The following is a 54480-nucleotide window of genomic DNA, read 5'->3' on the forward strand; positions in this document are numbered from 1 at the left end:
GGGGTCGTTGTCGGTGGCGGCCTGCTGGAGCAGCGTGTACTGCTCGTTGACCCACCACCACCGGACCTGACGGCCAGCCAGGCGGAACAGGCCAATCATGGCCCACACCAGGGTCTGGGCGGCGTACCAGGGGGCGCGGATGGCGTGGAAGGCGGCCACGTGCGCCGACCGGCCCAGCGTGTCGCGGGCGGTGGCCGACAGGTTCCCCGGCTGCAAGCCGGGCGGGAGGATCGGGCGCCGTCCCTCCACCGGCACCGGAGCCGGGGCGACCGATGCCGGCAGGTCCACCGGGACCGGCGCCGTGTCGGCGGGCGGGGCATCGTCCAGCTCGATCTCGTAGGAGGTGTCCCGGGCGGCGCTCCGCCGGGCGACCGGCGTGGCCTGCTCGGGCGTCTCGGCGGGCTGGTCGGTGCTGGCCTGGCGGGCGCGGCGGCGCTCGTCCAGCGGGACGACCTGCCCGCCCGGCGTCTCCCCGGGCTGGTCGGGGGTGGTGTCGGGGTGGTTGTCGTCGGGCTCGAAGGGGTGGTGCGTCATGATGAGGTCACCTCGTGCGTCACGTAGCGGGCGGGGTGGCAGGGCGCGGCCGGAGTCTTGGCGGATGAGGTCGCGCCCTGCGTCGTGTTCGGGAAGCCGGGGCAGGTCGGGCGGGTGGCCATCAGCCCACCTCGGTGTCCTGCTCGATGTGCTGGCCGATGCGGGGTTCGCAGCAGGTCCGGCGGTGCTCGGACATGGCCGCGTGGATCTGGGCGATGGTGCGCCGGCGGGTGAAGACCATACGCAGGTAGATGGACAGCGGGACGGCCAGACACGCGAGGCTGACGATGAGGGCGAAGGTGAACATGGCGGGTGGCTCCTTGGCCTAGTTGGTGGCGGGAGGGTTGAGGGCGTCACGGACGGCGCGGGCGTCGTCCATGCCGCAGCGCAGGACGCGCCGCAAGCGGTAGGCGCTGGGGTCGGACGGAAGCTCTCCGGTCGCCATCAGCGTCCGCGCCCGCTCGATCAGAGCCGTCACGTCCGGGCCGGTCTCCCTTACCGGATCATCGGCGTTTGCGCCGTACGTAAGGCCGGTAAGCCGCCCGCTGGCGGTGTGGTCGAGGGCGGCGAACGCGGCCAGGATGATCGGCAGGGCGGTCACGACGGCCACCGCGACGACCGGCCCCAGGATGTGCAGCACCAGCCGGGACAGGGAGAAGGACTCTCCCTGCGGCAGCGCCCACGGCAGGTGCGGCCAGGCGTTCATGCCGAGCGTCAGCCCCAGGAACAGGTACTCGATCCGGACGAGCTTCGGGTGGTTGAGCGGCGTGCCGCGCGTTCCGAGGTAGGCGCGGGCGCCGACGACGACCAGCAGGGCCAACGACATGAACGGCTCGACCAGCCAGGCGAACACCCAGGCGGGCGACCACGGCTCGGCACCGTCAGCTGCAAACGACTGCACGCCCGCGGTTGACCAGGCGAGCGCGAGCGTGAGCGAGACCAGGGCGGCGCTCACCAGCGCGCGGCGCATCCGGGCGGCCTGCCAGGCGCGCATGGCCGGGTCCTGGTCGAGCTCGTGCAGACGGGCGGCCTCGTGCGCGGCCTTGCGCCGCTTGCGGACCCTGGTCGAGTCGAGCAACAGGGGGGCGTCGTCGTCCTGCAGACCGGCCAACAGGTGCGCCTCGGCCACCTCGGCGCGAAGCTGGCGAACCCGGCGGGTCTCCCCCGCCACGCCGTCCACGTCCTGCCCGCTCACCGCGCGGCCGGGGTGCGGGACGGGGGCGGTCGGGGCCGTCCGCATTAGGTGCTGCTCGATCTCGGCCAGTCCCCGGGAGACCTCTTCGGGGCTCGGCTCGGGGTTGGGGTTAGGGGTGGTGGGGCTCATCAGGCCACCTCTTTCAGGTCAGTAGGGGTCTCCGCGCAGTCCAGGCAGGTGCCCAGGTGGCGGGGCAGGACGTAACCGGCGTCCCTACGGCACTCGGGGCAGGTCCGGCGGGCGGCGTTGGCCTTGGCCAGCGCGTCAAGCTGGGCGGGGGTGGCGGTCCGCTTGGGCAGGGCGAAGCGGACGTCGTAGAGGTAGGCGGCGCGGACCCCGGGGGCGCCGTGCCGGCGGGACGCCCAGAGGATCTGGGCTTGGACGCCCTGCCCGCCGGGCCGGAGTCCGGCGGCGGTGAGCTGGCGGCGGGTCAGCAGGTGCGCGGGGGCCATCCGCCAGGGCCAGGTCGGGATGCCGTACCGCTTGCCGGAGGGGTCCCAGAAGCGGGCGCGGATGCGGCTCACCGGTCCCCTCCGGCGGGGCGCTTGAAGTACAGGACAGTGAACATGCGGTCGGAGTTGTAGACGGTCGAGACCAGCTCCCAGCCGTCCGCACCGAGCGCGTTGAGGTCGGCCTCGCTGAGGCGGGCGCGGGTGCAGTACTCCCAACGGGTCATGGGTCGCTCTCCTCAGAGTCAGTCGGACGAGACGCGGAAGCGGGTACGGCAGGCCCGGCAGCCCGGGCGGCAGGTCGCCCCGTGCAGGGGGCAGAGCTGGAGGCGACGGCCGGTCGAGGTGCCGCAGCGGCGGCAGCCGATGACGCTGGCGGAGCGCTGGCCGCACTCAGAGCAGCGGAAGCGCCTCATCGGGTCACCTCCGGCAGGCCCGATCCGAGCAGTTCGGCCAGCATCGGCCGGTGAGCGGCGAAGACATGCCCCCCGTAGGCCATCGCCAGGGCGGCCACCGCAGCGGGGTAGCTGCCGGCCGCCACCCACGCGGCCCGGCGGGCGTCGTCGGCGCCGACCGGAACCGGGAAGTCTCTGCGCCTCATGACGTGCAGGTCGGCTCTGGCCGGTACGGTCACCATCCACGCCTCGTCACTGGCGCGGGGGTCGGGCACGTACCGGGCCGGAAGGACCTGCCAGGACGCCCCGGTGAGCGTCAGGCCGGTCTCTTCCTCCAGTTCGCGGACCGCTGCTGCCGCCGGGTCCTCTCCGGGCTCGACGAAGCCGCCCGGCAGCGCCCACCCGTGCCCGTCGCCGCGCTCGCCATGACCAGCCAGCGGAAGCCGTATTCGTCGGTGGCGGTCACCACCGCGTCCGCGGCCACCTGCTCGCCCCAGTGCCCAAGCTCGTTGCGGCCGTAGCGAATGCCCGTGGGGGCGTAGGGGTTGACCGGGCGGCCGTCGACCACGCGGAACGGGATGGCCGCCCGTGCCTGACGGGCCGCCCAGTCGATCTCCCGGGGGTCGGTGCACGGGTCGGCCCACCCCTCTTCGACGCCCTTACCGAACACGTCCGGATGCGTGTAGGTCCTCTGCGAGGTCATCAGGCCACCTCTCCCAGGACGGGCGGCAGTTCCAGGCGCAGCAGATGAGCCGCGTTGATCTCCTCGGCGGCGTAGCCACCCCAGACGCCCGTACGCGGACGGGCCGTCAGGGCGTAGTTGAGGCAGGCCGGCCGCGCCGGGCAGGTCCGGCAGATGGCCTTGGCGGCGGCCTCTCGGACCTGCCGCGCCTCGTCGGGCTCGTCGTCGGTGTCAGGGCCGGTGAACAGGTCGGCGTCAGCCGCCTCACAGGCCGGTCCGGCGTCGAGAACCGTGGCCAACAGCGCCACCGGCTCCTCACCGCCGAACAGAGCGGTCAGAGCGTCGGCCGTCATCGGGCCACGCTCCGGCAGGTCTGGGACCCGTAGGTCATGATGAGAACACCTCTCTTGAGGGGCGCCGGGGTGCGGTTCCTGTTTGGCGACTGGCCGCACTCCGGCTGTTTCAGTTGGCCGCCTTCCAGGTCCTTCGACAGGCGGCCCGTTAGGGCTAGCTCTATTAGCTCCTAGGCGAGGAGCGATGTCAATAGAGCTGGTTGTATTTCTCGCTCCGGCGTTGCAGGATCGATAGCGCTACCCTTATTGGGTGGGTTTGGAGTGGAGGGGATCACATGGCTGTCGGCTACCGTGAGCTGGCCGAAGTCCTTCGCGAGGGCATCCAACGGGGTGACTATCCGGCGGGGGAGACCTTGCCGAAGCAGGAGGAGATCGCCGAGCAGTACGGCGTCAACATCAAGACCGTTCGCCAGGCCGTCCGGCTGCTGGAAGCCGAAGGGCTCGTCACACCCGTACGACGGAGGGGGACTGTCGTCCGGGAGCGTCCCCCGATGAAGCGCTTGGGCATCGAGCGGTACGCCAAGAGCAAGTGGAAGTTCGGCCTCGTCGCGTTCGCTGCCGATCGTGAGGCATCCGGGCGCGCTTGGAGCCCGACTGACCAGACGCAGACGGTCCGGTTGGTCGACGCGGACGCCGAAGTGGCCGAAGCGTTCGGCCTCTCTGAGGGCTCACAGGTCTACGAGCGAGCACGGCTCGTTAAAGAGGGCGACTCACCGACGCATACCCTGACGAGCTACTACCGGCCCGATGATGTGCAGGGGACGCCACTCGTAGACCCAACGCCCGGTCCCGCTGGCCGCGGGGGAGGCTTCGCAGTCCTGACCCTTCAGGGCTTGGAGCCGGACACCATGACGGAGACGGTTCACGCGCGCATGCCGACGCCGGACGAGACGGAGACCCTTCAACTGCCTGCCGGCGAACCGGTCATGGTTCTTCAACGGCGCACCTTCACACGAGACGGCCAGTTGGTCGAATTCGCTCGGGGCGTCCACGCTGCGTCCCGCTTCGCGTGGTCCTACACGTTCAAGATTCCGGACTGAGGAGAGGAAGGGGTCATGACCGCCACTGCTCTTGTGCCCGACGCCCTCCGGGCCGACGTCGAGACCTTGTGGGACTACCACAACATGCACCACGTCGTTCGTCCCTCAGACATCGGCATCGGCCTTGGAAGTCATGACCTCGGTGTGGCAACATACGCCGCTGATCTCTACCAGCAGGGGATGTTCCCGCTCATCGTGTTCACGGGCGCCAACGCCCCCACGACGGTAAGCCGGTTTCCCCGTGGCGAGGCGGTCCATTACAAGGAACATGCCGTCGAACTGGGCGTCCCTGCCGATGACATCCTGGTCGAGCCTCGCGCGACCAACACGGGGGAGAACTTCACGTGTACCCGCGCCCTTCTGGAGCAGCACGGGATCGCTGTTAAGTCGGCGGTTCTCATCTCACGGCCCTACCAGCAGCGACGTGCCTACGCGACGTGCAAGAGGTTGTGGCCTGAGATTGAGGTCAGGTGCGCGTCGCTTCCCCTCTCCCTTGACGACTACGTGGCGAGCATCGGAGATGTAGACCGCGTGATCAACATGCTGGTCGGTGACACTCAGCGGATCACGGAGTACGCCCAGAAGGGGTTCGCTGTCGAGCAGCCATACCCGGATGAGGTCGATGCCGCCTTCCAACGGCTGGTAGCTGCCGGTTTCACAAGCCGCTTGGTCTAAGAGGCGGAAGAACCCCAGGTCTGCACGGAACCCGTGACGAGACAGACGAGTGCGCTCAACGACACGGGTAGCTGAATTAGTGCCTGCCCTATGAGTGTCCCCCGTGTCTCCGGTGTCCCCGAACCCCGGCTGAGCTGCGAAAACGTCGAGGACCAAGGGGGGCAGTCGAGGGACAGTGGCCCGTATCGTGTCCCCTCGGCCTCTTTCATTTCCCCTGGACACGCGGGAAGAGCAGCGGGATACGATGCTGGTAGTGGTGCTGGATTGAACTCGACTCCCGCATTGATGATCGCTGTATCGCTGATCTGCATACTTCTCCCCCACGTCTCGTACATCCGGAAGCAGGACCAGAAGCGAGACAAGAAGGGGAAGGTGGTGCGTGATGAGCGTACGAAGGACCTTCGGGTCTCGATCGCAGGCCGGACGGCGGCGCCCCTTATGACGATGCTGTACACATCCCTTCTGGGATGGTTTTACGTCAATGGGGAGGCGGGTTGAGCCCAGCAACACCTGGCTATCGGCTGCCCCTCCGGATAGTCGTACGATCCCTGCGCGTAGCGCGCCCCGAAAAGCGGCTGAGAACATTTGGGGATTTCGGCTTGGGCGTCCGGATGAGACATAGACGTTGTGGACCATGTCGGTGACACTACGTTCATGGGCGACTCGATCCGCAGGGCAGACACGGCAGGCTACCTACCGCAGTTTCGCCCGTTAGCTGGCGAACCCAACCCGTTTGCCGAATTACCGAGAGGCGCAGGTCCGGGATCGTACGAAGCTGAACTTCCCCTGAACGGATTTTCCTCTGAAAAGGAACTCGCAGACCGTGTCCTGGAACGCCTGGAACCGTGGTTCTGGGTTGATCAGGAAGTCTCCGGCACTCACTGCACAGGCGTCAGACTCCGGATCGACGCGATGATTTGGCCTCGCGACTTCTCGCAGTGGAAGGCCCCTGATGTGGCCTTCGGTATCGAGTTCAAGGCCGTCAGGACCGGCCGCACCCTCTACGATCCTGGCCTAAATGCGTACACCCGATGGGTTGCTCAGGCGGCCGACTACACCCATACGAATTGGGACGGCTATGGGCGTCGTCTCATACTGTGCTGCCCTGGGGTGGTGTCAGCCCTGAAGGGTTATGCCGGCACTCGTGACGCCAGGGGTGACTTGCTCGTGGCCAAGCGGCTCATGGGCCAGCTTGGAGTTGGCGAACTTGTTCTCCGATGGGGACAAGGGCTGACCATTCTGTTCAACGGAGAACGGGTGTGGTCTGAGCGGGGCGGTGTGAGCAAGGGCAAGTACTGGAGCCTGAGAGCCCGGTCGGGATCACGATGACGGCCATCATGATCAACCGAAAAGTGTTACAGCAGCCTTCACACAGGACAAATAGGACGCTGTCTCCACATCTGGAGCTTTGTCCATAGATGTCAGATGTGGAACGGTCCTGAAACCGCTACAGTCTCGTCTCATGGCAGATGCAGGTCTATGGCTGGGGCTCCTGCTCAGCATCCCACTTAGTATTCTCGCAAACATCTTCACTCCTGCATTTCAACGCTACATAGCAAAGCGGAGCGAGCGAGCCGCAGTGAAGAGAATAGCTCGCGATCGGAAATTTAAGGCCAAAATAGACAATTACAAGAAAGATCCCAATGCATATCAGGCCTACATCCACGAAAACATTCTCGGCACAGTTGTGAACTGTGCATTTGCGATATTATTTGCAACCTTCTTTGGTGTGGTCTCTGTTTTGGTCGTATTAGACAAGGCCGCGAAAGATCCTTCCCTGAAGTGGGTGGCAGCTGGTACGGGGTTGATCTCGGTAATAAGCATGCTTGAGGTAATTCTGACTGCTCGATCAGGACGACAAGTTGCTCGACTTATGAACAGGCCGTCGTCGGCCGAGACGGCGTCTCCTCTGGATCAGGAAGGGGACGCTGACAGTCGGCGCGGTGAGTGATTGGCTGAAACACGGTTCGGCGCTTCTCGCTCAGTTCACCTTCGTACGGCCCAGTTCGCGGACGTACGTAGCGGGTCCGGCTCCCTGGTCAAGGCAGGTTTCGTACGGCTGCAGACGAAGATCCCGCAGACTTGGAAAGCGGGTGGGGACAGCCTTGCGACGCTGTGGGCAACCCTGGCAGCTCTCATGTGACCGCGTGACTTACTGCGTGACGACCGGAGCGCACGACGGCGGACCCTGGCGGACATCACCGCACCGCCCAGGCACGCCCATCGGACGCCGAGCAACGTCAAACGAGGGTTCGAGTTTCCTCGTAATGAAGGGGTCAAGGGTTCGATTCCCTTAGGCGGCTCCAGCTCAGAGGCCCTCCCGGACCACCGGGAGGGCCTCTCGCGTTTCATACGGCAGCTCGGCGGCAACCGTCACCGGTTACCTCTACCTCGATGCGGTCTACGAGACGTACAGCATCCAGAGGGGCGGCCTCGCATAGATGCTGCTCGGACGGCAGACAGCGGACTTCCCGGCAGCGGTGTATTCGGCAGCCGCACGCAGGCATGCGTCCGACGTCGAGTAGATGCCGTACAGCTGGGGCGTGTTGCTGGCCGTCGCGGCGGAGGTCTGCGTCGTGGCCGCCTGTGCCGCGGCGGGGAATGCGAGGGCGGCGAGGACAAGACCAACCCCGGCTGCCGTGCGGCGGAATGAGTTCGTGTTGAAATTCATGGATCGAACGGTAGAAGTGGTCCCCCTTCCCGGTCGTCAAAGCGGTCCTTGATTCCATGTCCCCCTCTGGGGTGATTCTCCGCGGTCGGGACATCCTCCTCCTGGGAGACGTCGCCCTCAGCCGATGGCCGCCCCCGAGGGCTTTTGCGTGTGTATCTGCGTGGGGGACGTGCATTGCCGATCTGTCGTGACCGAATCCCGATTGCCTCCGGCTGACCTCCGCTCCTAGGGTGAGTGGCCGTGGTCAGCGGAACGGTGGAATCGGGTTTCGAACAGGTACGGGACGTTTTCGCCGATGTGCTGAAGCGGCAGGCCGGAGGAGCGGGGGCAGCGGTCGCCGCCCAGCTGGACGGCCGATGGATCGTCGACCTGTGGGGAGGACCCGGCTGGTCACGCGACAGCATCGTCATGCCGTACTCCGTGACCAAACCGTTCGCGGCGGTCTGTGCGTTGCTCCTCGTGGATCGGGGCGTGCTGGAGTTGGACGCCCCGATGCAGCGCTACTGGCCCGAGTTCACGGCGCCGGCGACCGTACGACATGTCCTGTCGCACCAGGCCGGCGTGGTGGCACTGGACAAACCGGTGCCCACCGAGACCTTCTACGACTGGGAACGGCTGTGCGCGCTTCTCGCCGCGCAGGAGCCGTCGTGGGAGCCGGGCACCGCGCACGGCGAGTCGGCGTTGTTCTACGGGCACCTGGTCGGTGAACTGGTCCGGCGCACCGACGGGCGGACGCTCGGCCGCTTTCTCGCCGAAGAGGTCTGCGGCCCACACGAGCTGGACTTTCACATCGGCCTCGGCCCCGCCGAACAGGCACGGGCGATCGAGCTGACCGGCTTGACCCCAGCCTTCCGGGCCGCCGCGCTGGACGGCAAACCCGGCCTCTACCACCGGGCGATCGGCAATCCGCTCGGTGCCCAGGACCCGGCTGTGGTCAACTCCGCCACTTGGCGGGCCGCCGAGATCCCCGCTGTCAACGGCCACGGCACCGCCCGCGCGGCCGCCGGGTTCTACTCCGCGTTGCCGCGGCTGCTGTCAGCCGACCTGCTCGCCGAGGCCACCACCGCCCAGTGCTCGGGGATGGACGCGGTTTTCGGGGCACAGGCGAGCTGGGGGCTGGGCTTCGGCGTCGAGGGTGACGACTACGGGATGGGCGGCCTAGGCGGCAACTATGCCGGAGCCGCCGGCTACAGCTTCGCCTTTCTCACTGGCCATGCCGGCGGTTTCGACCGCGCCACCGACCTGGAGAACGCTCTGCGCGCCGTTCTCGGGCTGGGCCCGGTTCCCGACTAGACCGGCGCCCGATCCTCAGCTCAGCGCCTGCCTCAGGAGCGCGCCGATCCTCGCCTCGACGTCGGCGGTGATCTCGGTGAGGGCGTACGAGGCCGGCCACATGGTGCCTTCGTCGAGGGCCGCCTCGTCGCTGAAGCCGAGTGTCGCGTAACGGGCCTTGAACTTCGCCGCGGGCTGGAAGAAGCAGATCATCTTGCCGTCGCGGGCGTACGCGGGCATCCCGTACCACAGCTTCGCCGTGAGGTCGGGCGCGCCGGCCTTGATCAGGGCGTGCAACCGCTCGGCGATCGCCCGGTCGGGCTCCGCCATCTCGGCGATCTTCGCGAGCACCTCGCTCTCCGTGTCGGCCTTGGCGCCCCGCCGAGCGCTCGTCTTCAGCTCCTTGGCGCGCTGCTTCATCGCGTCGCGCTCTTCTACGGTGAAACCGTCGTGCTTCTGGCCCTCGGCGGCGGTGGTCTTCCTGGTGTTCGACATGACGACTTCCTCTTTCTGCGACGTACGGCTTGGGGCGGTGCTGATCGGGAACGGTGTCACCACGTGCCCGCCTGCTGGCGGGTCGGCACGTTGAGCCGGTTGAAGGCGTTGGTGATCGCGATGTTGAGCAGCAGTGCGGCCAGCTCCTTCTGGTCGAAGTGCTTGGCGGCCATGTCCCACACCTGGTCCGGCACCGGGTCTGCCCGGTCGGCGAGCCGGGTCACGGCCTCGGTCAGGGCCAGCGCGGCGCGCTCCTCGTCGCTGAACCACGGAGTCTCCCGCCACGCGGCGACGGCGTGCACCTGGTCTGCGGTCACCCCGTGCCGCTGGGCCTGGTGGACGCCCCCGGCCACGCACGGAGCGCAGCCGTTGATCTGGCTGGCCCGCAGGTGGCTCAGCGCCAGCAGCTTGCCGTCCGCTCCGGCACCCGCGATGGCCTTGTTGACCGCCATCAGGGCCTCCATCGCCTCGGGGATCAAAGCCGCCGGGTTCGGCATGCGCTCGGTCGACATCGCTTCTCCTTCGTCGTGGGTGTTTCCGACAGGTGCTATCCGACCATCGGCGTGCCGGGGCCCGCCTGGTCCGTGGGACACCGTGGGACAGGCATAACCCGGTTGAGCTGCGCGAACGCATTGCCGATCCGTCCGCGTGGGCCGGGACGGGTACGGTGTTGCACGTGTCCAGCCCCCAGGAGCGACTGGTGGCTCAGCTCTCCCGGATCAAGGAGCTGAGCGGGCTCAGCCTGCGCGCGCTTGCCCGCCAGACGAATCTGAGCAGCTCGTCGTTGTCGCGATATCTGACCGGCCGGCTCGTGCCGCCATGGGAGGCCGTCGTGGCGCTGTGCCGGGCCGTGGGACGCGATCCCCGGCCACTGCGCGCGCTGTGGGCCGAGGCGACCGAAGCAGGCGCGGCGCCCGCCCGACGCCGCAACGACCTGCCGGCCGACCTGTTCGACTTCACCGGCAGAGAAGCGGAGTCCGCGCTGGTCGAAGAGCTGCTACGCACCACTGGCGCGGCCGCGATCGACGGCATGGCGGGCGTGGGCAAGACCAGCCTGGCCGTGCATGTGGCCCATCGGCTCGTCCCCGCGTATCCGGACGGCGGGCTCTATCTCGACCTGCAGGGCTTCACCCCGGGTCAGGAACCGCTGGCGCCGCACGCCGCGCTGGGCCGGCTACTGGGCGCGTTGGACGTCACGCATCCCCCGGCCGGCACCGCCGATCGCGCGGCGCTCTGGCGGTCGGAGCTGTCCCGCAGGCGGATTCTCGTCGTGCTCGACAACGCGGTCGACGCGGAGCAGGTGCGTCCGCTGCTCCCCGGCGCGGGGAAGTCCGCGGTCCTGGTCACCAGCCGACACCGGCTGGTCAGCCTGGACGGAGTGCCGCCGGTTTCCCTGGAGCCGCTGACCGACGACGACGCGGTGCACCTGTTCGGCCGGGCGGCCGGGCTATCGCTCACCGAAGAGGAAGCGGTCGACCAGGTGCTGCGGCAGTGCGGCGGGCTCCCGCTGGCGCTACGGATGGCGGGCGCGCGGCTTCGCCACCGCCCGGGCTGGACGGTGGCCGTGCTGGCCGAGCGGCTGCGCGCCACTCCCGGCCGCTTCGACTCGGCGTTCGGAATGTCGCTGCAGCAGCTCGACGCGGTCCAGCGCCGCATGTTCCGGCTGCTGGGCGTGCTGCCGGGCGCCGACTTCGACGCGGCGGTGGCGGGCGCGCTCACCGGCATGCCGCCCGACCGGGCCGACGCCGCGCTGGAGGAGCTGGTCGACGCCCACCTGGTCCAGGAGCCCTCGCCCGGGCGCTACCGGATGCACGATCTGATCCGGCAGTACGCGGCAGCCATCGCCGCCGACGAGGAGCCGCGGGCCGAAGCCGGCCTGCGCCGGGTCCTGGCGCATTATCTGGCGCAGGCCGTCGCCAACGATCGAGCCCTGCCCTCGCCGCACCGCAAGGAACCCTCGCCGGGAGATCCCGCGAGGGCCATGGCCTGGTTCGACCTCGAGTACGTCAACCTGGTGGCCTGCTTCGACGCCGCCGTACGCCTCGGCATGGACGAGGTGGTGGCCGAGCTGCCGCAGGCCATGCGGGTCTGGTTCTTCCGGCACCGCGGAACCGATGACCAGGCACGCATGCTCGAAGCCGCCGCGACGGCCGCGGCGCGTCTCGGCCGCGACCGGCAGCGGGCTTCGCTGCTCGCGGACCTCGGCTACGTCCGTGCCACCGCCGGCCGCATCACCGAGGCGCTCTCCGCCTATGAACTGGCCGAGCAGTCGGGGCCGGACGACGACATCGCGGCCGCCCTGGCGCTGCGTATCGGCATGGTGCGCCGGGATCTCGGCGACCTCGACGCGGCACAGGCGCACTTCCGGCGGGCACGCGAGCTGTTCGAGAGGATAGGGCGCCACGCGGGGCAGTCCCAGGCGCTGGCCTTCGACGGATGGGTGACACTTCACCTCGGGCGGCGCGGCGAAGCCGTCGAACTCGCCCGGGCATCCGTCGCCCTGGCGGAAGGGCCCGCACGGATCACCGGGCTGGTCACCCTCGGTCTCGCGCTGGCAGCGGACGACCCGGCGGAGTCGCTGCGAACGCTGCATGACGCGTTGCGGCTGTCCGAGCAGCACAATCTTCGGCACAACCAGGCGTGGTGCCACAACTGTCTCGGTGTCGCGCTGCGGATCACGGGTTCACCCGAGAAGGCGCTCGAACACCACCGGCGGGCCTTCGAGCTGCTGGAACCGCTGGCCGAGGTACAGCTGGAGATCGATGTCCTGCACGCCTACGCCGAGACGTGCCGCGCGGCGGGCCGCTGTGATGAGGCGCTGGCGCTGCTCGGCCGGACCATCGAGCTCGCGCGTGAGCTGGGCCGGCCGTTCGACGAGAAGCTCGCCCGCTCGGCGCGTGAGACCGTGCGCGCCGCCCGCTGAGCCACCTCCACCTCCACCGTCTGTACGCTTCGCCTGATCATTACCCGGAGACCGGAGAAGTCCGCGCGGCGATGACGAAGCGGATCCGCGGGAGCAGTTCTCGGTCCGGTTCTGGCCGCGGGGGGCCTCGACCTAGATCCAGATCTCCCCTGAACAGGGTCGGCAGAAAACAAGATCCGGCCAACTGTTGGCACGGCCGCACGTGTCAGCCCACCTCACCCGCGCTCTCCGGGTGAGTCTCTCGCTCGGTGCCAGCGCCGGTCGTACGGCCTGGTGAGTTACCGCCGACGAGAGGATCCCCATGATGAGGCACATCCGCAGGATGTGTTACCCCGTCGCCGCCCTGGTGGCGGCGGCGGTCCCCCTGACGCTGTCCGGAGCGGTCCCGGCCGACGCCGCGGCCGCCCGTGCCGAGGCCGGGGCCGCGGCGGCGCAGCGGGCCGCGGCGCCGAACCCCGCGTCGTGTCCCGAGCAGGTGGCGCTGGTCAACGGCGGGTTCGAGAAGCCCGTCGTCGCCGGGACGTGGGCTCCGTTCCCCGACGCCTCGCAGAACAACCCGAACGCGGTGCCGGGCTGGCGGACGACCGCCACCGATCACATGATCGAGATCTGGAGCCCCCGGATGAACGTTCCGGCGGTCGAGGGCGCGCAGTTCGCGGAGCTGAACGCCAACCAGGTCTCGACCCTCTATCAGGACCGTCCGACGACCCCGGGCCAGAAGCTGTACTGGCGGCTGTCCCACCGCGGGCGTCTCGGCACCGACCAGATGGCGCTGGACATCGGCGCTCCCTCGGGCCCCGCCCAGCAGGGGACCATGTCCGACGGCACCGGGAAATGGGGCGCCTACCACGGCAGCTACACCGTGCCCCCCGGGCAGACGACCACCAGGTTCGCCTTCCGTTCCATTTCCGCCGCCGGAGGCAACGCGTCGGTCGGCAACTTCCTCGACGACGTCTTCTTCGGCACCCCGCCGTGCGTCGTCGTCACCAAGTCCGCGAGCCCGCAGGGGCCGGTGAACGTCGGTGCAGAGATCACCTACCGGCTGACCGCCGTCAACAAGGGCGGCGACGTCGCGCAGAACGTCCGGCTCACCGACAAGGTCCCGGCCGGGACCACCTACGTGCCCGGCTCGCTCCGCGTAGTGGGCGGCCCGGGCAGCGGCGCCATGACCGACCAGGCCGGCGACGACCGGGCCGAGTTCGACGCCGCCACCGGTGCTGTCTCGTTCAGGCTGGGAGACGGCGCCACGGGCACGGCAGGGGGCCGGCTGGCCAACGACACCACGCTGCCGGACGGCACCACCGTGGAGTTCCGGGTCAAGGTCGGCCGGTCGGTCGCGGGCAGGCAGGTCGTCAACAGCGGCGCGGTCGCCTACGAGAACCGGCTCGGCCCCGAGCCCGAGACGCTCACCTCCATCAGCGGTGACGCTGTCACCGAGGTCAACCCGGCCGTCGACCTGAGCGTGGTCAAGTCCGCGGACAAGACCGAGGTCACCGTGGGCGAGACCGTCATCTACCGCGTCACGGTCGCCAACGCCGGGCCCAACGACGCCACCGGCGTCGCCGTCAAGGACGTCCTGCCGGCCAACCTCGCCTTCCTGTCGTCCACGCGGTCGACCGGCACGTACGCCGGTGGAACGTGGACCGTGGGAACGCTGGCCAGCGGCGCGACGGCCACGCTGGTCGTCCGGGCGAAGGCCACCGCTGTCGGGGAGACAATCAACACCGCCACTGTCGGCGGCAAGGAGCTCGACCTCGACCCGGCCAACGACAGCGACGCGGTGAAGGTCTGCGTGCAGCGCGAGCCGTTCTGCCCCTACTGCACACCCGGGAGCAAGCCGGACACCGGGAAGTGATCCGCTGAAACCGGAAGCCTTCGGGACTACCGTTGTGCCGTCGAAGACACGCCACGACGGAGAGGACCGACATGGCAGGCACTCTTCTGGACGAGCTGTACGAGGCCGAGCGGCGGTTGCAGAACGCCCAGCTCAACGGTGACGTGGAGGAGCTCGACCGGCTGCTCGACGAGCGGCTCGTCTTCACCGGGCCTCCCGACGGGCGGCTGTACCCGGAGGCCAAGGAGCTCGACCTGCACAACCACCGCTCGCGCACCCAGGTCATGAAGAAGGTCGTCCAGGAGGACCTCACCGTCCTCGTCTCGGGGACGACCGGGGTGACCTGCTTCCTCGGCACGCTGGAGGGTGAGTTCGCGGGCGTGCCGTTCGGCGGCCGGTTGCGCTACACGCGCACCTGGGTGCACACCGACGAGCACGGCTGGCGCATCCTGGCGGCCCACGCCAGCGAGGCGTGACGCGAGGTTCCGAAGGCGCGAGGCCCTTCCGGATCATCCGGAGGGGCCTTCGCACGTACCGGGCCGGAAACACGCGAGCAGCGGATCGGCGGGGATGCGCGTTCACACTGCATGGATCGTGAATCCCTACGGCTGACGGCGCTCGCGCCGCCCGCGCCGCCTCCCGAGACCGATCTGGCGGGGCTGTACCGCGAGCACCGGGTCGGCCTGGTGCGGCTCGCGGTGCTGCTCGTCGGCGACCTGGAGACGGCGGAGGACGTGGTGCAGGACGTCTTCGCCCGGCTGCAGGGCCGGCGGCGGCCCCTGGCCCTGACACTCGCCTATCTGCGGACCTGTGTGCTCAACGGGGCGCGGTCGGTGCTGCGCCGCCGTGCGGTCATGCTGCGCCGTACGCAGCGGAGCTCCGACCTGGCCGACTCGGCGGAGACCGCCGCACTCCTCGGGGAGTCGCGCAGAGAGGTGCTGCTGGCGCTGGCGCGGCTGCCCCGACGGCAGCGGGAGGTGCTCGTCCTGCGCTACTACCTCGACCTGGCCGAGTCTGAGATCGCCCAGATCATGCGCATCGGGCCGAGCACCGTCAGGTCCACCACCGCCCGGGCCCTGGCCAGGCTCCTTCGCGAACTGGGAGAGGACGCATGAGCACCATCGAGGATCGGCTCCGGGACGCCATGGCGGCCCGCGCGCGTACGGTGCCGGACGACGGCCTCGACCACCTGCGGCCGGCGCCGCGCGCCGCACGGCGGAGGGGGGCTGGGACCGCGGCCGTGGCGGCGGCGGTCGCGGTCGCCGCGACGGCGTTCACCGTGGTACGGCTCGCGCACCCGTCCCCGGCGCCCTCCACGAGCGGTGTGGGCGTCACATCGGCGTCGCCCACGTTGCAGGTCTCGATCTACCTCTGCGGTGACACCTCCCCCTACCGCGGCTGCCGGAAGGGCGCCGCCACCGAGAGGGAAAAGGAACGCGTCAGGCAGGTGATGGCGGCCCGTCCCGACGTGGCAGGGGTTGAGTTCGAGGACCGGCGGAAGGCGTTCGAGAACTTCCGCAGAAGCGAGACGAACCCCAGGCTGCTGAAGGTGGTCACGGTCGAGGACATGCCGGAGTCCTTTCGGGTGCGGCTCACTCCCGGCGCCGACCACGCGGCCGTGGCGCGGGCGGCGAGCCGGCTGCCCGGCGTGTCCAATGTCATCGACGAGGCGTGCATAAGAGACGGCTTCGCCCGGTTGGGTTCCGGCGACGGGGTTGTCGATGGATGCGACTTCAACGGCGGTGGCTGACAGGCGAGTCCGCACGGACAGGTGGAAGGGCACGGGCGGCAGTGGCCCGTGCCCTTCGTTCGCCCGGCCGGTGACGCGCCGGGCTCATCTCTCACTCACTAGCAGTCGTCGCTGGACGAGCTGGAGCCGAGCGACGGCCGGTAGGCGATCTGCCGGCTCTCGGTGACGTAGCGCGTCTCCGCGATCGGGCGCTGGAAGGTCTCCATGCGCGTGTAGCTGACCGGACGGCTCTCGCTGACCATGTGCGTGGTGGTCACCGGGTGACTCTCCGGCACCATCCGGGTGTAGCTGACCGGACGGCTCTCGGTGACGAACCGCGTCTCGGTGATCGGCCGCTGGAAGCTGACCTGCCTGGTCACCGGGCGGCTCTCGGTGACGTACCGCGTCTCGGTGATCGGGCGCTGGTAGGTCTGCTGCTCGGTTATCGCCTTCTTCTCGGTGACGTAGTGCACGACCGGCCGCTGGTAGCTGACGTACCGGGTGACCGGGCGGCTCTCGGTGACGAACCGCGTCTGCTTGATCGGCCGCTGGTAGGACACGTACTGCGTGACCGGGCGGCTCTCGGTGACGAACCGCGTCTGCTTGATCGGTCGCTGGAAGCTGACCTGGCGCGTCTCCGTGACCGGGCGCATCCGGGTGACCATGTGCGTCTCGGACACCGGACGCTGGAAGGTGACCTGCCGCGTGTAGGTGACCGGACGGCTCTCCGTCACCATCCGCATCTGGGTGACCGGCCGCTGGTAGGTGATCGTCCGGTAGCTGAGCGGACGGCTGTAGGAGGCCTCGCGCATCGAGGAACTCCTGAGCGACGGACTGCTGAGGGACGACTCACTCAGCGAGGACTCCTGCAGTGAGGACTCCCTCAGCGAGGACCGGAGCGAGGGCCGCGAGTAGAGGGCGAGATTGCTCGCCTCGCCGGACTCGGCTTCCTCGGCTTCCTCGGACTCCTCGGACTCCTCGCTCGGACCGCTTGAACTGCTCGATCCGCTTTCCAGGGCGCTTTCACTCTCCCGCCCGTACCCGCTCTCTTCGTACGCGCGTGCGCTCTGCTGCGCCGCCTCCTCCGACTCCTCGCCGACGGTGCCCGGCTCCTCGGCCCGCGGCACGCTCAGCGCGGCGGCGGCCAGGTGGCCGGACGGGTGGATGGACGGGTGGACGGTGGAGGCCGATGCGATGGCCGGCCAGAGCGATACCGCGGTAAGGACTGCCGGACCCAGCAGTAATGAGAATCGAGTGCCGTGCATAGAGATACTCCTCTCCGATCAGCGATCGGGTTGCATCTCAATCCTTGGCACCCCAGCCAGAGCCCGTCCAGGCGAATTGACCCCTCCCGCGCCGTTCCCGGCGGAATTCCGTAGGACCTGATGGGCATCCGTGCCATTGAACCGAGGGATGACCGGCCCGCGTTTTGCCCCACCCTGCCTGAGACGATGCGTTCGGCGTTTCCGGCACTATTACGCTTTCGGTGTTGCGAGTTTTCCCACCCCACCTGTCAGCGGTGGGCGATGACGGCGTAGCGCTCGTCGTGGATCGGTTTGCCCCACAGCACGGGATCGGTCAGCGGCTCCGCCCGCACGCTCGCGGCGTACGGCCGGAGCGCGTCCAGGAGCGGCCCGGCGCTCACTCCGCCGAGCCACGGCAGCGCGTGGGCTCCGGCGACGTACGGCGGGCCGTCGTCGGAGGTCTGCCAGTTGCCCTCGATCAGGATCAGCCGCCCGTGCGGGCGCAGCAGGCCCATCCAGGTACGGAGCGCGCGTTCCGGTGCGGGCAGGGTCCACATCAGATGCCGGGCCAGGATCACGTCGAAGGAGGCGCCGGCGGCGGCGGGAGGGGCGCTCGCGTCCCCGATGAGGACGGTCACCGCGAAGCCCGCCGAGGCGAGCTTGCGACGGGCCGCCTCGGCCATCCTCGGCGAGAGGTCGAGCCCCACGGGCCGGTGTCCCTGCTCGGCCAGCAGCAGCGTCAGCGAGCCGGTGCCGCAGCCCAGATCGAGGACGTCGGACGGGGGCCGCGGCATCCAGGAGCGCAGCCGGCCCGCCCAGGCGGCGCGGACCCGGAGGTCTCGAAGCCCGTGATCGGCTTCGTCGTCGAAGGTGTCCGCCGCCGCGTCCCAGTACGAGGAGATCGACTCGAAATCCGGTTCAGCCATGAGCGCATCGTGGCACCCGCCACCGACAATTCCCATCGGACGGCCGGTGCTCCCGGAACACGCCAGGACCCCGGCAGGAGGATCTCCTGCCGGGGTCCCGCACGTGTGGTGCCGGTGCCGGGTCGCCTCTCGGCGAAAGGCACAACGCGGCTCCAGCCGAACGGTAGTCCGCGAAGGCAAATTAGGTGAGGCCCGGGGACACCTGCACACCGGCCACGCTTCATCAAACCACGAGCCGGGGCAGGTTGTTCCCGGCCGCGCCGTCTTTTTCCCGGACGTTCTCCCGGACGTTCTCCCGGACGTTCTCCCGGACGTGCTCCGGCGGGACGCGGAGGAAGAGGGCCTGCTCCGGAAAAAAGGGTTGCCGACCAGGGGATGCTGCGCGACCCTCTGCTCCGTGCGACGAGTGACTCTGGCCGGGCCGGACGGTTCCCCGGCGATCAGCTACACCGAGGGCGAGAGGTACGGCCTGCCGTGCGCCGACCAGGTGGAGGTGCTGAGCCCGGACGCGGCCGGCGTCATCCTGGAGAAGCTGTCCGGATGGGCCGTGGCGGGGCCGCCCGATCTCGGCCGGGAACTGCTCGCACACGGCGCCCGCCTGAGGCGGCACGCCCACCAGATGACCTGCGACCTGCGTACGGCGCCGCCGGCGGACGCGGCCGCGCCCGAGGGCTTCCGGTTCGTCCCCTGTGACCGCGCACCGGAGGACGTGTTCCCGGCCTGGCGCGCGGCGTATCCGCCGGGCCACGTGGACCACCGGCCGCGGGACGGGGCCACCGCGCTGCGCGAGGAGCTCGCCCCGCTGCTGGCGGGGGAGATCCTCGGCGAGCTCCTGCCCTGCAGCGTCCTGGCTGTGGACGAGGGCGACACGGTGGCCGGAGGGGTCCTGGTCAACCGCTTCGGCGACCTGGCCTGGGTGACCGAGGTGTTCCGGCACCCCGGCCGTACGCCGTCCGGCCTCGGCGCCCGGATGCTGGCCGCGGTCCGCGAGAGGGCGTACGCCACGGGATGGGACCGGCTGGGCCTGGCCGTGACCGAGGGGAACCCGGCCAGGCGCGTGTACGAGCGGCTGGGCTTCACCCTGGTCGACAGCTCGATGACCGTCGTGATCCCCGGCGTCGCGGCGACGTGACGAAGCACCCCGCCGGATCGTCAGGCGCGCAGGCGGTCGTTCATGCAGGTCACCGTCGCCCGGGAGCTCGCGTGCATGACCACGAGTTCGAGCAGCTCCTCCAGCCGCCGTTCCGTGAGGTTCGTGAGCCAGACCCGGCTCTGCCCGGCGATGTCGCAAACAAATTCAGAGGGCCGGGCGCGGATGGTTCGGCGCGTTGAGCCGGGCGCCTTCCGGCTCCGGCGTTTCGAATTCCGGGGTGGAAAGGCTGAGGAGGCGCAACGCGGCCTCGGAGGGCGAGCCCGTTTCGGCGCTGTAGGCGATGATGCGCTGCCCGGAGCTGCCGGGAATGAGCAGGTTCTCGAAGAACAGCTCCATGTCGCCGACGACCGGGTGATGGAAACACTTGGTCCCGGAGGTGCACGTCCGCACCGGATGCCGGGCCCAGCGGGTGGCGAACTCCTCGCTCCGCATGACGAGCAGGCCGATGAGCTCGGCCAGCCTGCGATCGTCGGGGTGGTAGCCGGCGACCAGGCGCAGGGAGGCGATGGCGAGCGTGGCCTCTTCCGCCCAGTTCCGGTAGAGCTCCCGGAAGTGCCCGTCGAGGAAGAGCAGCCGGGTGAGGTTGGGCCGGGCCGCCGGGTCGCCGGGTGCGTGCGGGTCGAGGTGACCGGCGATCAGGGCGTGTCCCAGCCGGTTCCAGGCCAGGATGTCGTTCCTGCGGTCCAGCACCAGCGCGGGCACCTCCGCCATCGACTCCAGCAGCCGCCGTGCGGAACGGCTCGCGTGCTCGGGACGGTGCGCGGCCGGTCGTACGGACGCCGAAGGCCGGGCGAGGCTCTTGAGATAGGCCGTCTCGTCCTCGTCCAGCCGCAGGGCGCGGGCCAGCGCGTCGAGCACCGCGTCGGAGGCGCCCTCCGAACGGCCCTGCTCCAGCCGCGTGTAGTGGGTGACGCTCATGCCGGCGAGCATCGCGAGTTCCTCACGGCGCAGCCCCGCCACCCGGCGGCGCGTGCCGTACATCTTCAGTCCGAGTTCCTCGGGGTGCAGCCCGGCTCGCCGGCTCTTGAGGAAGTCGCCGAGTTCCTTCGCCCTGTCCACGTCATTCATCATGCGGTCAGGAAAGGCCGTACCGCCAGCGTGAGCCTGGTCATGAAATGACTACCCTCGCGAATGCGCGCCAAGGCCGGGTTCTGGTCGGCACTCCCGTGGCGATTGAGCCTTTTCTCATCGAACCTGTCGAGAGGAAGGCCCTCACGCTCATGTCGACCTCCGAAACGGCCGCGGCCCCGGCCGCCTCGCCGGGCACGCCGCAACGGCTCACCTCCCGGCCGCTGCTGGTGCTGGTGATCCTGCTCGCCGCCCAGTTCATGCTGGCCGTCGACTTCTCCATCCTCAACGTGGCCCTTCCGGCCATCGGCGCGGGCCTGGGATTCTCGCTGGCGCACCTCCAGTGGATCGCCACCGCGTTCGCGCTCTGCGCCGCCGGCTTCACCCTGCTGTTCGGCAGGCTGGCGGACCTCCTCGGCCGCCGCAGGGTCTTCCTCGGCGGGCTCGCCGTCCTTGGCGCGGCCTCGCTGCTCGGCGGCCTGGCGCAGAGCCCGGAGGCGCTGATCGTCGCCCGCGTCTTCCAGGGCCTGGCCACCGCCGCGGTCACTCCGGCCGGGCTCTCCCTGCTGACCACGTCCTTCCCGGAAGGTCCGCTGCGCGAGCGGGCGCTCGGTCTCAACGGCGCCCTGATGTCGGCGGGATTCACCACCGGCGCCATCCTGGGCGGGCTCCTGACCGACCTGCTCTCCTGGCGGTGGGCGTTCTTCATCAACGTGCCGGTGTCCCTGCTCGTCCTCGTCGCCGCGCCCGTCCTGATCAGAGAGTCGAGGCCGGGCAGCCGGCCGAGGCTGGACATGCCGGGAGCGATCAGCGTCACCCTCGGCCTGCTCGCCGTCATCTTCGGCCTCACGCAGGCCGGAGAGCACGGCTGGGCGACGGCCGGAGCGCTGCTGCCCCTGGCCGCGGGCGCCCTGCTGCTGGTGGTGTTCTGCCTCGTCGAGTCGCGGGTGAGCGCGCCCCTGGTGCCGCTGGAGGTGCTGCGCAGGCGTACGGTCGCCTGGGGGAACGTCGCCGGGCTCATCGCGTTCGTGACGGAGACCTCCCTGGTCTTCCTGCTGACCCTCTACCTGCAGAACGTGCTGGGCTTCTCGCCCCTGGGGGCGGGGCTCTCGTTCGGCGTGCTCGGTCTCGGCACCGTGCTCGGCGGCTCGATCGCGCCCAGGGTCATCGGCCGGATCGGCACCCGTTCCACCCTGATCGCCGGCGGGCTGATCCAGACCGCCTTCACCGCCGCGCTGCTCGGGCTCGGGGACGCGCGCTCCTCGATGGCGCTGCTCCTGGTGGCGACCTTCGCCGGCGGCGTGGGCAACATGCTGGTCATCGTCGGATTCATGGTCACCGCGACGTCCGGCCTGCCCGACCACGAGCAGGGGCTGGCGACCGGCCTCGCCACGATGACCCAGCAGGTCGGCATCACCATGGGCACCCCGATCATGAGCGCGATCTCGACGTCGGCGATGGCCGGGACCGGCGCGGTCGCCATGCTCGGCGGCCTGAAGACGGCCATCGCGGTGAACGCCGCCCTCGTGCTGGTGGGCCTGCTGACCAGCATGCTCTTCCTGCACAGGCCGGCCGCCGCGGCCACCGTCACAGGGATGTGACGAACTCCTTGAGTTCCCGCTCGTAGCGGGCGGGGTCGGCGTTCCACGATCCGGTGTGCCCGCCCCCGGCGGTCCGTACGAGCCTGACGATGTCGGGCCGGGCCTCGGCGAAGCGCAGCGCCGGACCGGGCGGCACCGTCGCGTCGTCGTCGTCCACGAACACCAGGGTCGGGACCCTGAACTCGCGGGCGTGGCGCAGGTGGTCCACGTCGTCGAACGACAGGCCGGTACGCCGCTCGACCACCCACTCGCCCACCGTCACGAGGAAGCCCGGGACGCCCATCTGCTCGGCTCCGAGGGCGATGGGCGACCGCCAGTCGACGACCGGGCTGTCGAGGATCATCGCCTTGACCGGCTCGCCGGGGAGTTTCCGTACGGTCATCGGCACGATGCCGCCGCCCATCGACCAGCCGTACAGCACGATCCCGGTCGCGCCCTGCCCCCGGGCGTAGGTGATCGCGGCGGCCACGTCGCGCCACTCGGTGGCGCCGAGGTGGAGCTTGCCGTCCGGGCTCGCCGGGGCGCCCTCGTCGTTGCGGTAGGTGATGCCCAGCACCGGCATCCCCAGGCTGTGGAAAACCGGGAGCACGCGCAGCGCCTCTCCGGGGCCACCGTTGCGCCCGTGCACCGCGATCACCCAGGTCCCCGAGACGCCCTCGGTGCGCCAGCCGGGGAAACCGCCGAGCGGCGAGGGGATCGTCACGTCCGTGTACGGCACGCCCGCGGCGGCCGGGGTCGCGTGCCCCCACAGCCATCGGTCGAGGTAGGCGCGCACGCCCGGGCGCAGTTCGCCGCGGACGACCCGGGTTACCTTCCTGGTCACCGTGCCCGCCCCGGCCGCGGTCGTCTGTCCCAGCAGCGCGTTGCCGTCCGCCCAGGTCAGGCCGTACGTGCCGGGAGAGGCCGTGTCGGCGCCGCCCTTGATCGTGACCTCGTCCCCGTGGACGGCCGTGACCTCCAGGGGATAGCCGGCCTCGTGCACCGGGTCGATCACGAGGCCGGAGTAGTACCAGCCGGCGCCGCCGACGGCCGCCAGGCCGAGCACCACGACGACGGCGAGCGTCCACAGGAGGCGGCGCAGCCAGCGGGATCTGCCGTGCATGCCCAGAATCTACTGGGCGGTTTCCACATTTTTAAGCGCGGATAACGCCTTTTGTTCGCATGAGGAACTCGCCGAGATAGGCGTCGTGCGGCACCCACTGCGGCATCCAGAACGTGGGGGCGTCGCCCAGGTAGACGTTCCTGATCGACGGGTCGTCCACCAGGCGGTCGACCAGGTCGTCGTCCCGCGTCATGGCGGTCAGCACGAGCGTGTTCCGCAGCGGCCCGACGCCGTCGTCCGGGCTCCAGGGCGCGAACCACACGCACGGGAACGACAGCTCGATGCCCGTCTGCGGCGCGTCGGGCCGGTCCACCAGGAAGACCGCCGGGCGCAGCACCCCGCTGCCGTCGCCGAGGTCGTGCACGATCCCGCCCCCGCCGAGCAGCGGCGTCGCGCCGTCCACGTGGTCGAGCAGGTATTTCTCCACGGCCCGCGCGTCCGCGACCGGCTGGACGGGCAGCACCGCGGCGTCGTCCTCCGGCGGCAGGCTCGGGATCGCGGCCAGCCGCTCCGCGACGGCCGCGGCGACGGGCGCGGGATCGCCGGCGACGAAGACGGCGGTGGTGTTCACGCAGGCCGTCCCGCCGAACGCGCTGACCGACTCGACGATCGTGCCGAGATGGCGCTCCCAGTCGTCCTCGGTGAGCAGGATCTTCGACCGTCCCGGGCCCTGCGGCAGCACCCGCACGTCATCGCCGTACTTGTTCACGACCTCCTCGCCGCCGTACACCATCGCGAGGTCCGCGTCCTTGATGACGTCGTCGGCCACGCTGTAGTCGGTCGGCAGGAGCACGACCTGGTCCTCGCCGAAGCCCGACTCGCGCAGCGCCGTGATCAGGCGGTGCGGGGTGAACGGCTCGCGCCGGGAGGGGCGCACCGCGACCCGGTAGCCCATCGCCAGGGCCTCCAGCCACAGGGTGTGCACACCCGGGTGGTTGCCCGCGGCGTGCACGGCGAAGACGTCGCCGCGCCGGGTCCAGACCGCCTGCCCGGTGCGGGTGAGCGGGTCGCGCCAGTCGTCCACCGCGCCCTCGGGCCGGGCGTACCGGGTCGTTCGGTACGCCTCGCCCGCCCGGTGGGCGATGCCGGACGCCGCCGAGCGGACCACGGTGATCGGCATCCCGGAGACGCGGCTGACGATGTGGCGGTACTCCTCCGCGCCGAGGTCGCCGACGACGCCGGTCTCGAACAGCCGTCCCGCGCGGGTGAGGGCCGCCGCCCGCTCGTCGGCAGGCATGGTCCGCGCCCGGCGCAGGGCCGCCATCGTCCGCTGCACGAACAGGCGCGGCACCAGGCTCAGCTCCGCGATCAGCAGTCCGCCCAGCTCGCGGATGGGCAGCCGGCTCCGGCTGCGGTACGGCCCGCCCGCGCCGAGGGCGTCGAGCTGGATGGGCTCGTCCATCAGTACACCCCCTCGATGACCGGCTCGTCCTCGAACGTGGGGAGCGGCCCGACGTCGGCCACGGAGTCGCCCGTCTGGCCCGGCGGCGCGGCCACGCGGGTGGCCAGGTCGCGCTCCAGGTTGTTGGGCAGCAAAAAGCTCTTGCTGACGTGGTGCATCACGACCTGGCCGCGGTCGCCGATCCGCACGCTCTCCCCGGTCCGCGGGTCGACCACCTCGAAGGCGATGTACGGCGAGAAGGAGTCGAAGACGATCACGTCCTGCTCCGGCGGGACGACCCGCTCGGGCAGCCCGCCCAGGATCATCGTGCTGCCGTACATGCCGTACAGCTTCACGCCCGGGAAGACCTCCGTACGGAGCAGGTAGTGGGTGTCGGGATCCATGTGCGCGCCACCCCAGCTGATCACGGAGACCTTCTCGTTGACCAGGCTGACCAGCGCGTCCCTGCGGGCCAGCCGGGTAAGCAGCGGAGGGGTGGTCACCATGACCCGCACGTCCTGGGTCCGGAGGAGGTGGGCGCTCTGGTCGATCAGATGCTCGGCGTACCGTTCCGCCTCCTCGGCGCGGCCCTCGGCGATGCTCCTCTTCACCCATCGGGGGTCCATGTCGACGGCGAGCCGGATGCCGCCGCGCCGCTCGGCCTGCCGGCGGACCAGTTCCCCGTAGATGTGCGGCCCGGTCGGGCCGAGCGACAGCCAGTTGCCGCTCTCGGGGTAGCCCCTGGCCTCCAGATCCTGTTCGAGCCGGAGCAGCAACCGGTCGAGCCAGTCGCGCAGGACGACGACCCGCTTGGGCGGGCCGGTGGTGCCGCCGCTCTCGTACACGCCGACCACCGCCGCGTCCGGGCCGTACCCGCGGGGAATGAGGTCCTCCACCCGGACCTCGCGCAGTTCGTTGGCGACGTTGGGGAACCGCCGCAGGTCCTCGAAGGAGCGCACGTCCGCACGCGGGTCGAAGCCGAGCGTCTTCGCCCGTTCCAGCCAGAACGGCGAGCCGGTCTCGGGGCTGAAATGCCAGCGCATGGCGGCCTCGACGAACTCCCGGCCGTCCGGGACCTGGTCGATCGGGCAGTCGAGGATGGGATCGGTGCGCGGTGACATATCCGCCCCTTCGACGTGGCAATCCCGTGAAATGTCAGGCTATTTCCGGGTGATGCGCCGTCGAGTCAAGGCGTTTCGCGGTCAAGGAAAAGAATGCGCCACCGAGGCCTCCGCAGGTCACGGAGGCGGACCCCGGCGGGGTTCACGACCGCGGGTTACAGCCGCCGCTTCACGGCCCGGGTTAACGGCCCGGGTTCACTGCCGGGGGGAGGTCCGTTGCCAGGGCCGGCCCCTGGCCTTGCCCGTCGCCGCCCGGCAGCGGGGACAGACCCGCCGCACCTCGTCAGCCGCCCCGCCGGACTCCCGCAAGCTCTCGGCTGGGCGGCGAAAACGGGATGCCGTGGGTGAAAGGGATGGGTAGCCTGCGCGGGAAGCGCACGAAGACATCCCGGCAGGAGATCCACGGTGGGACACGTTGAGGTCGGGCATCTGACGCATGTCCTGCCGGACGGCAGGATGCTCCTGAACGACGTCTCGTTCCGGGTCGGGGAGGGCGTCAAGGCCGCCCTGGTGGGTCCGAACGGCGCGGGCAAGACCACCCTGCTCCGGATGATCGCGGGAGACCTCCAGCCGGTCGAGGGCACGGTCGCCCATTCGGGCGGCCTCGGGGTGATGCGGCAGTTCGTCGGCAACATCCGGGACGGCAGCACGGTCCAGGACCTGCTGCTCAGCGTCGCGCCGGAACGCGTCAGGACGGCGGCGGAGCGGCTGCACGCCGCCGAGCTCGTGATGATGGAGCGGGACGACGAGAAGGCCCAGATGCGGTACGCCCAGGCGATCACCGACTACGGCGACGCCGGGGGCTACGACATCGAGGTCCTGTGGGACGCCTGCGCGATGGCCGCGCTCGGCGCGCCGTACGACAGGGTGAAGTATCGCGAGGTGGGCACGCTGTCCGGCGGCGAGCAGAAGCGGCTGGTCCTGGAGGCCCTGCTGCGCGGCCCCGACCAGGTGCTGCTGCTCGACGAGCCCGACAACTACCTCGACGTGCCCGGCAAGGTCTGGCTGGAAGGGGCGCTGCGCGAGACGCCCAAGACCGTGCTGCTGGTCTCCCACGACCGCCAGCTTCTCGCCAACGCCGCCGACCGGATCGTCACGGTCGAGTCGGGCAACGTCTGGATCCACGGCGGCGGCTTCGGGACGTACGCGCAGGCCCGCAGGGAGCGGGGCGAGCGGCTCGACGAGCTGCGCCGGCGTTGGGACGAGGAGCACGCCAAGCTCAGGCGTCTGGTGGTCATGCTCAAGCAGAAGGCCACCTACAACGACGGCATGGCTTCCGCCTACCACGCGGCGCAGACGCGGCTGCGCCGGTTCGAGGAGGCCGGGCCGCCGGAGCTCGCGCCCAAGGACCAGCTCATCAGCATGCGCCTGCGCGGCGGCCGTACGGGCAAACGGGCGGTGATCTGCGGGGGTCTGGAGCTGACCGGCCTGATGAAGCCGTTCGACCTGGAGGTCTGGTACGGCGAGCGGGTGGCCGTGCTCGGCTCGAACGGCTCGGGCAAGTCGCACTTCCTCCGGCTGCTGGCGGGCGAGGAGGTCCGCCACGCCGGGGTGGTCAGACTCGGCGCGCGGGTCGTGCCCGGCCACTTCGCGCAGACCCACGCCCGCCCCGAACTGCTCGGCCGTACGCCCTGCGAGATCGTCATGACCGAGCACGCCCGGCTGAAGAACGAGGCGATGAAGGCACTGGCCCGCTACGAGCTGGCCGGGCGGATCGCCGATCAGCGGTTCGAGACGCTCTCGGGCGGCCAGCAGGCGCGGCTGCAGATCCTGCTGCTCGAACTGTCGGGCGCCACGCTGCTGCTGCTCGACGAGCCCACCGACAACCTCGACCTGGCCAGCGCCGAGGCCCTGCAGCAGGGCCTGGACGCCTTCGACGGCACCGTGCTCGCGGTGACCCACGACCGCTGGTTCGCCGCCGACTTCGACCGCTACCTGGTCTTCGGCTCCGACGGGCGGGTGTACGAGTCTCCCGAGCCGGTATGGGACGAGACGCGGGTCGTCCGCCCGCGTTGAGCGGCCGGTAAAGATACCGGCGGGGGCGCGCGTGTCCTGGAGGGATCGTCCCATTCAGTGGTTATGACGGCTGAGTGACGCGACGTTGCCGCATAACCGCCGCCCTCGCCCTCGCCGCACTGGCGACGGCGTCGTGCGCGAGCAAGCACAAGCAGGAGGGCCCCATGCCGCTGGCCCTCAAGGAGCAGGTGTCCTCCGTCGTCCGCTCCGGGGCCGGGTACGCGGTGACCTGGGCGGGGGTGCTGAGCAATCCCAACCGCGGGCATTTCGGGGAGAACGCCGTCGCGGTGGTCACGGCCGTCGACGCGGCGGGCAAGGAGGTCGTCCACCTGGAACAACCGCTGAACGCCGCGCCTCCGGGCCGCCCGCTGGCGTTCGGCGGCCAGGTGCCGACCGGCGGGCAGCCGGTCCGCGTGAAGATCGACTACCGGCCCGCCTCGTGGCGGGCCGCGTCGCGGCCCCCGTCGGCGTTTCTCAGGTTCCCAATCTCCGACGTGCTCACCGAGAAGCAGCCGGACGGCTCCTACCTCGTCACGGGCTACGTGCTGGACCCGTTCCGCAGGCCCGCGGGCGCCCTCGCCGTGACGGCCCTGCTGCGCGACGACGCGGGCAAGCTGGTCGCGGGGGCCACGTCGTACGTGGACGACGTGCGGCCGGGCACGAAGCGGAGGTTCGTCATCACGGTCGACGGCGTCCGCGGGGCCGTGAGCGCGACCGACGTGTACGCCAACACCTGGGGCTCCACCGCCCGGGCGTACGAGGATCTGGCGCGGGCCGGGGCGGTTCCGCTGCACACGACCTCGCCGACCACCGCGCCGTTCGCCAAGGACCGCGGCTATCCGCCGTACAACGATCGGCGCCAGTGAGCGGCCCACCGCCGATCACGGCAGGAGGGGCGGGTTACCGTAGCGGAATGGCCAGGATCGTGCTCTTCGGAGCCACCGGGTTCACCGGAAGACTCACCGCCGAGGCGCTCATCCGGCGCGGGGCCCGGCCGCTGCTGGCGGGCCGGGACCAGGCGCGGCTGACCGCCCTCGCCGACTCACTCGCCGGATCGCCTGTTGGTGACCTGCCGATCGCGGTGGCCGACGTCGGCCGCCCGGAGTCCGTACGGGCCCTCGTCACGCCGGGCGACGTGCTGATCTCGACCGTCGGGCCGTTCGCCCGGTGGGGTGAGGCCGCGGTGGCCGCCGCGACCGAGGCGGGCGCCGTCTACCTCGACAGCACGGGCGAGCCCACGTTCATCAAGCGGATCTTCCAGCGGTACGGCCCCGCGGCGGCGACCCGGGGCGCGGCCCTGGTCACCGCCTTCGGTTACGACTACGTGCCCGGCAACCTCGCCGCCGCCCTGGCCCTCCGCAAGGCGGGCGCGGACGCGGTCCGCGTCGACGTCGGCTACTTCGTGGGCGGCGACATGGCGCGCCGCGCGAGCGCCGGGACCCGCGCCTCGATGCTGGGGATGCTCCTGGAGCCGATGTACGGCTTCCGGGAGGGGCGCATCGTCCCCGAGCACGGCCGCACGCGGCGTTTCCTGGTGGACGGCCGGCCGCGGCACGGCCTGTCCATCGGCGCCACCGAGCACTTCACGCTGCCGCCCGCGCACCCCGGCCTCCGGGAGGTCAACGTCTATCTCGGCTGGCTGGGCAGGCTGACCAAGGTCGCGGGCGTGCTGGCCCGGGCGACCCCGGTGATCGCCGCCCTGCCCGGCGCCAGGCGGGTCACCGAGGCCCTGGCCGACCGGGTGCTGCGTACGGGTGGCGGAGCGGCGGCCCCGGCGGCGGGCGTGTCCGGCGTGTCGTCCCGGATCGTCGCGGAGGCCTACGACGCGCGGGGGCGCCGCCTGTCCTCCGTCCACCTGTCGGGCGGGGACCCGTACGAGTTCACGGCCGGCGTGCTCGCCTGGGCCGCGACCACGGCCCTCGCGGAGGGCGTGCGCGGCACCGGCGCCCTCGGCCCCGTCGACGCGTTCGGCCTGGACGCGCTCACCCGGGGCTGCGCCGCCGCCGGCATGACCGTACGCGAACCCGCCTGACCCCTCCTATCGCCCGGGCCTCGGTTCGTACGTTTCGTCGTGATCGGCGGCGAGATGATCCTGTAGGTCAGCATGGCGGAACTGGTAGACGGGGCCGACCGTCCGCAGCAGACCCAAGCGGTGGGCATCGTCGAGAAACGCCATCAGCCTGCGAGGAACATGCCCCGCGCGAGCCAGCCGCCGGATGGTGATCCCGCCGACCAACCACGCGTGATGTTCTCCGTCCGCGAGCCCGAGCAGGAGTCCGAGCATGAGCCCGACCGCGAGCCCGACCATGAGCCCGACCAGTGGCCCAAGGATGAGTCCGACCAATGGCCCGACCACGAGCCCGACCCCGACCCCGAACGTCGTCGTTCGCAGAAGGGTACGGGTCCTGTCGGCGTTCCATACCGACTGGGGCGTGATCGCGATGCTTGTGGACGCGGGTTGTTCCGCCCACTCGACGAGCCCGAACAGGAGCCCGAGCACGAGCCCGAACAGGAGCCCGAGCAGGAGTCCGAGCATGAGCCCGACCGCGAGCCCAAGTCCGGCCACGAGCCCGCTGGCGAGTCCGATCACGAGCCCGCTGACGAGTCCGACCACGAGCCCGACCAGGCAGCCGGTGCGTTGTTGCTGGGCGGGGGTGGTGGTGAGGTTGGCCAGGTTCCACCAGGCGAGGTCGCGAGTGCTGTGCGCGGTCAGTTGGCGGGCGAGGTAGGCCAGGTAGTGGCGGGCCTGGTCGGGGTCCCAGGCGTGACCGGGGCGGAAGTGCTCGGCGGGGCCGCGGGTGGGGGGCCGGGCGTGGATGACGGCCGGGATCAGATGGTTGAGCAGGTGGGCGCGCAGCCTGCCGGGGTCGTCGGCGAGGGGGCCGGTCAGCGGGGCGGGGTCGGTGGCGGGGGTGATGTAGACGGTGCGGATCAGCCACAGCCCGAGCGCGATGGAGGCCACCTCGGCCAGGCCCGGCCGGTCGGCGTTCTCCAACGCCTCCAGGACGGGGGTCCAGTCGTGGCGGGGGCGTGGGGGCAGACAGGTACGCACATAGCCGGCGGCGGCCTGCGGGGTGAGGGGGCGGGGGGCGATGACCGCGGCGGCGGTCAGCACGTCCCCGGCCTGGTCCAGGGCGGCGGCCAGTTCGCCGGTCCTGCTGGTGAGGACGAACTGGTCGCGGTCCGCGAGGGACCGGTTGAGTGCGGCGATCGCCGCGGCGCGGGCGTCGCCGGGCAGTTCGTCCAGGCCGTCCAGGATGGGCAGGATGTGGCCGCGGTCGACCAGGGTCTTGGCCGCGTCGGGCCCGTACGCGGGGTTGGTCAGGGCCGGGTAGTCCTGGGCCAGCCGGGCGGCCAGCCAGTCGTGCAGTCGCGGGTGCGCGGTGGTGTCCCAGCCGGCGATGGTGAACAACACCGGGACCGGTTCCCCGGGGCGGTGATCGTCGGCCAGGTGCAGCAGCAGCTGCACCGCGAGTGTGGTCTTGCCGCTGCCCGGTCCGCCGGTGATGACCAGCCGGCGGCGGTGCAGCGCCCGGAAGCTCTCGACGAGCCGCGGGATCCGGTCGCTGGTGCCGGTGAAGGTCAGCGGCTGGTGGCCGATCAGGCGGGGGTGGTCCATCAGGCCCGGGTCGTCGGTCAGGTGCCAGGAGACGGGGATCGGTTCGGGGTCGCCCAGCGATCGGATCGTCGCCTCGGTGCGCCACTGCTCGGCGACCAGGCCGGTCAAGGTGGTCTTCGCGGCGGTGACGATCTCCTCACCCGCGGGTGGTGCGGGAGTGGCCCTGCGTCGGGCCCACAGGACCACCGGCGTCGCGAACGCCAGCGCGGCCAGGACGAGGGACCCGAGATCGGCCCGGTTGACCGGGTCGTCGGGGTCGAGGACATGCCCCACCATGCTCACCGCGACGGCCAGCGCGGCGACCACCGCCACGGCGACCAGGAGCGGCCACCACGATCTGCGCCCCTTCACCCACGCATCGTCTCCCGTCGGCGCCGCTGTGCGGGCCGGTGAGCACAAATGGTGATCAGAAGGATGTTCCGAGTGCGCCAGGCGGTGATGACTGTCAGGGCGGAACCGTGATGACGGCGAGCGGCGGGGCGAAGACCGAGCCGGCTGAGGGCCGGCTGTTCCGCCAGGCGGACGGACGGGGACAACGACTTCGGCCGAATGGGTGGAGCGGGTAGTTACCAAGCATTTACTCTCCGTATATGAATGATGGCGTCCTGGTGGAGGCGTTGCGTGCCCGGGATCCGGGAGCGCTCGCCGCTCTCTACGACACCCACGCCGGAGGGCTCTACCGATACTGCAGGACGCTGCTGGCCGGGCCCGACGCCGCCCAGGTCGCCCTGCGCGACACGCTGATCGCCGCGGAGGCCCTCATAGGGTCGCTCGCCGATCCGGGCATGCTGCGTCCCTGGTTGTACGCCCTGGCCAGAGGCGAGTGCATGCGCCGCCGCACGCCCGGGGAGGAGGGCGGGCCGGAGCCCGGCCAGGCCCCCGTGCCGACCGCGCCCTTCCCCCGCGCCGGGGGCGACGAGGCCGAGACCGACCTGCGCCTGGCCGCCGGCAGCGCCGTGGCCGCGCTGCCCGCGGAGGACCGCGAGGTGCTCGAACTGGTGGCCCGGCACGACATGGACACCGGCGACGTGGCCGCCGTGCTCGGGACCGGTGAGCGGCATGCCCGGGCCCTCCTCGACGCCGCCACCGAACGCCTGCGCGAGGCGGTGACGGTCGAGATCATCGCCCGGCGTCCCTCGCACGACTGCGAGCGGGCGGCGGCGATCCTCCGGGGCTTCTCCGGTGAGCTCACCCCGCAGGAGCGCGGGCAGCTCACCCGCCACCTCGCCCGCTGCGAGACCTGCGCGGGCCACCGTGTCAGGCAGGTCTCCCCGGCCAAGGTGTTCTCCCTGCTGCCCCGGGTCGCCCTGCCGGAGACGCTGCGGGTGCGGGTGCTCAGCAGCTTCATCGACCCCGAGCTCGTGCCCTACCGGCGGTACGTCGCCAAGCGCGTCGGCGGGCTGACCGTGGCGGGCTTCCCCCGGGCCGGCGCCCGGCGCGAGGGGCGGCTCGCCCAGGCCGTGGCCGGCGCGGTGGCGGCGGTCGCGGCGGTGGCGACGATCGCGCTCGTGTTCGCCCAGTTCTCCGGTGACCTGCGTGAAGGGGCCGGCGACTCGATCGTGCGGCACCGGCCTCCGGCGGCCGAGGCCCCGGCGGCGACCGGTTCCGGCCCGGCTGACACGGCCTCCCCCGGCACTTCGGACGACGACGCCGCCGACAGCTCGTCCGAGCCTCCCGCCTCCGGGGACACGGCCGAGCCCGGCGGCTCCGTACGGGCGGCCGATCCGGTCGTCCTGCCCCGCCCGGCGCCCCTGCCCGCTCCCGTGACTCCGGCCACCGCCCGGCCCCCGCGTCACCATGAGCCGACGCGGAGCCCGGCGGCGCCGCCCACGACCAAGCCCACGACTCCGCCGACGACCAAGCCCACGATCAAGCCCACGACCAGGCCCTCCGGCTCCGCGTCGCCGCCGTCCGACGAGACGCCCACGCCGCCGGACGACGACCCGGGCTCCGGCGGCCCTGGCGGCTCGGACGACCCCGGCGACGGCCCCGACGTCCCACCCGAAGGTCCGCCCACCGGCGGCCCGCCGAGGGGCGGGCCGCCACCGGCGCACTGGCCGGGACGTCGCCCGCCCCACCGCGAGCACCAGCATCATCACGGAGGACGTCCCCACTATCCGTATCCGCACGCTCCCCGGGACTGCCCGCCCTCGCCCAGCGGATCCACCTATCTCCCGGCTCCGCAAAAAGGGCGACCTACCACATAGGCCGATTACTGGACGTACCTTAGATGTGTACGGAGAGTAGTCGCTGGGAACTGAGGGGAGTGGAGCAGGGAAGGGGAAGGAATGCCACTCCTCAGAGTGTCGGGGCTGGTCGCCGGGCTCGGGTCAAGTCTGGCCCTGACCTTCGGAGCCCCGGCCGGGGCCGATCCGAAGCCGTCGTCGAAAGACGTAGCCAGGGCGCGGCAGCAGGTGCAGGAGCGGGCGCGTGAGCTGGGCAAGGCGTCGGCCGATCTCGCCACCGCCCAGGCCCGCAGGGACGCGCTGGACGCCGACGCCGAGCGGCTGGTCGAGGCGTACAACGGCGAGATCGTACGGCTGGAGCGGGCCCGCGCCGACTACGAGCAGTCGGAGCGGCGGGCCGCCCAGGCGGCCGGCGAGTTCGACCGGTTGCGGAGCGTGGTGACGACCCGGGTGGCCCAGGGGTACGGCCGGCTGCGGCTGGCGCCGTCCGCCGCGGCCATGCTCGGCGGCTGGGGCGACGCGGGCGAGTTCCTGCGAAGAGCCAGCGTGCTGACGCAACTCGGCGACGAACAGGACGCGACGCTCGCGGAGATGGACGACGCGCGGAAGATCTACGAGATCCTCCGAGAACAGGCGGCCCGCGCGTACGCCGAGCAGTCCCGCACCGCCGATGAGGTCCGGCAGGCGAGGGACGCGGCGCAGCGGGCCGTGGACGAGCAGCTCGGACAGACCCAGCTGATCGAGCGGGAGAAAGAGGAGATCTCCCAGCGCCTGGACGCCGCCCGCGCCCGCGTCGACGAGCTGAGACGGGCGAGGAACGCGGCCAGGCAGAAATCCAGACGTCAGACTCCGGCCGCGCGGAGCAGTATGGCGATCCCGGCCTGGACGGCCAGACTGGCGTCCGGGCGCGGCGGGGAGGCCGCCCAATGGGCCCTCAAACAGATCGGCAAACCGTACGTGTGGGCGGCGGCCGGGCCGTCGGGGTTCGACTGCTCGGGACTGACGATGCGGGCCTGGCAGCGGGCGGGGGTCTCGCTCGATCACTGGACCGGCACCCAGTGGACCTCGGGACGGCACGTCCCGCTCAAGGAACTGCAAAGCGGCGACCTGCTGTTCTACGGCAGGCTGAGCCGCAGCCCCGGCACCATCCACCACGTCGGCCTCTACATCGGGCGCGGCATGATGGTCCACGCCCCCCAGACGGGGGACGTGGTCCGCATCTCACCCATCTGGCGCCATGATCTCGTCGGCGCCACCCGGCCCGCCTAGCGCCCGCGGCACCGGCTCAGTGGTCCTCGTCGTGGTGCTCGATCTCCTCGAAACGCTTGATGCTCGCGACGATCTCGGCTTCGGCCTCGGTGCGTCCGACCCAGTTGGCGCCCTCGACCGACTTGCCGGGTTCGAGGTCCTTGTAGACCTCGAAGAAGTGCTGGATCTCCAGCCGGTCGAACTCGGCGACGTGGTGGATGTCACGGATGTGCTCCATCCGCGGATCGGTGGCCGGGACGCACAGCACCTTGTCGTCACCGCCCTTCTCGTCGGTCATCCGGAACATCCCGACCGCCCGGCACTTGATGAGGCAGCCGGGGAAGGTCGGCTCCTGGAGCAGCACCAGCGCGTCGAGCGGGTCTCCGTCCTCGCCCAGCGTGTCCTCGATGAACCCGTAGTCAGCGGGGTACTGGGTCGACGTGAAGAGCATGCGGTCCAGGCGAATGCGGCCGGTCTTGTGGTCCACCTCGTACTTGTTCCGTTGTCCCTTGGGAATCTCAACGACAACGTCGAACTCCACTCGTTCCTCCGCATGAGTCCCCGGTCTCCCGGGCTGGCGTTAATGTCTCGTAAGCGTGTTCAAGGTCGGCGCGAAGTGAGGGTGACGTGGTGCGACGTGAGCGCTGGGTGGTGGTGTCCACCCTCGCCCTGCTGCAGATCTTCGTCGTCCTCGCGGGCAGCTATCTGATCGCCCATGACGCCGACAGGACCCCGGCTCCGGTCGCGTCCCCGAAGCCGAACCCGATCCCCCTGGTGACCGCGGGTCCGGTTCTGGCCGCGGTGGGGGATGGGGCTCTCCCCGCCAAGGGTACTTTGACCACCCGGCTCGCCGCTGCGATGGGTGACCCCGCCCTGGGAGGCAGCGTGGCCGGCATCGTCCTCGACGTGGCGACCGGCTCCACCGTTTTCGACGGCCGCTCGGGCACTCCCATCACCCCGGCCTCCACCACGAAGGTCGTCACCGCGCTGACCGTGCTGGCCTCGGTGGGCCCGGACGCCCGCCTGGCGACCCGGGTGGTCAGAGGGACCGCCCCGGGCTCGATCGTCCTGGTCGGCGGGGGCGACCCCACCCTGGCCGGCCCGGGGACGAGCGCCGCGGAGCGGAGGGACGCCTACCCGAGGCCGGCGTCGCTCGACCTGCTCGCCTCCCGTACGGCCAAGGCGCTGAAGGCGGCCGGCGTCACCTCGGCCGGCCTGTCGTACGACGCGTCCCTGTTCGGCGGGCCGCGTACGGCGCCGGGCTGGAAGCCGACGTACATCCCCGAGGGCAGCGTCGCCCCGGTGTCCGCGCTCATGATCGACGAGGGCCGGGCGGCGAACGGCGCGCGGGTGCCCGACCCGGCGCGGACCGCCGCCGACGCGTTCGCCGCGCTGCTCAGGAAGAACGGCGTCAAGGTGGGCAAGGACGTCGGCCCGGGCCGGGCCGCGGCCGCCGCCCAGGAGGTGGCCCGGGTGGAGTCGGGGCCCGTCTACGCGCTGGTGGAGCGGATGCTCACGCACAGCGACAACGACCTCGCCGAGGCGCTCGCCCGCCAGGCCGCCGTGAAGGAGGGGCAGCCGCACACGTTCGAGGGCGTGGCCGCGACGGTCCGCGGCGTGCTCACCCGCCTCGGCGTGGCCGAGGGCGTGGAGGTGCACGACGGCAGCGGCCTGTCCACCAGGAACCGCATCACGCCCGGCGGCCTCGCCCGGATCCTGGCCATGGCGGCCTCCCCGGCGCATCCCGGCCTGCACTCGCTGATCAGCGGGCTTCCGGTCGCGGGCTTCACCGGGACCCTGCACAACCGGTACGGCAGGTCCGGTTCGGCGGCCGGCGCCGGATTGGTCCGCGCGAAGACGGGCACTTTGAACGGCGTGAACACCCTGGCGGGGATCGCGTACACATCCGAGGGCCGGCTGCTGACCTTCGCGTTCATGGCCGATCAGGTGGCCGATCCGACGCGAGCCATAGCCGCCCTCGACAAGATGGCCACGATCGTCTCCCAGAGCTGAGGTGCCGGATCACGCTCGGCCGCCCGCGCGGCGGGCAGGCGGAGAACGTACGGTGGTGAGTATGCAGGTGATCGACTGGGATCTGGCCGTCACGACCGGAGTGCGCCTCGTGCGGCCGGGCCCGCAGGTGAGCCGCGAGGAGGCCAGGCAGGCCGTCCTCGAACTCCGGCGGCTGTCGCGGGACGCCGAGGGGCACGTGCGGGAGTTCACCCGCATCGACTCGGCGCCGCCCGAGGCGGCCACGGTGGTGGACCGCCCCGGCTGGATCCGCGCCAACGTCGACGGTTTCCGGGTCGTGCTGGAGCCGCTGACGCAGAAGATGTCCAACATGCCGGCGATCGTCGGCGCCGTCGGCTCGCGCATCACGGGCCTGGAGGTGGGCGCCGTGCTGGCCTTCCTCGCCTCCAGGGTGCTCGGGCAGTACGAGCTGTTCCTCCCGCCGGACCCGTCCGGCGTCGCGCCGGCCGGCCGGCTGACCCTGGTCGCGCCGAACATCGTGCACGCCGAGCGCGAGCTCGGCGTCGACCCGCGCGACTTCCGCCTTTGGGTGTGCCTGCACGAGGAGACCCACCGGGTGCAGTTCACCGGCGTGCCCTGGCTGCGGGAGTACGTGCGCGGCCAGATGACCGAGTTCCTCCTCGCCTCCGAGATGGACCTCACGACGCTGCTGGAGCGCCTGCGCGCCGCCTCCGACGCGGTGGCCGACGCCTTCAAGGGCGGCGAGGGCAATCTCATCGAGGCCATCCAGACGCCCGAACAGAAGGCCGTGCTCGACCGGGTCACGGCCGTGATGACGCTGGTCGAGGGGCACGGCGACTACGTCATGGACGCGGTCGGGCCCAGCGTGGTGCCGTCGGTCGCCGAGATCCGCGCCAAGTTCCAGCGCCGCCGCGAGGGCGGCTCCCGCGTCGACCAGCTGGTCCGCCGGCTGCTCGGCATCGAGCTGAAGATGAAGCAGTACGCCGAGGGCTCCCGCTTCGTCCGCACGGTGGTGGACGAGGCCGGGATGGACGGGTTCAACAAGGTCTGGACCTCCCCGGAGACGCTGCCCGACCGCGACGAGATCGCCGACCCCCACGCCTGGATGTCCCGGGTCCTCACCACCTCCTCCGGACCCGAGCTCACCTGACCCGTGCTCACCTGATCTTTGACCCGAGCTCCTCGGTGTCCCGCGCTCGCGCGGGGCACCGCGAGAATGGGCCCATGGGCCCGCATCCCGCCGTCGCCGACGTCCGCCGTGCCGTACGGCTGTCGCTCGCGGACCTCGCCGCGTGCGCGGAACCGGACGGGGGGCGGGGGCCCCTGGTCCTGGTGGCCTGCAGCGGAGGCGCCGACTCGCTGGCGCTGGCCGCGGCCACCGGGTTCGCGGCCCCGCGTCTCGGCCTGCGCGCCGGGCTGCTGACCGTCGACCACCGCCTGCAGGAGGGCTCGGCCGGGCGGGCCCGCGAGGTCGTACGGCTCGCGGGGGCGCTCGGCCTCGACCCGGCCGAGGCGCTGACGGTCACGGTGGGGACGGCCGGCGGCCCCGAGGCCGCGGCGCGGGACGCGCGCTACGCCGCGCTGTCGGCCGCGGCCGGCCGGCTGGGGGCGGCGGCGGTCCTGCTCGGCCACACCCTCGACGACCAGGCGGAGACCGTGCTGCTGCGGCTGGCCCGGGGCAGCGGCTCCCGCTCCCTGTCCGGCATGGCGGAGGTCTCCGGGATCTACCGGAGGCCGCTGCTGGGGCTCGGCCGGGAGCGCACCCGGCAGGCCTGCGCCGCCCTCGGCCTGCGGCCGTGGGACGACCCCCACAACGACGACCGCGTCTACCGCAGGGTCCGCGTGCGGCACGACGTCCTGCCGGTGCTGGAGGACGCGCTGGGGCCCGGGATCGCCGAGGCGCTCGCCCGTACGGCGCGGCTGTGCCGGGACGACGCGGACGCCCTCGACGGGTGGGCCGCGGAGGTCCACGCGCGGTCGCGGGGACCGGCGGGGGAGCTCCGGGTGCCCGACCTCGCGGACGTGCCGGCGGCGGTGCGGCGGCGGGTGATCAGGCGCGCCGCCGTCGAGGCGGGGGCGCACGCCGCCGCGCTCGCCGCGGTGCACATCGAGGCGGTCGACCGGCTGGTGACCGGCTGGCACGGGCAGAAGGGGGTGGACCTACCCGGGGGGGTGGTTGTGGTCAGGCGCTGTGGCACCCTTGTCTTCGCTGTGGACAACGTCTCGCTCGCGTAAGGAAAACCCCAGGTGGATGCAGCAGACATGGGCAAGGACCTCTCCCGCGTCCTCATCTCGGAGCAGGAGCTGCAGACGAAGATCAAGGAGTTGGCCGGTCAGATCGACTCCGACTACGCCGGCACGGAACTGTTGATCGTCGGTGTGCTGAAGGGCGCGGTGATGGTCATGGCCGACCTCGCCCGCGCGCTGCACGTGCCCGTCCAGATGGACTGGATGGCCGTGTCGTCGTACGGCGCGGGGACCAAGTCGTCGGGCGTCGTGCGGGTGCTGAAGGATCTCGACACCGACATCGCCGGCCGGCACGTGCTCGTGGTCGAGGACATCATCGACTCGGGCCTGACCCTTTCGTGGCTGTTGAACAACCTGAGGTCGCGCAACCCGGCCTCCGTGGAGATCTGCACCCTGCTCCGGAAACCGGACGCGGTGAAGGTCGAGTTGGACGTCCGTTACGTCGGTTTCGACATCCCCAACGAGTTCGTCATCGGGTTCGGTCTCGATTACGCCGAGCGCTATCGCAACCTGCCGTTCATCGGGACGCTTGCGCCGCATGTGTACGGAGGGGAGTAAGCCCTTAGCGAAGTGACCCGTGGATCGTGCGTTATTGGGCGCCAGGTCGGGGAACACGGGGTTGGCTGACGTACGTTGGAAAGGCAAAGCCGGAGCCGCTCGGGCAGTTACCCGACGCGGCGGCCGGGTGTACCTTCGGATATCCGTGGGGGGCCGTTCGGCCGTCCCTCGGTAGCCAGAAGGAGCGGTAACGGATGCCGCGACCCCGGGTCCGCCCGGGGCAGGCCTTGGTCAGGAAGGGACGGGCCCGCCGGGGTTCCGCAACGGATGGATCTCAAGCGATTTACACGTGGCCCACTCCTGTGGATCCTGGGCATCGTATTGCTTCTCCTGCTCGTCACCACGATGTTCGGCGGGGACGGCAACTACACCACCGCCGACACCTCGACGGTCGTCCAGCAAATCCAGCAGGGCAATGTCAAGAGCGCGACCGTGGTCGACAAGGACCAGCGGGTCGAGCTGACGCTCAAGCAGCCGATCACGGTGCAGAACAAGAGCGTCAGCCGCATCCAGGCGCCCTGGGTCGAAGGGCAGGGTGTCCAGCTCACCCAGGCGCTCGACACGTCCAAGCCGTCCGAGGGCTGGACCGTCGAGGTGCCGAAGGAGAACTTCCTCCTCAGCCTCCTCGCGAGCTTCCTGCCGATCATCGTCATCGTCCTGATCTTCCTGTTCATCATGAACCAGATGCAGGGCGGCGGCTCCCGGGTCATGAACTTCGGCAAGTCGCGGGCGAAGCTGATCACCAAGGACACTCCCAAGACCACCTTCGCCGACGTGGCGGGAGCCGACGAGGCCATCGAGGAGCTCCAGGAGATCAAGGAGTTCCTGCAGGCCCCGGCCAAGTTCCAGGCCATCGGCGCCAAGATCCCCAAGGGTGTCCTGCTGTACGGCCCCCCCGGCACCGGCAAGACCCTCCTCGCCCGGGCCGTGGCCGGCGAGGCCGGCGTGCCCTTCTACTCGATCTCCGGTTCCGACTTCGTCGAGATGTTCGTCGGCGTCGGCGCCTCCCGCGTCCGTGACCTGTTCGAGCAGGCCAAGGCGAACGCCCCCGCGATCATCTTCATCGACGAGATCGACGCCGTCGGCCGGCACCGCGGCGCGGGCCTCGGCGGCGGCCACGACGAGCGTGAGCAGACGCTCAACCAGCTTCTCGTCGAGATGGACGGCTTCGACGTCAAGGGCGGCGTGATCCTCATCGCCGCGACCAACCGGCCCGACATCCTCGACCCCGCCCTGCTGCGTCCCGGCCGCTTCGACCGCCAGGTCGTCATCGACCGGCCCGACCTGGAGGGCCGCAAGGGCATCCTGCGCGTCCACGGCCGCGGCAAGCCGTTCGCGCAGGACGTCGACCTCGACGTGATCGCCCGCCGGACCCCCGGCTTCACCGGCGCCGACCTCGCCAACGTGATCAACGAGGCGGCCCTGCTGACCGCCCGGCAGGACCAGAAGCTCATCACGATGTCGACCCTCGAAGAGTCGATCGACCGCGTGATGGCCGGTCCGGAGCGCAAGTCGCGGGTCATGTCGGACCAGGAGAAGAAGATCATCGCCTACCACGAGGGCGGCCACGCCCTGGTGGCCCACGCGCTGCCCAACTCCGACCCGGTCCACAAGATCACGATCCTGTCGCGCGGCCGCGCCCTCGGTTACACGATGACGCTGCCGATGGAGGACAAGTTCCTCGCGACCCGGTCCGAGATGATGGACCAGCTCGCCATGCTGCTCGGCGGCCGCACCGCGGAGGAGCTCGTCTTCCACGAGCCCACCACCGGCGCGTCCAACGACATCGAGAAGGCGACCTCGATCGCCCGCCGCATGGTCACCGAGTACGGCATGAGCGAGCGGCTCGGCGCCCGCAAGTTCGGCAGCGGCAACGGCGAGGTCTTCCTCGGACGTGAGATGGGTCACGAGCGCGACTACTCCGAGCAGATCGCCTCGGCGATCGACGAGGAGGTCCGCCGCCTCATCGAGAGCGGGCACGACCAGGCGTGGGAGATCCTCGTCCAGTACCGCGACGTGCTCGACAACCTGGTGCTGGAGCTCATGGAGAAGGAGACGCTCTCCCGGGAGCAGGTCCTCGAGATCTTCTCGCCCGTCGTGACCAAGGAGAAGCGCCCCTCCTACGCCGGATATGGCAAGCGCCTGCCGTCGGACCGTCCTCCGGTCATCACGCCGAAGGAGCGGGCCAACGGCAACGGCTCGGCGCTCCCGGCCGGCGGCTCCGGCACGGCTCCGTGGGCGAACGACCAGTCGACGCAGCGGGACGAGGCCTGACCGTGGCCGAGCCGCACGCGGCGGGCCCGCCTTCCGGATTCGACCACGGCCGGATCGAGAAGGCCGTACGCGAGATCCTGCTCGCGATCGGGGAGAACCCCGATCGCGACGGGCTCCGCGACACCCCCGCCCGGGTGGCGCGGGCGTACGCCGAGCAGTTCGCGGGTCTGGGGCAGCGTCCCGAGGACGCGCTGACCACGATGTTCGACGCGGACCACGACGAGATGGTGCTCGTCAAGGACATCGAGGTCATGTCCACCTGCGAGCACCATCTGCTGCCGTTCCAGGGCGTCGCGCACATCGGATACACGCCGAACGAGAAGGGACGCATCACCGGCCTGTCGAAGCTCGCCAGGCTGGTGGACGTCTACGCCCGCAGACCGCAGGTGCAGGAGCGGATGACCTCGCAGATCGCCGACGGCCTGATGCAGGTGCTGGAGCCGCGCGGGGTGATCGTGGTGATCGAGGCGGAGCACATGTGCATGACCATGCGCGGCGTGCGCAAGCCCGGCGCCAAGACGATCACCTCGGCCGTCCGCGGCGACTTCCGCACCAGCGAGGCGACGCGGGCCGAGGCCATGTCGCTGATCCTGCGTGGTTAGCCTGCGTGGTCGGGTCGTGTCTGGAACTCCCTCGGGCGCCGGCGCGCTCCTGCCGGACGAGCCCTGCCGAACCGGGCACTAGGCTGGACCCCATGACCACTCCGAGCGTGCCCGGCATGCCCGAGGCCGAGCGCTGTCTGGTCATGGGTGTGGTCAACGTGACCCCCGACTCCTTCTCCGACGGCGGGCAGTGGTTCGACCCCGACGTCGCGATCCGGCATGGTCTCGACCTGGTGGCCGAGGGCGCCGACATCGTGGACGTGGGCGGGGAGTCCACCCGCCCGGGAGCGGCCCGGGTCTCGCTGGAGGAGGAACTGCGCCGCGTCGAGCCGGTGATCCGCGCCCTCACCCAGGAGGGCGTCACGGTCAGCGTCGACACCATGCGGGCGGAGGTCGCCGAGGCGGCCGTCGCGGCCGGGGCCAGGCTGGTCAACGACGTGAGCGGCGGCCTGGCCGACCCGGCGATGCCGCGCGTGGTGGCCGCGACCGGCGTGCCGTACGTCGTGATGCACTGGCGCGGGCACAGCCGCGACATGGACAACAGGGCCGTCTACGGCGACGTGGTGACCGAGGTCGCGGAGGAACTGCGCAAGCGGGTCGACTCCGTGCTGGCCGAGGGCGTGCGGGAGGAGCAGATCGTGCTCGACCCCGGCCTCGGCTTCTCCAAGAACGCCGAGCACAACTGGGCCGTGCTGGCCGGCCTCGCCGAGCTGAACCGGCTCGGCCATCCCCTGCTGGTCGGGGCGTCGCGCAAGCGGTTCCTCGGCCGGCTGCTGGCCGGGCCGGACGGCGAGCCACGCCCCTTCGGCGGCAGCGACGACGCCACCGTCGCGGTCACCGCGCTCGCGGCGCAGGCCGGGGCGTGGTGCGTCCGGGTCCACCGGGTGCGGCCGAACGCCGACGCGGTGCGCGTCGCCGCCGTCTGGAGGGCAGCAGGCGTACGACACGCGGCAGGCGCGAGGGACGCAGTAGCCGCAGGACACGCAGCCGCGCGACATGCCGACGAGAGCCGGTGAGGATATGCCGACAGGGACGCCAATGAAGGACATCGAGGAGCTCAACCAGGCGTTCTACAACGCCATCGAGGCGGGCGACCTCGACAGGATGTCGGAGATATGGATCGAGGACGTCCCGGGACGTCCGGCGTTGTGCGTCCACCCCGGCTGGCCCATGCTGAGCGGGCGGTCGGAGGTGCTGCGCTCGTGGGCGCTCATCATGGCGAACACGACGTACATCCAGTTCGTGCTGACCGACGTGCAGACCACCGTGCTCGGCGACGTCGCGGTCGTCACCTGCGCGGAGAACATCCTCACCGCCGCCGACAGCGACGAACCGGGTTTCGCCGCCGGCCGGGTCGTCGCCTCCAGCACCTACGTGCGGACCCCCGGGGGCTGGCGGCTGTGGCTCTACCACGGATCTCCGGTCCTGCAGAGCGACGACGACGACGAGGAGGAGGACCAGGAGCAGTGAGCCGCGACGCGGTGCGGTTGACGGGGTTGCGGGCGCGCGGCAGGCACGGGTGCCTGCCGGCCGAGCGCGAGCTCGGCCAGGAGTTCGTGATCGACGTCTGCCTGCGTCTCGACGCCGCCCCGGCCGCGGCGGCCGACGACCTCACCCTGACGGTCGACTACGGCGCGCTGGCCCTGGAACTCGTCCGGATCGCCGAGGGCGAGCCGGTCAACCTCATCGAGACCCTCGCCGAGCGGCTGGCGGCGGCCTGCCTGGCCCATGAAATGGTCGAGGAGGCGGAGGTCAGCGTGCACAAACCGGCGGCGCCCATCCCGCTGCCGTTCGACGACGTGGTGGTGACGATCAGAAGGGGGCGCGCATGAGGGTCGTCATCGCGCTCGGCAGCAACCTCGGCCGACGCATCGAGAACCTCCAGGGCGCCGTCGACGCGCTGTTCGAGGCGCCCGGGCTCACGTTCGTGGCGGCGTCGCCGGTCTACGAGACCGAACCGGTCGGCGGGCCCACCCAGAGCGCGTACCTGAACGCGGTGGTCGTCGCCGAGAGCATGCTCGACCCCCGCACCCTGCTGGAGCGGGCCCACAGTGTCGAGAACGCCTTCGGCCGTGAGCGCGCGGAGCGGTGGGGCCCCCGGACCCTCGACGTGGACCTGATCGCGGTCGGCACGCTGATGTCGGACGACCCCGAGCTCACCCTGCCGCATCCCCGCGCGCACGAGCGGGCGTTCGTCCTGGTCCCGTGGGCCCAGGCGGACCCCGCGGCGGTGCTGCCCGGGCGCGGGTCCGTCGCGGCCCTGCTGGCCGACCTCGACCAGAGCGGGGTACGGCTGCGCACCGACCTCGTGCTCGAACCCCCGGCCTGACGAGGAGAGACCCGAGTGAAGCCCAGCAACCCCGGCGTGCTCGTCGGTCTCGTGGTCGTGTTCGCCGTGCTCACCTGGGGCCTGCTGCGGCAGTCCTACTCCGTGGTGCCCACGCTGCCGTGGACCGCGGTGCCCACCGTGCTGCTGCTCGCGCTCGGCGAGGCGTACACGGGCTGGCTGACCCGGGCGCGGATCCTGCGCCGCCCGGACACCAAGCCGGTCGAGCCGCTCGCCGTCGCGCGCCTGGCCGCGCTGGCCCAGGCCACCGCGTACGCGGGCGCGGCGTTCGCCGGGGTCTTCGCCGGGTTCGTCCTGCGCGTGCTGGACCTGCTCGACCTGGACAAGCCCCGCCAGGACGCGATCGTCGGCGGCGGGTCGTTCGTGGCGTGCGTGATCCTGATCTGCGCCGCGCTCTTCCTCGAACACTGCTGCCGGGTGCCCGGCAAGCCCAGCGGAGAGAGCTGAGCCCCTACTTGTCGATGTCGCCGACCACGAAGAACATCGACCCGAGGATCGCGATCAGGTCGGCGACCGTGTGGCCGGGCAGCAGCTCGCGGAGCACCTGGACGTTGTTGTAGGAGGCGCTGCGCAGCTTGAGCCGCCAGGGGGTCTTCTCGCCGCGCGACACCAGGTAGTAGCCGTTGAGGCCGAGCGGGTTCTCCGTCCAGGCGTACGTGTGGCCCTCCGGCACCTTGAGCACCTTCGGCAGGCGCTGGTTGATCGGGCCGGGCGGCAGGTGGCGCAGCCGCTCCACGCAGGCGTCGGCGAGGTCGAGGGACACCTTGACCTGGTCGAGCAGCACCTGGAACCTGGCCTGGCAGTCTCCCGCCGAGCGGGTCACGACCTTCACGGGCAGCTCGCCGTACGCCAGGTAGGGCTCGTCGCGCCGCAGGTCGAAGTCCACCCCAGAGGCGCGCGCGGCCGGGCCGCTCACGCCGTACTGCATGATCGTCTCACGGTCGAGCGCGCCGACCCCGCGGGTGCGCGCCACGAAGATCTCGTTGCCCGTGACCAGCTCCTCGATGTCGGGCAGCCGCCGCCGCACGGCCGCCACGGCGGTGGTCACGCGGCCGAGCCAGCCCTCGGGCAGCTCCTCCTTGAGCCCGCCCACCCGGTTGAACATGTAGTGCATGCGGCCGCCGGAGATCTCCTCCATGACGTACTGCAGCGTCTCCCGTTCCCGGAAGGCGGGGAAGACCGGGCCGGCCGCGCCCAGCTCCAGGGGATGGCCGCCGAGGAACATCAGGTGGTTGAGCACGCGGTTGAGCTCGGCCAGCAGGGTCCGGGCCCACACGGCCCGGGCCGGGGGCTGCATGCCGATCATCCGCTCGACCGCGAGCACGACGCCCAGTTCGTTGGCGAACGCCGACAGCCAGTCGTGCCGGTTGGCCAGCACGATGATCTGCCGGTAGTCGCGCACCTCGAAGAGCTTCTCCGCGCCGCGGTGCATGTAGCCGACGATCGGCTCGGCGGCCACGATTTGTTCGCCGTCCAGGACGAGCCGCAGCCGCAACACCCCGTGCGTGGACGGATGCTGCGGCCCGACGTTGAGAACCAGGTCCTCGGTCGCGAGCTCCCGCGGCCGCACCGCGTCCGCCCCGGCGCCGATGCCCACCACTCGCTCGATCCGCGGGCCGTCCTGCTCGGTCATACCGTCCATGCTTTCACGCCCCGGCGAAAGCCCCGGCCCGCCCGCCCATCCCCCTGAATTCACCGATCACCCGGCCCCGTCCGCCCACGGCCCGCCGCTCCTCAGGCCTGTCACCCACGAGAGTCACCCAAACGATGCCGCCTGACCGGTCCCGCTGTCTCCCGGGGGGCGGCGCATACGTTCAGGCGGGGGTGATGTCGCGGAGGGCGGTGATGAGGCGGTCGACGTGTTCCTCGGTCGTGCCGATGCCGATCGAGGCGCGTACGGCGCTGACCGTGCCGTCGGCGCAGCCCTCGTCGTCGGCGCCGCCGAGGAGGTGGCGGACGAACGGGTGGGCGCAGAACTTGCCGTCCCGGACGCCGATGCCGTGCTCGGCCGACAGGATCTCGGCGACCTCCCGGGCCGGGCGGCCCTCCACGACGAACGACACGATCCCGACTCGCGGGTGGTCCGGGCCCCACAGCGACAGTTCGCGTACGCCGGGGATCGCGGCGAGCCCGGCGCGCAGACGGGCGAGCAGCCGCTCCTCCTCCCGCACCAGCGGGGTCCAGCCGGTCGCGGCGAGGGCGTCGCAGGCGGCGGCGAGCGCGACCGCGCCGAGCACGTTGGGTGTCCCCGCCTCGTGCCGCGCCTCGGGGTCGTCGCTCCACTCGGTGGTCTCGCCCACCGCCCGTACGGCTCCGCCGCCGCGCAGGTAGGGGTCGGCGGCGGTGAGCCAGTCGGGCCGGCCGACGAGCACGCCCGCGCCGAACGGCGCGTAGAGCTTGTGCCCGGAGAAGGCGACGTAGTCGAGGTCGAGCGCGGCGAGGTTGAGGCCGCGGTGCGGGACGAGCTGGGCGGCGTCCACGGCGATCCGCGCGCCGTGCCGGTGGGCGATGTGCGCGAGCCCGGCGATCGGCCACAGCTCTCCGGTGACGTTCGACGCGGCGGTCACGACGAGCAGGGCCGGGCCCTCGATCGCCGCGAGGGCCTCGTCGGCCGCCCGGACGGCCTCTCCGGGGAAGGCGGGGGGCGCGAGCCGTACGGCGTCGGCCCAGGGCAGCAGCGAGGCGTGGTGCTCGGTGCCGAACACGACGACCGTGGTGCCCTCGGGGAGGCTGCGGGCCAGCAGGTTCATCGCGTCGGTGGTGTTGCGCACGAAGACGAGGGCGTCGCCGGGGCGGGCGCCGACGAAGGCCCGCACGGTGTGCCTGGCCTGCTCGTACCGCTGGGTCGTGAGCTGCGAGGCGTAGCCCGCACCCCGGTGCACGCTGGAGTAGGCCGGCAGCGCCGCCGCGACGGCGGCGTTCACCGGCTCCAGACAGGGCGCGCTCGCCGCGTAGTCGAGGTTCGCGTACGGCACGAGCCGGCCGCCCCGGACCGGGACCTCCAGGTCGGCGCCCACGACCGCCGGTGCACACACCGGCTCGGACACGGGGTTGGCGGGCTGCTGCGGGACGAAGGTGAGAGCGGACAACGCCAGGCCTCCTCGGGTAAGGGACCCCGGCCATGGCGTCGTACGGCGGAGCCCGCGCTTGCCCGGCGCACCGCGCGCCGGACCCGGTCCTCACCCGGGGCACCCCGCCGCGAGCGCGAGGGTTGCCGGCCAGCAAGCCGGGGCTTGACGCTGGCACTCATGACCTGAGCGCACTATAACCCGGAGAACGGCCCATCGGGCAAGTCCCCTGGTGAGAGGCGCTTTACCGTTATGGTGTCCAATGTGAGGTTTGATCCCTGGAATCCGGAGTTCGTGGCCCACCCGTACGACGCCTACCGTCACCTGCGGGACCACGATCCGGTCAGCTTCTTCGAACCGGCCGGGCAGTGGCTGGTCGCCCGGCACGCCGACGTGAACGCGCTGCTGCGCGACCGCCGCCTGGGCCGGTCCTACCTGCACACGGCGACGCACGAGGAGTTCGGCCGGGAGCCCGAGCCGGACTTCCAGGAGCCCTTCTGGCGGGTGATCCGGGCCGGGATGCTCGACGTGGAGCCGCCGGTCCACACCCGGCTGCGCCGCCTGGTGTCCAAGGCGTTCACGCCCCGGATGGTCGAGTCGCTGCGCCCGCGCGTACGGAGGATCGCGACGGAGCTGACCGAGGGCCTGGTCGAGCGCGGCGGCGGCGACCTGCTGGCCGAGGTCGCCGAGCCGCTGCCGGTCACGGTGATCGCCGAGATGCTGGGCGTGCCGGAGGCCGACCGCCACCTCCTGCGCCCCTGGTCGGCGGACATCTGCGGCATGTACGAACTGCATCCCTCGCCCGAGGCCCAGCACACGGCCGTTCGCGCCGCGACCGAGTTCGCGGCGTACCTGCGCGACCTGGCCAGGGCCCGCCGGGAGCGGCCGGGCGACGACATGATCTCGGCGCTCGCGCAGGTCGTGGACGACGGCGACCGGCTCACCGAGGACGAGCTGATCGGCACCTGCGTGCTGCTGCTCAACGCCGGGCACGAGGCCACGGTCAACGCCACCGGCAGCGGGTGGTGGGCGCTGTTCCGCAACCCGGGCGAGCTGGAGCGGCTGCGCGCCGACCCCGGCCTGATGCCGGCGGCGGTCGAGGAACTGCTGCGCTACGACACCCCGGCGCAGATGTTCGAGCGGTGGGTGCTGGAGGACGTCGAGGTGGGCGGGGTGACGATCCCCCGGGGCGCGGAGGTCGCGCTGCTGTTCGGCTCGGCCAACCGGGACCCCGAGGTCTTCGCCGACCCCGACCGCCTCGATGTCGGCCGAGTGGACAATCCACACATCTCGTTCGGCGCGGGCATCCACTTCTGCCTGGGCGCCCCGCTGGCGCGGGTCGAGATGGCGGAGTCGTTCGCCGCCCTGCTGCGCCTCGCGCCCCGGCTGGAGCTCGCCGAGGAGCCTTCCTGGAAGCCGAGCTACATCATGCGCGGCCTGGAGTCACTGAAGGTCGCCGTCTGACACGCTGACCGTGTGGTGGGTGACCGTGGTGTCGTAGCCGAGCAGGACGGCCCGGGCCGCGGGCTCGACGACGGCCGTGGCGGGGTCGTCCCCCGCGAAGCGGCGGATCGCGTCCATCGAGTCCCACAGCGTCATGACCTCGATCTCCACCCGGCCGTCGGCGTCGCGCCGCAGCAGGTAGGCGCCGCGGTGCCCGGCCACGCCGCGCAGGGAGGGCAGGACCGCGCCGGTGAAATGCCGCTCGTAGCCGTCCGCGCCCTCCGGGGTCGCGCTCGCGCGCCAGATTCTCGCGATCATGATGTCTCCCTTCCCTGCTGCCGGGACTGGCTGAGCCAGCCGAAGCCGCCGAGACCGGCGGGGTCGATGAGCTCGGCCTCCTGGGAGGCCCGGCCGAGGGCGCGTACGTAACCGGCGGGGTCGGCGGACGCGAGCGCGAGCGGCGGCCGGGCGCCGGTGACCCCCAGGTCGCGCAGCGCCTCCCGCTGCGTCGTGAGCGTGGTCGCCCGCGCGCCCGCCCGCTCGCCGGCCGCCGCGCAGGCGTCCAGCGCGACGTGCGCGGTGACGTCGCACGACCCGTCCGGTACGGCGGGCACCGCCGAGCCGTCGCGATAACCGGCCAGCGTGCCGAGGGTGGGGCGCCGCCCGGCGAGATGGGCGTAGTCGACGGCGACCGCCGTGCCGCGGGCCAGCCGCGCGATCACCGAGGCCCACGCCTCGTCGCGGGGGCGGCCGATCTCCGCGCGCTCCCCGGCCCGGCCCAGCGGCCACCAGCGGTCCAGCCAGGCCAGATCCTCCGGATCGGGGAGGGGACCGGGCCGCTCCGCTCCGGTCGCCGGGTCGACGAGCACCAGGCGGGGGCCCGCGGGGGTCATCTCGGCGACGTCGAGGGGCACGTTGTCGAGCCACTCGTTGGCGACCACCAGCCCGGTGATCCCGTACGGGACCTCCGGCTCCCAGGCGACCCGGGGATCGAGGCCGTCGGGCCGGGGGGACAGGTCCACCGCGACGGCCCGGAGTCGCGCCGCGAGGTCCGGCGGCGCGGCGGCCACGACGCGGGCGGCCAGCAGGCCGTCACCGCTGCCGACGTCTGCGAAGCCGACCGCGCCGGGGCGCCCGAGGGCCGCGTCGACCCGCTCCAGCAGGCGCAGCACCGCCTCGGCGAAGACCGGTGAGGCATGGACCGAGGTGCGGAAATGGCGGCCCGGGCGCTCCCGCAGGTAGAAGCCCTCCGCGCCGTAGAGCGCGCGCTCCACGGCCTCCCGCCAGGTGACCTCCACACCGCATCACGCTACCGACACGCGCGGGCCGTGGCGAAAATCAGTCACATTCGTACCTGTAGCTCAACATAGGCCCGTTAGAAACGGGACAAAATCCGACCGTCGGGCCCGCCGTGGTCATGCTCGGCATGGCCTGATCCCTGAGGCACGACCTGGCACCGGGCCGGCGGGAGCGCCGCCGCTACGCTGAACCGAGGGGAGGCGTCATGGACACAAGTGACCGCCCGGCGCGGCTCGCCGTGGGAGTGCTCGGCGCGGGACGGGTCGGCTCCGTGCTCGGGGCCGCGCTCATGCTCGCGGGTCATCGTGTGGTGGCGGCCAGCGGCGTGTCCGACGCGTCGCACCGGCGCGCCGCCGACCGTCTCGGCCTCACGCTCAGCAGGCCGGACGAGGTGATCGCCAGGTCCGAGCTCGTGCTGCTGACCGTGCCGGACGACGTGCTGCCCGGCCTGGTCTCCGGCCTCGCCGCCACCGGCGCCGACCTGCGCGGCAAGCTGCTCGTGCACGCCAGCGGCGCGTACGGCCTCGGCGTGCTCGACCCCGCCGCCGAGGCGGGGGCGCTGCCGCTCGCGCTGCATCCGGTGATGACCTTCACCGGCCGGAGCGACGACCTGACCAAGCTCAACGGCTGCTCGTTCGGCGTCACCGCGCCGGACATGCTGCGGCCGGTGGCCGAGGCGCTGGTCATCGAGATGGGCGGCGAGCCGGTGTGGATCGCTGACCAGGACCGGCCGCTCTACCACGCCGCGATCGCCGGGGCGGCCAACCACATGGTGACGCTCATCGCCGAGTCGCAGGAGCTGCTCGCGAAGATCGGCGTGGAGCATCCCGGCCGCATGCTCGGGCCGCTGCTCGGGGCGGCCCTCGACAACGTGCTGCGTCTCGGCATCGGCGGGCTCACCGGGCCGGTCGTCCGCGGCGACGCGGGCACCGTGCGCAAGCACGTGGACGCGCTCATCCTGGCCGCCCCCGAGGCCGCGGACGCGTACGTCGCCCTGGCGCGGCTCACCGCCGACCGGGCGCTGGCGGCGGGGCTGCTCAAGCCGGAGGCGGCCGAACGCCTGCTGGACGCCCTGGGAGGGAACATATGGACGTGACCGTGGCCGCCGACCGGGCCGCCCTCGGCAAGGCGAGGGACGCCCTCGGCGCGGGCAGGATCGCCCTGGTCCCCACGATGGGGGCGCTCCACGAGGGCCACCGGTCGCTGGTCCGGCTGGCGCGCGAGCACGCCGACCACGTGGTCGTGAGCGTGTTCGTCAACCCCCTGCAGTTCGGTCCCCACGAGGACTTCTCCCGCTATCCCCGCACGTTCGACGCCGATCTCCGGGTCTGCGAGGAAGAGGGCGTGAGCGTGGTCTTCGCGCCCTCGGCCGAGGACATGTACCTGCCCGACCGGCAGGTGGAGGTGTCGGCGGGCGGCATGGGCGGTACGGCCGAGGGCGCCTTCCGCCCGGGCCACTTCGACGGCGTGCTGACCGTGGTGCTCAAGCTGTTCAACCTGGTGCGGCCGGACGTCGCGGTGTTCGGGCAGAAGGACGCCCAGCAGCTCGCGCTGATCCGGCGGATGACGGCCGACCTCGACGTCCCGGTGTCGATCGTGGCCGCCCCGACCGTACGGGAGCCCGACGGGCTGGCGCTGTCGAGCCGCAACCGGTACCTGTCGGAGGCCGACCGCCGTACGGCTCTCGCCCTCTCGCGGGCCCTGAGCGCCGGTGCGGCACGGGCCCAGGCCGGGCCGGCCGGGGTCCTCGACGCGGCCAAGGCCGTGCTGGAGGAGGCGGCCCGGTTCGCGCCGCCGCTGCTGCTCGACTACCTGATCCTGGCCGATCCCGCGACGTTCGCGCCGGTGGGCGGCGACCACCGCGGCGAGGCGGTCCTGGCCGTCGCCGCCAAGGTGGGCGCCACCCGTCTGATCGACAACATGGTCCTCACGCTGTAGGGGCCCGGCCTCACGCGTGCCGGGACCCCGGAGGCCACCGGCCGGCTCAGGCGTCCCGGGCGCGGAGCGTGAACCAGAAGGTGGGCACCGGGTTCGTGCCGGGTGTGACGTCGACCAGATCCCAGCCGGAGAACCGGGCACGGAGCTCGTCGGCGGTGACGCCGGAGAACGTGTCGTCGAACGCCTCGGGGCCGTACCCGAACATCAGCAGCCGTGCGCCGGGAGCGGCGCGGCGGGTGAGCCCGGTGACGTAGGCGTCGCGGCGGTGCGGCGGGATGCCGCAGTAGCAGCTCAGGTCGAAGAACAGGTCGAAGGGGCCGGGCGCGTCCAGCTCGTCGAGCCTGGTGGCGTCTCCGTGCAGCAGTCGTACGTCCACTCCCGCCGCCTCCGTCCTCTCCCGGGCCAGCTCGATCGCGCGGCCGACCAGGTCGACGGCCACGACCTCCCAGCCGTGCCGGGCCAGATAGATCGCGTTGGTCCCGGTGCCGCAGCCGAGCTCCAGGGCGCGACCGGGCGGCAGCGCGGCGCCGTGCCCCTCCCCGGGCCCTTCGATAAGGGCGACCAGCTCGGGCGGTGTCACGCCGGTGTCCCACGGCGGCTTCCCGGCGCGGTAGTACTCCTCCAGCGCTCGGCGCACCGCCTCCTCCTCATCCCGTCCGGCCTCGGCCCCGCCCGCGTCCCGGACGGTGTTCGGTGTGTCCATCGGCTCTCGCTCCCCGTTCTTAGAGTTCAACTCTAGTGTCGAACTCTAGAGATATGCTCGCGCAATGGACACCGTCAAGCGGCCGGACAAACGGGCCGAGCGCTCACGCCGCACCCGGGAGAAGGTCATCCAGGCGGCGCGGGAGCTGTTCGTCGCGCAGGGCTACGGGGCGACGAGCCTGCAGGAGGTCGCCGACCGGGCGGGCGTGGCCGTCCAGACGGTCTACTTCGTCTTCGGCAACAAGCGCGCGCTGTTCAAGGACGTCGTCGACACGTCCATCGCCGGCGACGCCGAGCCGGTGGCCGTCATGGACCGTGAGTGGTTCCGCGCCGCCTGCGCCGAGCCCACCGCGGCCGGCCAGCTGCGTGCGCACGTGCGCGGCACCGGCGAGATCCTCGGCAGGGTCGCCCCGATCATGCCGATGATCGCGTCCGCCGGGGCCGCCGACCCGCAGATCGCCGCGCAGTGGCCCGACGGTCCCGACCCGCGCTACATCGTGCTGCACGCCGTGGCCGAGGCGCTGGCCGGCAAGCCCGACGCCCGCCCGGACGTCTCCGTCGCGACGGCCGCGGACCTGTTGTTCTGCCTGCTCAGCCCGCAGCTTTACCTGCTCTTCGTCCAGGACCGCGGCTGGTCGCCGGACCGGTGGGAGGAATGGGCCTACGCCACTCTGGCCGCCCAGCTCTGCACCGGCCCCGCACCGCGACCCCTGTAGGAGGGGGCGGGGCGGCACCACTCCACGAGGGGCGTTATCGTCATTATGACGAAAGGGGATCCCCTCATGGTGGCGCTCGCACGCAGACTCACCGCCCCCGCACCCGGCTGGACCGTCGAGGCCGACGCGGTCGTGATCGGCTCCGGCATCGCCGGCCTCACCGTGGCCCTGCGCCACGTCGAGCTCGACCCGCGGGCACGGGTGCTCGTGGTCACCAAGGACGTCCTGTCGGCCGGGTCCACCCGCTGGGCGCAGGGCGGGATCGCCGCCGTCCTCGACCCCGAGGACACACCCGACGAGCACCTCAGGGACACGCTCGTCGCCGGGGTCGGCCTGTGCGACGAGGAGGCCGTACGGGTCCTGGTCACCGAGGGCCCGGACG

At 71.4% G+C, this 54480-nt stretch carries 58 protein-coding genes, 1 pseudogene and 1 riboswitch (1 of these 60 only partly in view); of the genes and pseudogenes, 33 read left to right on the plus strand and 26 right to left on the minus strand.

Translation table 11 applies throughout. The features are described 5' to 3' along the window. From Mam01_RS33255 to Mam01_RS33285, 9 genes are all read right to left on the minus strand, one after another. Positions 1–534: hypothetical protein (locus tag Mam01_RS33255; protein WP_204289136.1), on the minus strand; the 534-nt coding region annotated here is incomplete at its 3' end. Continuing rightward, on the minus strand, positions 531–656 hold the full coding sequence (locus Mam01_RS37475; protein ID WP_275409123.1) for a hypothetical protein: 126 nt from the start codon (positions 654–656) through the stop codon (positions 531–533). The genes Mam01_RS33255 and Mam01_RS37475, both read right to left, overlap by 4 nt. Further along, positions 656–841: a hypothetical protein gene (locus Mam01_RS33260; protein WP_204289137.1), complete on the minus strand. Its 186-nt coding sequence runs from the start codon at positions 839–841 to the stop codon at positions 656–658. The genes Mam01_RS37475 and Mam01_RS33260 overlap by 1 nt, the downstream gene beginning before the upstream one ends. An 18-nt stretch (positions 842–859) precedes the next feature. Then, the gene (locus Mam01_RS33265; protein WP_204289138.1) at positions 860–1858 is read right to left on the minus strand and encodes a hypothetical protein; all 999 of its coding nucleotides are present in this window, start codon (positions 1856–1858) and stop codon (positions 860–862) included. Next, complete coding sequence (locus tag Mam01_RS33270) at positions 1858–2253, minus strand: RRQRL motif-containing zinc-binding protein (protein ID WP_204289139.1); 396 nt, start codon at positions 2251–2253, stop codon at positions 1858–1860. Before Mam01_RS33270 ends, Mam01_RS33265 begins: the two co-directional genes overlap by 1 nt. Continuing rightward, the gene (locus Mam01_RS33275; RefSeq protein WP_204289140.1) at positions 2250–2405 is read right to left on the minus strand and encodes a DUF4177 domain-containing protein; all 156 of its coding nucleotides are present in this window, start codon (positions 2403–2405) and stop codon (positions 2250–2252) included. Before Mam01_RS33275 ends, Mam01_RS33270 begins: the two co-directional genes overlap by 4 nt. 185 nt (positions 2406–2590) lie before the next feature. Then, positions 2591–2968: an NUDIX domain-containing protein gene (locus Mam01_RS33280; protein ID WP_239101819.1), complete on the minus strand. Its 378-nt coding sequence runs from the start codon at positions 2966–2968 to the stop codon at positions 2591–2593. Then, entirely contained in the window at positions 2890–3276 is a 387-nt protein-coding gene (locus tag Mam01_RS37095) for a hypothetical protein (protein WP_239101822.1), read from the minus strand. The genes Mam01_RS33280 and Mam01_RS37095 overlap by 79 nt, the downstream gene beginning before the upstream one ends. Further along, on the minus strand, positions 3276–3608 hold the full coding sequence (locus tag Mam01_RS33285) for a WhiB family transcriptional regulator (protein ID WP_204289141.1): 333 nt from the start codon (positions 3606–3608) through the stop codon (positions 3276–3278). The genes Mam01_RS37095 and Mam01_RS33285 overlap by 1 nt, the downstream gene beginning before the upstream one ends. A 275-nt stretch (positions 3609–3883) precedes the next feature. Here Mam01_RS33285 and Mam01_RS33290 point away from each other — a divergent pair, with 275 nt between their 5' ends. The 4 genes from Mam01_RS33290 (at position 3884) to Mam01_RS33305 (ending at position 7274) form a co-directional block, all read left to right on the plus strand. After that, positions 3884–4648 carry a GntR family transcriptional regulator gene (locus Mam01_RS33290; RefSeq protein WP_204289142.1) on the plus strand — a complete coding sequence of 255 codons (765 nt, stop codon included), beginning with the start codon at positions 3884–3886 and terminating at the stop codon, positions 4646–4648. A gap of 15 nt (positions 4649–4663) precedes the next feature. After that, positions 4664–5323 carry a YdcF family protein gene (locus Mam01_RS33295; RefSeq protein WP_204289143.1) on the plus strand — a complete coding sequence of 220 codons (660 nt, stop codon included), beginning with the start codon at positions 4664–4666 and terminating at the stop codon, positions 5321–5323. Between the two features lie 654 nt (positions 5324–5977). Next, positions 5978–6652, plus strand: coding sequence for a hypothetical protein (locus Mam01_RS33300; protein WP_204289144.1), 675 nt, complete (start codon positions 5978–5980; stop codon positions 6650–6652). 133 nt (positions 6653–6785) lie between these two features. Beyond that, on the plus strand, positions 6786–7274 hold the full coding sequence (locus Mam01_RS33305; RefSeq protein WP_204289145.1) for a hypothetical protein: 489 nt from the start codon (positions 6786–6788) through the stop codon (positions 7272–7274). A 450-nt stretch (positions 7275–7724) separates the two neighbouring features. Here the strand turns inward: Mam01_RS33305 and Mam01_RS33310 are convergent, their stop codons facing one another. After that, positions 7725–7994, minus strand: a complete 270-nt coding sequence (locus Mam01_RS33310) for a hypothetical protein (protein WP_204289146.1) — start codon at positions 7992–7994, stop codon at positions 7725–7727. Positions 7995–8234: 240 nt separating this feature from the next. Here Mam01_RS33310 and Mam01_RS33315 point away from each other — a divergent pair, with 240 nt between their 5' ends. After that, a complete protein-coding gene (locus Mam01_RS33315; RefSeq protein WP_204289147.1) occupies positions 8235–9287 on the plus strand; it encodes a serine hydrolase domain-containing protein in 1053 nt (350 codons plus the stop codon). A gap of 15 nt (positions 9288–9302) precedes the next feature. Here the strand turns inward: Mam01_RS33315 and Mam01_RS33320 are convergent, their stop codons facing one another. Then, the gene (locus tag Mam01_RS33320) at positions 9303–9761 is read right to left on the minus strand and encodes an iron chaperone (RefSeq protein ID WP_204289148.1); all 459 of its coding nucleotides are present in this window, start codon (positions 9759–9761) and stop codon (positions 9303–9305) included. 56 nt (positions 9762–9817) lie between these two features. Further along, positions 9818–10273 carry a carboxymuconolactone decarboxylase family protein gene (locus tag Mam01_RS33325; RefSeq protein WP_239101813.1) on the minus strand — a complete coding sequence of 152 codons (456 nt, stop codon included), beginning with the start codon at positions 10271–10273 and terminating at the stop codon, positions 9818–9820. Between the two features lie 164 nt (positions 10274–10437). Between Mam01_RS33325 and Mam01_RS33330 the strand changes: the two genes are divergently transcribed. From Mam01_RS33330 to Mam01_RS33350, 5 genes are all read left to right on the plus strand, one after another. Then, entirely contained in the window at positions 10438–12684 is a 2247-nt protein-coding gene (locus Mam01_RS33330; RefSeq protein ID WP_204289149.1) for an ATP-binding protein, read from the plus strand. A gap of 301 nt (positions 12685–12985) precedes the next feature. Then, a complete protein-coding gene (locus Mam01_RS33335; RefSeq protein ID WP_204289150.1) occupies positions 12986–14539 on the plus strand; it encodes a DUF11 domain-containing protein in 1554 nt (517 codons plus the stop codon). A 71-nt stretch (positions 14540–14610) separates the two neighbouring features. Continuing rightward, complete coding sequence (locus Mam01_RS33340; RefSeq protein WP_239101814.1) at positions 14611–14994, plus strand: nuclear transport factor 2 family protein; 384 nt, start codon at positions 14611–14613, stop codon at positions 14992–14994. Positions 14995–15105: 111 nt separating this feature from the next. Beyond that, positions 15106–15633 carry a sigma-70 family RNA polymerase sigma factor gene (locus tag Mam01_RS33345; protein ID WP_204289151.1) on the plus strand — a complete coding sequence of 176 codons (528 nt, stop codon included), beginning with the start codon at positions 15106–15108 and terminating at the stop codon, positions 15631–15633. Next, the gene (locus Mam01_RS33350; RefSeq protein WP_204289152.1) at positions 15630–16268 is read left to right on the plus strand and encodes a permease-like cell division protein FtsX; all 639 of its coding nucleotides are present in this window, start codon (positions 15630–15632) and stop codon (positions 16266–16268) included. Before Mam01_RS33345 ends, Mam01_RS33350 begins: the two co-directional genes overlap by 4 nt. Before the next feature lie 98 nt (positions 16269–16366). Here Mam01_RS33350 and Mam01_RS33355 read toward each other — a convergent pair whose 3' ends face one another. Both Mam01_RS33355 and Mam01_RS33360 read right to left on the minus strand, forming a co-directional pair. Next, on the minus strand, positions 16367–17512 hold the full coding sequence (locus Mam01_RS33355) for a hypothetical protein (RefSeq protein ID WP_204289153.1): 1146 nt from the start codon (positions 17510–17512) through the stop codon (positions 16367–16369). 248 nt (positions 17513–17760) lie between these two features. Beyond that, a complete protein-coding gene (locus tag Mam01_RS33360) occupies positions 17761–18417 on the minus strand; it encodes a class I SAM-dependent methyltransferase (RefSeq protein ID WP_204289154.1) in 657 nt (218 codons plus the stop codon). Between the two features lie 397 nt (positions 18418–18814). On the opposite strand from Mam01_RS33360, the gene Mam01_RS33365 reads away from it, so the two are divergent. Then, complete coding sequence (locus Mam01_RS33365; RefSeq protein WP_204289155.1) at positions 18815–19549, plus strand: GNAT family N-acetyltransferase; 735 nt, start codon at positions 18815–18817, stop codon at positions 19547–19549. A gap of 32 nt (positions 19550–19581) precedes the next feature. Here the strand turns inward: Mam01_RS33365 and Mam01_RS37885 are convergent. Next, positions 19582–19701: pseudogene (locus Mam01_RS37885) on the minus strand (IS701 family transposase); the annotation flags it as partial. Positions 19702–19714: 13 nt separating this feature from the next. Further along, positions 19715–20638, minus strand: a complete 924-nt coding sequence (locus tag Mam01_RS33370; protein ID WP_373868740.1) for a helix-turn-helix transcriptional regulator — start codon at positions 20636–20638, stop codon at positions 19715–19717. A 152-nt stretch (positions 20639–20790) separates the two neighbouring features. On the opposite strand from Mam01_RS33370, the gene Mam01_RS33375 reads away from it, so the two are divergent. After that, positions 20791–22239 (plus strand): MFS transporter, encoded by a 1449-nt coding sequence (locus Mam01_RS33375; RefSeq protein ID WP_204289157.1) that lies wholly within the window; start codon positions 20791–20793, stop codon positions 22237–22239. On the opposite strand, the gene Mam01_RS33380 is transcribed toward Mam01_RS33375, so the two are convergent. The 3 genes from Mam01_RS33380 to Mam01_RS33390 are packed head-to-tail and all read right to left on the minus strand — an operon-like array spanning position 22226 to position 25843. Continuing rightward, positions 22226–23341, minus strand: a complete 1116-nt coding sequence (locus Mam01_RS33380) for an alpha/beta hydrolase family protein (protein ID WP_204289158.1) — start codon at positions 23339–23341, stop codon at positions 22226–22228. The two genes, Mam01_RS33375 and Mam01_RS33380, sit on opposite strands and share 14 nt — an antisense overlap. A 31-nt stretch (positions 23342–23372) precedes the next feature. Then, positions 23373–24743, minus strand: a complete 1371-nt coding sequence (locus Mam01_RS33385; protein ID WP_204289159.1) for an aldehyde dehydrogenase family protein — start codon at positions 24741–24743, stop codon at positions 23373–23375. After that, positions 24743–25843, minus strand: a complete 1101-nt coding sequence (locus Mam01_RS33390) for an acyl-CoA synthetase family protein (RefSeq protein ID WP_204289160.1) — start codon at positions 25841–25843, stop codon at positions 24743–24745. Before Mam01_RS33390 ends, Mam01_RS33385 begins: the two co-directional genes overlap by 1 nt. Positions 25844–26248: 405 nt before the next feature. Between Mam01_RS33390 and Mam01_RS33395 the strand changes: the two genes are divergently transcribed. The 3 genes from Mam01_RS33395 to Mam01_RS33405 all read left to right on the plus strand — a co-directional run bounded on the left by Mam01_RS33395 (position 26249) and on the right by Mam01_RS33405 (position 29891). Next, complete coding sequence (locus tag Mam01_RS33395; RefSeq protein ID WP_204289161.1) at positions 26249–27859, plus strand: ABC-F family ATP-binding cassette domain-containing protein; 1611 nt, start codon at positions 26249–26251, stop codon at positions 27857–27859. Between the two features lie 74 nt (positions 27860–27933). After that, positions 27934–28725: a hypothetical protein gene (locus tag Mam01_RS33400; RefSeq protein WP_204289162.1), complete on the plus strand. Its 792-nt coding sequence runs from the start codon at positions 27934–27936 to the stop codon at positions 28723–28725. A 47-nt stretch (positions 28726–28772) separates the two neighbouring features. Further along, the gene (locus Mam01_RS33405; protein ID WP_204289163.1) at positions 28773–29891 is read left to right on the plus strand and encodes a saccharopine dehydrogenase family protein; all 1119 of its coding nucleotides are present in this window, start codon (positions 28773–28775) and stop codon (positions 29889–29891) included. A gap of 6 nt (positions 29892–29897) precedes the next feature. Here Mam01_RS33405 and Mam01_RS33410 read toward each other — a convergent pair whose 3' ends face one another. Continuing rightward, positions 29898–31829, minus strand: coding sequence for an NACHT domain-containing protein (locus Mam01_RS33410; RefSeq protein WP_204289164.1), 1932 nt, complete (start codon positions 31827–31829; stop codon positions 29898–29900). A gap of 239 nt (positions 31830–32068) precedes the next feature. Here Mam01_RS33410 and Mam01_RS37480 point away from each other — a divergent pair, with 239 nt between their 5' ends. Together Mam01_RS37480 and Mam01_RS33420 are read left to right on the plus strand one after the other, a co-directional pair. Then, positions 32069–33685: an RNA polymerase sigma factor gene (locus tag Mam01_RS37480; RefSeq protein ID WP_204289165.1), complete on the plus strand. Its 1617-nt coding sequence runs from the start codon at positions 32069–32071 to the stop codon at positions 33683–33685. An 81-nt stretch (positions 33686–33766) separates the two neighbouring features. Then, complete coding sequence (locus tag Mam01_RS33420) at positions 33767–34933, plus strand: C40 family peptidase (RefSeq protein WP_204289166.1); 1167 nt, start codon at positions 33767–33769, stop codon at positions 34931–34933. Positions 34934–34949: 16 nt separating this feature from the next. Here the strand turns inward: Mam01_RS33420 and Mam01_RS33425 are convergent, their stop codons facing one another. Continuing rightward, the gene (locus Mam01_RS33425; protein ID WP_150939591.1) at positions 34950–35453 is read right to left on the minus strand and encodes an inorganic diphosphatase; all 504 of its coding nucleotides are present in this window, start codon (positions 35451–35453) and stop codon (positions 34950–34952) included. A gap of 86 nt (positions 35454–35539) precedes the next feature. Here Mam01_RS33425 and dacB point away from each other — a divergent pair, with 86 nt between their 5' ends. The 11 genes from dacB (at position 35540) to Mam01_RS33480 (ending at position 45379) form a co-directional block, all read left to right on the plus strand. Continuing rightward, on the plus strand, positions 35540–36925 hold the full coding sequence (dacB, locus tag Mam01_RS33430; RefSeq protein ID WP_239101816.1) for a D-alanyl-D-alanine carboxypeptidase/D-alanyl-D-alanine endopeptidase: 1386 nt from the start codon (positions 35540–35542) through the stop codon (positions 36923–36925). Between the two features lie 61 nt (positions 36926–36986). Beyond that, positions 36987–38054, plus strand: a complete 1068-nt coding sequence (locus Mam01_RS33435; protein WP_204289167.1) for an Rv3626c family coenzyme F420 biosynthesis-associated protein — start codon at positions 36987–36989, stop codon at positions 38052–38054. A 74-nt stretch (positions 38055–38128) separates the two neighbouring features. Further along, positions 38129–39139, plus strand: a complete 1011-nt coding sequence (gene tilS, locus Mam01_RS33440) for a tRNA lysidine(34) synthetase TilS (RefSeq protein WP_204289168.1) — start codon at positions 38129–38131, stop codon at positions 39137–39139. A gap of 12 nt (positions 39140–39151) precedes the next feature. Next, a complete protein-coding gene (hpt, locus tag Mam01_RS33445; protein WP_225312126.1) occupies positions 39152–39709 on the plus strand; it encodes a hypoxanthine phosphoribosyltransferase in 558 nt (185 codons plus the stop codon). Positions 39710–39976: 267 nt separating this feature from the next. Continuing rightward, positions 39977–41983, plus strand: a complete 2007-nt coding sequence (gene ftsH / locus Mam01_RS33450; RefSeq protein WP_204289169.1) for an ATP-dependent zinc metalloprotease FtsH — start codon at positions 39977–39979, stop codon at positions 41981–41983. A gap of 2 nt (positions 41984–41985) precedes the next feature. Continuing rightward, entirely contained in the window at positions 41986–42585 is a 600-nt protein-coding gene (gene folE, locus Mam01_RS33455; RefSeq protein WP_373868739.1) for a GTP cyclohydrolase I FolE, read from the plus strand. A gap of 92 nt (positions 42586–42677) precedes the next feature. Continuing rightward, positions 42678–43601 carry a dihydropteroate synthase gene (gene folP / locus Mam01_RS33460; protein WP_239101817.1) on the plus strand — a complete coding sequence of 308 codons (924 nt, stop codon included), beginning with the start codon at positions 42678–42680 and terminating at the stop codon, positions 43599–43601. Positions 43602–43623: 22 nt separating this feature from the next. Continuing rightward, the gene (locus tag Mam01_RS33465; protein ID WP_204289170.1) at positions 43624–44055 is read left to right on the plus strand and encodes a nuclear transport factor 2 family protein; all 432 of its coding nucleotides are present in this window, start codon (positions 43624–43626) and stop codon (positions 44053–44055) included. Beyond that, positions 44052–44417 (plus strand): dihydroneopterin aldolase, encoded by a 366-nt coding sequence (gene folB / locus Mam01_RS33470; RefSeq protein ID WP_204289171.1) that lies wholly within the window; start codon positions 44052–44054, stop codon positions 44415–44417. The genes Mam01_RS33465 and folB overlap by 4 nt, the downstream gene beginning before the upstream one ends. Further along, positions 44414–44914 carry a 2-amino-4-hydroxy-6-hydroxymethyldihydropteridine diphosphokinase gene (folK, locus tag Mam01_RS33475; protein WP_150939582.1) on the plus strand — a complete coding sequence of 167 codons (501 nt, stop codon included), beginning with the start codon at positions 44414–44416 and terminating at the stop codon, positions 44912–44914. The genes folB and folK overlap by 4 nt, the downstream gene beginning before the upstream one ends. A gap of 15 nt (positions 44915–44929) precedes the next feature. Further along, entirely contained in the window at positions 44930–45379 is a 450-nt protein-coding gene (locus Mam01_RS33480) for a DUF3180 domain-containing protein (RefSeq protein ID WP_150939580.1), read from the plus strand. 4 nt (positions 45380–45383) lie between these two features. Here Mam01_RS33480 and Mam01_RS33485 read toward each other — a convergent pair whose 3' ends face one another. Together Mam01_RS33485 and Mam01_RS33490 are read right to left on the minus strand one after the other, a co-directional pair. After that, positions 45384–46565: an NADH-quinone oxidoreductase subunit D gene (locus Mam01_RS33485; RefSeq protein ID WP_204289172.1), complete on the minus strand. Its 1182-nt coding sequence runs from the start codon at positions 46563–46565 to the stop codon at positions 45384–45386. 181 nt (positions 46566–46746) lie between these two features. Next, positions 46747–48021, minus strand: coding sequence for an aminotransferase class V-fold PLP-dependent enzyme (locus Mam01_RS33490; protein WP_204289173.1), 1275 nt, complete (start codon positions 48019–48021; stop codon positions 46747–46749). Between the two features lie 49 nt (positions 48022–48070). Further along, positions 48071–48186: riboswitch (SAM riboswitch) on the minus strand. Positions 48187–48264: 78 nt separating this feature from the next. Here Mam01_RS33490 and Mam01_RS33495 point away from each other — a divergent pair. Then, positions 48265–49464 (plus strand): cytochrome P450, encoded by a 1200-nt coding sequence (locus tag Mam01_RS33495; RefSeq protein ID WP_204289174.1) that lies wholly within the window; start codon positions 48265–48267, stop codon positions 49462–49464. Here the strand turns inward: Mam01_RS33495 and Mam01_RS33500 are convergent. Next, positions 49444–49761 (minus strand): antibiotic biosynthesis monooxygenase family protein, encoded by a 318-nt coding sequence (locus Mam01_RS33500; protein ID WP_204289175.1) that lies wholly within the window; start codon positions 49759–49761, stop codon positions 49444–49446. The genes Mam01_RS33495 and Mam01_RS33500 overlap by 21 nt on opposite strands. After that, complete coding sequence (locus Mam01_RS33505) at positions 49758–50741, minus strand: SAM-dependent methyltransferase (protein ID WP_204289176.1); 984 nt, start codon at positions 50739–50741, stop codon at positions 49758–49760. Before Mam01_RS33505 ends, Mam01_RS33500 begins: the two co-directional genes overlap by 4 nt. A 206-nt stretch (positions 50742–50947) precedes the next feature. Here Mam01_RS33505 and Mam01_RS33510 point away from each other — a divergent pair, with 206 nt between their 5' ends. Both Mam01_RS33510 and panC read left to right on the plus strand, forming a co-directional pair. Beyond that, the gene (locus tag Mam01_RS33510) at positions 50948–51838 is read left to right on the plus strand and encodes a Rossmann-like and DUF2520 domain-containing protein (RefSeq protein WP_204289177.1); all 891 of its coding nucleotides are present in this window, start codon (positions 50948–50950) and stop codon (positions 51836–51838) included. Then, on the plus strand, positions 51829–52680 hold the full coding sequence (panC, locus tag Mam01_RS33515; RefSeq protein WP_204289178.1) for a pantoate--beta-alanine ligase: 852 nt from the start codon (positions 51829–51831) through the stop codon (positions 52678–52680). Before Mam01_RS33510 ends, panC begins: the two co-directional genes overlap by 10 nt. Positions 52681–52726: 46 nt before the next feature. Here the strand turns inward: panC and Mam01_RS33520 are convergent, their stop codons facing one another. After that, complete coding sequence (locus Mam01_RS33520) at positions 52727–53383, minus strand: class I SAM-dependent methyltransferase (protein WP_204289179.1); 657 nt, start codon at positions 53381–53383, stop codon at positions 52727–52729. A 64-nt stretch (positions 53384–53447) separates the two neighbouring features. On the opposite strand from Mam01_RS33520, the gene Mam01_RS33525 reads away from it, so the two are divergent. Continuing rightward, positions 53448–54098, plus strand: coding sequence for a TetR/AcrR family transcriptional regulator (locus tag Mam01_RS33525; protein WP_204289180.1), 651 nt, complete (start codon positions 53448–53450; stop codon positions 54096–54098). A 66-nt stretch (positions 54099–54164) separates the two neighbouring features. Next, positions 54165–54480, plus strand: partial view of an L-aspartate oxidase gene (locus Mam01_RS33530; protein ID WP_204289181.1) — the start only. The gene runs 2189 nt beyond the window's last position; 316 of the gene's 2505 nt are visible here — the first part of the coding sequence; it begins with the start codon at positions 54165–54167; the stop codon falls past the right edge of the window.

It is taken from the genome of Microbispora amethystogenes, from assembly GCF_016863015.1.
Classification (GTDB): Bacteria; Actinomycetota; Actinomycetes; order Streptosporangiales; family Streptosporangiaceae; genus Microbispora; species Microbispora amethystogenes.

Bases quoted from the DNA above. Each gene is read 5' to 3' on its own strand.
- Mam01_RS33360 (WP_204289154.1), bottom strand. From the start codon at position 18,417: ATGGCTGAACCGGATTTCGAGTCGATCTCCTCGTACTGGGACGCGGCG.
- tilS (WP_204289168.1), top strand. From the start codon at position 38,129: ATGGGCCCGCATCCCGCCGTCGCCGACGTCCGCCGTGCCGTACGGCTG.
- Mam01_RS33295 (WP_204289143.1), top strand. From the start codon at position 4,664: ATGACCGCCACTGCTCTTGTGCCCGACGCCCTCCGGGCCGACGTCGAG.
- Mam01_RS33525 (WP_204289180.1), top strand. From the start codon at position 53,448: ATGGACACCGTCAAGCGGCCGGACAAACGGGCCGAGCGCTCACGCCGC.
- Mam01_RS33275 (WP_204289140.1), bottom strand. From the start codon at position 2,405: ATGACCCGTTGGGAGTACTGCACCCGCGCCCGCCTCAGCGAGGCCGAC.
- Mam01_RS33520 (WP_204289179.1), bottom strand. From the start codon at position 53,383: ATGGACACACCGAACACCGTCCGGGACGCGGGCGGGGCCGAGGCCGGA.
- Mam01_RS33305 (WP_204289145.1), top strand. From the start codon at position 6,786: ATGGCAGATGCAGGTCTATGGCTGGGGCTCCTGCTCAGCATCCCACTT.
- Mam01_RS33370 (WP_373868740.1), bottom strand. From the start codon at position 20,638: ATGAATGACGTGGACAGGGCGAAGGAACTCGGCGACTTCCTCAAGAGC.
- Mam01_RS33380 (WP_204289158.1), bottom strand. From the start codon at position 23,341: ATGCACGGCAGATCCCGCTGGCTGCGCCGCCTCCTGTGGACGCTCGCC.
- Mam01_RS33325 (WP_239101813.1), bottom strand. From the start codon at position 10,273: ATGTCGACCGAGCGCATGCCGAACCCGGCGGCTTTGATCCCCGAGGCG.
- Mam01_RS33350 (WP_204289152.1), top strand. From the start codon at position 15,630: ATGAGCACCATCGAGGATCGGCTCCGGGACGCCATGGCGGCCCGCGCG.
- Mam01_RS33265 (WP_204289138.1), bottom strand. From the start codon at position 1,858: ATGAGCCCCACCACCCCTAACCCCAACCCCGAGCCGAGCCCCGAAGAG.
- Mam01_RS33320 (WP_204289148.1), bottom strand. From the start codon at position 9,761: ATGTCGAACACCAGGAAGACCACCGCCGCCGAGGGCCAGAAGCACGAC.
- Mam01_RS33345 (WP_204289151.1), top strand. From the start codon at position 15,106: ATGGATCGTGAATCCCTACGGCTGACGGCGCTCGCGCCGCCCGCGCCG.
- Mam01_RS33420 (WP_204289166.1), top strand. From the start codon at position 33,767: ATGCCACTCCTCAGAGTGTCGGGGCTGGTCGCCGGGCTCGGGTCAAGT.
- Mam01_RS33390 (WP_204289160.1), bottom strand. From the start codon at position 25,843: ATGTCACCGCGCACCGATCCCATCCTCGACTGCCCGATCGACCAGGTC.
- Mam01_RS33465 (WP_204289170.1), top strand. From the start codon at position 43,624: ATGAAGGACATCGAGGAGCTCAACCAGGCGTTCTACAACGCCATCGAG.
- ftsH (WP_204289169.1), top strand. From the start codon at position 39,977: ATGGATCTCAAGCGATTTACACGTGGCCCACTCCTGTGGATCCTGGGC.
- Mam01_RS33375 (WP_204289157.1), top strand. From the start codon at position 20,791: ATGTCGACCTCCGAAACGGCCGCGGCCCCGGCCGCCTCGCCGGGCACG.
- panC (WP_204289178.1), top strand. From the start codon at position 51,829: ATGGACGTGACCGTGGCCGCCGACCGGGCCGCCCTCGGCAAGGCGAGG.
- folK (WP_150939582.1), top strand. From the start codon at position 44,414: ATGAGGGTCGTCATCGCGCTCGGCAGCAACCTCGGCCGACGCATCGAG.
- Mam01_RS33355 (WP_204289153.1), bottom strand. From the start codon at position 17,512: ATGCACGGCACTCGATTCTCATTACTGCTGGGTCCGGCAGTCCTTACC.
- Mam01_RS37095 (WP_239101822.1), bottom strand. From the start codon at position 3,276: ATGACCTCGCAGAGGACCTACACGCATCCGGACGTGTTCGGTAAGGGC.
- Mam01_RS37475 (WP_275409123.1), bottom strand. From the start codon at position 656: ATGGCCACCCGCCCGACCTGCCCCGGCTTCCCGAACACGACGCAGGGC.
- Mam01_RS33405 (WP_204289163.1), top strand. From the start codon at position 28,773: ATGGCCAGGATCGTGCTCTTCGGAGCCACCGGGTTCACCGGAAGACTC.
- Mam01_RS33310 (WP_204289146.1), bottom strand. From the start codon at position 7,994: ATGAATTTCAACACGAACTCATTCCGCCGCACGGCAGCCGGGGTTGGT.
- Mam01_RS33340 (WP_239101814.1), top strand. From the start codon at position 14,611: ATGGCAGGCACTCTTCTGGACGAGCTGTACGAGGCCGAGCGGCGGTTG.
- Mam01_RS33510 (WP_204289177.1), top strand. From the start codon at position 50,948: ATGGACACAAGTGACCGCCCGGCGCGGCTCGCCGTGGGAGTGCTCGGC.
- Mam01_RS33435 (WP_204289167.1), top strand. From the start codon at position 36,987: ATGCAGGTGATCGACTGGGATCTGGCCGTCACGACCGGAGTGCGCCTC.
- Mam01_RS33290 (WP_204289142.1), top strand. From the start codon at position 3,884: ATGGCTGTCGGCTACCGTGAGCTGGCCGAAGTCCTTCGCGAGGGCATC.
- Mam01_RS33385 (WP_204289159.1), bottom strand. From the start codon at position 24,743: ATGGACGAGCCCATCCAGCTCGACGCCCTCGGCGCGGGCGGGCCGTAC.
- folP (WP_239101817.1), top strand. From the start codon at position 42,678: ATGACCACTCCGAGCGTGCCCGGCATGCCCGAGGCCGAGCGCTGTCTG.
- Mam01_RS33485 (WP_204289172.1), bottom strand. From the start codon at position 46,565: ATGACCGAGCAGGACGGCCCGCGGATCGAGCGAGTGGTGGGCATCGGC.
- Mam01_RS33260 (WP_204289137.1), bottom strand. From the start codon at position 841: ATGTTCACCTTCGCCCTCATCGTCAGCCTCGCGTGTCTGGCCGTCCCG.
- Mam01_RS33335 (WP_204289150.1), top strand. From the start codon at position 12,986: ATGATGAGGCACATCCGCAGGATGTGTTACCCCGTCGCCGCCCTGGTG.
- Mam01_RS33285 (WP_204289141.1), bottom strand. From the start codon at position 3,608: ATGACGGCCGACGCTCTGACCGCTCTGTTCGGCGGTGAGGAGCCGGTG.
- Mam01_RS37480 (WP_204289165.1), top strand. From the start codon at position 32,069: ATGAATGATGGCGTCCTGGTGGAGGCGTTGCGTGCCCGGGATCCGGGA.
- Mam01_RS33500 (WP_204289175.1), bottom strand. From the start codon at position 49,761: ATGATCGCGAGAATCTGGCGCGCGAGCGCGACCCCGGAGGGCGCGGAC.
- Mam01_RS33300 (WP_204289144.1), top strand. From the start codon at position 5,978: ATGGGCGACTCGATCCGCAGGGCAGACACGGCAGGCTACCTACCGCAG.